Origin of the sequence: Sphingobacterium alimentarium, assembly GCF_004342685.1 — a bacterium.
Classification (GTDB): Bacteria; Bacteroidota; Bacteroidia; order Sphingobacteriales; family Sphingobacteriaceae; genus Sphingobacterium; species Sphingobacterium alimentarium.
Genome location: NZ_SMBZ01000018.1, coordinates 1 through 57,671, shown reverse-complemented (window position 1 = coordinate 57,671; position 57,671 = coordinate 1). Strand labels below are relative to the sequence as shown.

The 57,671-nt window shown below is 39.3% G+C and carries 47 protein-coding genes and 3 tRNA genes (1 of these 50 running past the window's edge); 24 read left to right on the top strand and 26 right to left on the bottom strand.

Going from position 1 to position 57,671, the window contains the following annotated elements; translation table 11 throughout:
* Positions 1 to 462: the 5' portion of an alpha/beta fold hydrolase gene (locus EDC17_RS08215; RefSeq protein WP_132777608.1), read on the bottom strand. The gene continues 357 nt to the left of window position 1, outside the view; only the first 462 of its 819 coding nucleotides appear in the window; it begins with the start codon at positions 460 to 462; the stop codon falls past the left edge of the window.
* A gap of 162 nt (positions 463 to 624) precedes the next feature.
* Here EDC17_RS08215 and EDC17_RS08210 point away from each other — a divergent pair.
* A tRNA-Arg gene (locus EDC17_RS08210) sits at positions 625 to 698 on the top strand.
* A gap of 39 nt (positions 699 to 737) precedes the next feature.
* Here the strand turns inward: EDC17_RS08210 and xerD are convergent.
* Positions 738 to 1,631 carry a site-specific tyrosine recombinase XerD gene (gene xerD, locus EDC17_RS08205; RefSeq protein WP_132777607.1) on the bottom strand — a complete coding sequence of 298 codons (894 nt, stop codon included), beginning with the start codon at positions 1,629 to 1,631 and terminating at the stop codon, positions 738 to 740.
* Positions 1,632 to 1,728: 97 nt separating this feature from the next.
* Between xerD and EDC17_RS08200 the strand changes: the two genes are divergently transcribed.
* Positions 1,729 to 4,593: a M16 family metallopeptidase gene (locus EDC17_RS08200; protein WP_132777606.1), complete on the top strand. Its 2,865-nt coding sequence runs from the start codon at positions 1,729 to 1,731 to the stop codon at positions 4,591 to 4,593.
* Between the two features lie 248 nt (positions 4,594 to 4,841).
* Here EDC17_RS08200 and EDC17_RS08195 read toward each other — a convergent pair whose 3' ends face one another.
* Positions 4,842 to 5,795, bottom strand: a complete 954-nt coding sequence (locus tag EDC17_RS08195) for an acetyl-CoA carboxylase carboxyltransferase subunit alpha (RefSeq protein WP_132777605.1) — start codon at positions 5,793 to 5,795, stop codon at positions 4,842 to 4,844.
* Positions 5,796 to 5,929: 134 nt separating this feature from the next.
* Between EDC17_RS08195 and EDC17_RS08190 the strand changes: the two genes are divergently transcribed.
* Complete coding sequence (locus EDC17_RS08190; RefSeq protein ID WP_132777604.1) at positions 5,930 to 6,808, top strand: mechanosensitive ion channel family protein; 879 nt, start codon at positions 5,930 to 5,932, stop codon at positions 6,806 to 6,808.
* On the opposite strand, the gene coaA is transcribed toward EDC17_RS08190, so the two are convergent.
* The 7 genes from coaA to EDC17_RS08155 all read right to left on the bottom strand — a co-directional run bounded on the left by coaA (position 6,789) and on the right by EDC17_RS08155 (position 15,031).
* Positions 6,789 to 7,745, bottom strand: a complete 957-nt coding sequence (gene coaA / locus EDC17_RS08185; RefSeq protein WP_132777603.1) for a type I pantothenate kinase — start codon at positions 7,743 to 7,745, stop codon at positions 6,789 to 6,791. The genes EDC17_RS08190 and coaA overlap by 20 nt on opposite strands.
* Positions 7,746 to 7,814: 69 nt before the next feature.
* On the bottom strand, positions 7,815 to 8,180 hold the full coding sequence (locus tag EDC17_RS08180; protein WP_132777602.1) for a methylglyoxal synthase: 366 nt from the start codon (positions 8,178 to 8,180) through the stop codon (positions 7,815 to 7,817).
* Positions 8,181 to 8,201: 21 nt separating this feature from the next.
* Positions 8,202 to 9,434: a nucleoside recognition domain-containing protein gene (locus EDC17_RS08175; RefSeq protein WP_132777601.1), complete on the bottom strand. Its 1,233-nt coding sequence runs from the start codon at positions 9,432 to 9,434 to the stop codon at positions 8,202 to 8,204.
* Positions 9,435 to 9,570: 136 nt separating this feature from the next.
* Positions 9,571 to 10,851 (bottom strand): anthranilate synthase component I family protein, encoded by a 1,281-nt coding sequence (locus tag EDC17_RS08170; protein ID WP_132777600.1) that lies wholly within the window; start codon positions 10,849 to 10,851, stop codon positions 9,571 to 9,573.
* 2 nt (positions 10,852 to 10,853) lie between these two features.
* Complete coding sequence (locus EDC17_RS08165; RefSeq protein ID WP_132777599.1) at positions 10,854 to 12,128, bottom strand: adenylosuccinate synthase; 1,275 nt, start codon at positions 12,126 to 12,128, stop codon at positions 10,854 to 10,856.
* 126 nt (positions 12,129 to 12,254) lie between these two features.
* Complete coding sequence (locus EDC17_RS08160; protein WP_132777598.1) at positions 12,255 to 12,743, bottom strand: Fur family transcriptional regulator; 489 nt, start codon at positions 12,741 to 12,743, stop codon at positions 12,255 to 12,257.
* A gap of 77 nt (positions 12,744 to 12,820) precedes the next feature.
* Positions 12,821 to 15,031, bottom strand: a complete 2,211-nt coding sequence (locus tag EDC17_RS08155) for a RelA/SpoT family protein (protein WP_132777597.1) — start codon at positions 15,029 to 15,031, stop codon at positions 12,821 to 12,823.
* Positions 15,032 to 15,211: 180 nt separating this feature from the next.
* Between EDC17_RS08155 and EDC17_RS08150 the strand changes: the two genes are divergently transcribed.
* Genes EDC17_RS08150 through bshB1 form a run of 3 tightly spaced genes read left to right on the top strand, consistent with a single transcriptional unit; the run spans position 15,212 to position 17,096 of the window.
* A complete protein-coding gene (locus EDC17_RS08150; RefSeq protein WP_132777596.1) occupies positions 15,212 to 15,829 on the top strand; it encodes a DUF4294 domain-containing protein in 618 nt (205 codons plus the stop codon).
* A 12-nt stretch (positions 15,830 to 15,841) separates the two neighbouring features.
* The gene (locus EDC17_RS08145) at positions 15,842 to 16,339 is read left to right on the top strand and encodes a glutathione peroxidase (RefSeq protein WP_132777595.1); all 498 of its coding nucleotides are present in this window, start codon (positions 15,842 to 15,844) and stop codon (positions 16,337 to 16,339) included.
* Between the two features lie 37 nt (positions 16,340 to 16,376).
* Positions 16,377 to 17,096: a bacillithiol biosynthesis deacetylase BshB1 gene (bshB1, locus tag EDC17_RS08140; protein WP_132777594.1), complete on the top strand. Its 720-nt coding sequence runs from the start codon at positions 16,377 to 16,379 to the stop codon at positions 17,094 to 17,096.
* An 81-nt stretch (positions 17,097 to 17,177) separates the two neighbouring features.
* Here bshB1 and trxA read toward each other — a convergent pair whose 3' ends face one another.
* From trxA to EDC17_RS08115, 5 genes are all read right to left on the bottom strand, one after another.
* Positions 17,178 to 17,495, bottom strand: coding sequence for a thioredoxin (gene trxA, locus EDC17_RS08135; RefSeq protein WP_132777593.1), 318 nt, complete (start codon positions 17,493 to 17,495; stop codon positions 17,178 to 17,180).
* A 91-nt stretch (positions 17,496 to 17,586) separates the two neighbouring features.
* Entirely contained in the window at positions 17,587 to 22,005 is a 4,419-nt protein-coding gene (gene dnaE / locus EDC17_RS08130; protein WP_132777592.1) for a DNA polymerase III subunit alpha, read from the bottom strand.
* A gap of 245 nt (positions 22,006 to 22,250) precedes the next feature.
* Entirely contained in the window at positions 22,251 to 22,640 is a 390-nt protein-coding gene (locus EDC17_RS08125) for a DUF1398 domain-containing protein (protein WP_132777591.1), read from the bottom strand.
* Positions 22,641 to 23,055: 415 nt separating this feature from the next.
* Entirely contained in the window at positions 23,056 to 24,156 is a 1,101-nt protein-coding gene (locus tag EDC17_RS08120) for an EamA family transporter (RefSeq protein WP_132777590.1), read from the bottom strand.
* Positions 24,156 to 24,638, bottom strand: coding sequence for an Lrp/AsnC family transcriptional regulator (locus tag EDC17_RS08115; RefSeq protein WP_132777589.1), 483 nt, complete (start codon positions 24,636 to 24,638; stop codon positions 24,156 to 24,158). Before EDC17_RS08115 ends, EDC17_RS08120 begins: the two co-directional genes overlap by 1 nt.
* Before the next feature lie 245 nt (positions 24,639 to 24,883).
* Here EDC17_RS08115 and EDC17_RS08110 point away from each other — a divergent pair, with 245 nt between their 5' ends.
* The gene (locus EDC17_RS08110; RefSeq protein ID WP_132777588.1) at positions 24,884 to 27,799 is read left to right on the top strand and encodes an FAD-binding and (Fe-S)-binding domain-containing protein; all 2,916 of its coding nucleotides are present in this window, start codon (positions 24,884 to 24,886) and stop codon (positions 27,797 to 27,799) included.
* Between the two features lie 45 nt (positions 27,800 to 27,844).
* Entirely contained in the window at positions 27,845 to 28,465 is a 621-nt protein-coding gene (locus tag EDC17_RS08105; RefSeq protein WP_132777587.1) for a hypothetical protein, read from the top strand.
* Positions 28,466 to 28,533: 68 nt separating this feature from the next.
* Here the strand turns inward: EDC17_RS08105 and EDC17_RS08100 are convergent, their stop codons facing one another.
* The gene (locus tag EDC17_RS08100; protein WP_132777586.1) at positions 28,534 to 30,015 is read right to left on the bottom strand and encodes an aminotransferase-like domain-containing protein; all 1,482 of its coding nucleotides are present in this window, start codon (positions 30,013 to 30,015) and stop codon (positions 28,534 to 28,536) included.
* Between the two features lie 72 nt (positions 30,016 to 30,087).
* On the opposite strand from EDC17_RS08100, the gene EDC17_RS08095 reads away from it, so the two are divergent.
* Positions 30,088 to 31,971, top strand: a complete 1,884-nt coding sequence (locus EDC17_RS08095; RefSeq protein WP_132777585.1) for a TonB-dependent receptor plug domain-containing protein — start codon at positions 30,088 to 30,090, stop codon at positions 31,969 to 31,971.
* 154 nt (positions 31,972 to 32,125) lie between these two features.
* On the opposite strand, the gene gap is transcribed toward EDC17_RS08095, so the two are convergent.
* Genes gap through pfkA form a run of 3 tightly spaced genes read right to left on the bottom strand, consistent with a single transcriptional unit; the run spans position 32,126 to position 34,967 of the window.
* On the bottom strand, positions 32,126 to 33,127 hold the full coding sequence (gene gap / locus EDC17_RS08090) for a type I glyceraldehyde-3-phosphate dehydrogenase (RefSeq protein ID WP_132777584.1): 1,002 nt from the start codon (positions 33,125 to 33,127) through the stop codon (positions 32,126 to 32,128).
* A 4-nt stretch (positions 33,128 to 33,131) separates the two neighbouring features.
* Complete coding sequence (locus EDC17_RS08085) at positions 33,132 to 33,980, bottom strand: hypothetical protein (RefSeq protein WP_132777583.1); 849 nt, start codon at positions 33,978 to 33,980, stop codon at positions 33,132 to 33,134.
* A 9-nt stretch (positions 33,981 to 33,989) separates the two neighbouring features.
* A complete protein-coding gene (gene pfkA / locus EDC17_RS08080) occupies positions 33,990 to 34,967 on the bottom strand; it encodes a 6-phosphofructokinase (protein WP_132777582.1) in 978 nt (325 codons plus the stop codon).
* A 242-nt stretch (positions 34,968 to 35,209) separates the two neighbouring features.
* Here pfkA and EDC17_RS08075 point away from each other — a divergent pair, with 242 nt between their 5' ends.
* The 9 genes from EDC17_RS08075 to EDC17_RS08035 all read left to right on the top strand — a co-directional run bounded on the left by EDC17_RS08075 (position 35,210) and on the right by EDC17_RS08035 (position 44,385).
* Positions 35,210 to 35,866: an NUDIX hydrolase gene (locus EDC17_RS08075; RefSeq protein WP_132777581.1), complete on the top strand. Its 657-nt coding sequence runs from the start codon at positions 35,210 to 35,212 to the stop codon at positions 35,864 to 35,866.
* A gap of 128 nt (positions 35,867 to 35,994) precedes the next feature.
* Entirely contained in the window at positions 35,995 to 36,600 is a 606-nt protein-coding gene (locus tag EDC17_RS08070; RefSeq protein ID WP_132777580.1) for a TetR/AcrR family transcriptional regulator, read from the top strand.
* Between the two features lies 1 nt (position 36,601).
* Positions 36,602 to 37,948, top strand: a complete 1,347-nt coding sequence (locus EDC17_RS08065) for a TolC family protein (RefSeq protein WP_132777579.1) — start codon at positions 36,602 to 36,604, stop codon at positions 37,946 to 37,948.
* A 14-nt stretch (positions 37,949 to 37,962) separates the two neighbouring features.
* The gene (locus tag EDC17_RS08060; protein ID WP_132777578.1) at positions 37,963 to 39,018 is read left to right on the top strand and encodes an efflux RND transporter periplasmic adaptor subunit; all 1,056 of its coding nucleotides are present in this window, start codon (positions 37,963 to 37,965) and stop codon (positions 39,016 to 39,018) included.
* Between the two features lie 19 nt (positions 39,019 to 39,037).
* Positions 39,038 to 42,232, top strand: coding sequence for an efflux RND transporter permease subunit (locus tag EDC17_RS08055; protein ID WP_132777577.1), 3,195 nt, complete (start codon positions 39,038 to 39,040; stop codon positions 42,230 to 42,232).
* A 187-nt stretch (positions 42,233 to 42,419) separates the two neighbouring features.
* Positions 42,420 to 42,493: transfer RNA gene (locus tag EDC17_RS08050), tRNA-Arg, on the top strand.
* Positions 42,494 to 42,566: 73 nt separating this feature from the next.
* Complete coding sequence (locus EDC17_RS08045; RefSeq protein WP_132777576.1) at positions 42,567 to 43,148, top strand: adenylate kinase; 582 nt, start codon at positions 42,567 to 42,569, stop codon at positions 43,146 to 43,148.
* 25 nt (positions 43,149 to 43,173) lie between these two features.
* Positions 43,174 to 44,172 (top strand): GTPase ObgE, encoded by a 999-nt coding sequence (gene obgE, locus EDC17_RS08040; protein ID WP_132777575.1) that lies wholly within the window; start codon positions 43,174 to 43,176, stop codon positions 44,170 to 44,172.
* Positions 44,173 to 44,312: 140 nt separating this feature from the next.
* Positions 44,313 to 44,385 (top strand) — tRNA-Lys (locus tag EDC17_RS08035).
* Between the two features lie 390 nt (positions 44,386 to 44,775).
* On the opposite strand, the gene EDC17_RS08025 is transcribed toward EDC17_RS08035, so the two are convergent.
* A complete protein-coding gene (locus tag EDC17_RS08025) occupies positions 44,776 to 45,759 on the bottom strand; it encodes an ISAon1 family transposase (protein ID WP_243646085.1) in 984 nt (327 codons plus the stop codon).
* The gene (locus EDC17_RS08020) at positions 45,752 to 46,105 is read right to left on the bottom strand and encodes an ISAon1 family transposase N-terminal region protein (RefSeq protein ID WP_132777574.1); all 354 of its coding nucleotides are present in this window, start codon (positions 46,103 to 46,105) and stop codon (positions 45,752 to 45,754) included. Before EDC17_RS08020 ends, EDC17_RS08025 begins: the two co-directional genes overlap by 8 nt.
* Before the next feature lie 306 nt (positions 46,106 to 46,411).
* Here EDC17_RS08020 and EDC17_RS08015 point away from each other — a divergent pair, with 306 nt between their 5' ends.
* From EDC17_RS08015 to EDC17_RS07995, 4 genes are all read left to right on the top strand, one after another.
* Positions 46,412 to 48,079: an NAD(P)H-dependent oxidoreductase gene (locus EDC17_RS08015; RefSeq protein ID WP_165894384.1), complete on the top strand. Its 1,668-nt coding sequence runs from the start codon at positions 46,412 to 46,414 to the stop codon at positions 48,077 to 48,079.
* Between the two features lie 830 nt (positions 48,080 to 48,909).
* Positions 48,910 to 49,770 (top strand): hypothetical protein, encoded by an 861-nt coding sequence (locus EDC17_RS08005; protein WP_132777571.1) that lies wholly within the window; start codon positions 48,910 to 48,912, stop codon positions 49,768 to 49,770.
* A gap of 129 nt (positions 49,771 to 49,899) precedes the next feature.
* Entirely contained in the window at positions 49,900 to 50,388 is a 489-nt protein-coding gene (locus EDC17_RS08000; protein WP_132777570.1) for a GNAT family N-acetyltransferase, read from the top strand.
* A gap of 179 nt (positions 50,389 to 50,567) precedes the next feature.
* Positions 50,568 to 51,608 (top strand): fatty acid desaturase, encoded by a 1,041-nt coding sequence (locus EDC17_RS07995; RefSeq protein ID WP_132777569.1) that lies wholly within the window; start codon positions 50,568 to 50,570, stop codon positions 51,606 to 51,608.
* Positions 51,609 to 51,687: 79 nt separating this feature from the next.
* Here EDC17_RS07995 and EDC17_RS07990 read toward each other — a convergent pair whose 3' ends face one another.
* Together EDC17_RS07990 and EDC17_RS07985 are read right to left on the bottom strand one after the other, a co-directional pair.
* Positions 51,688 to 52,392 (bottom strand): LOG family protein, encoded by a 705-nt coding sequence (locus tag EDC17_RS07990; RefSeq protein WP_132777568.1) that lies wholly within the window; start codon positions 52,390 to 52,392, stop codon positions 51,688 to 51,690.
* Between the two features lie 114 nt (positions 52,393 to 52,506).
* Complete coding sequence (locus tag EDC17_RS07985) at positions 52,507 to 52,788, bottom strand: SelT/SelW/SelH family protein (protein ID WP_132777567.1); 282 nt, start codon at positions 52,786 to 52,788, stop codon at positions 52,507 to 52,509.
* 92 nt (positions 52,789 to 52,880) lie between these two features.
* Here EDC17_RS07985 and recR point away from each other — a divergent pair, with 92 nt between their 5' ends.
* Entirely contained in the window at positions 52,881 to 53,495 is a 615-nt protein-coding gene (gene recR, locus EDC17_RS07980) for a recombination mediator RecR (RefSeq protein ID WP_132777566.1), read from the top strand.
* A 2-nt stretch (positions 53,496 to 53,497) separates the two neighbouring features.
* On the opposite strand, the gene EDC17_RS07975 is transcribed toward recR, so the two are convergent.
* From EDC17_RS07975 to EDC17_RS07965, 3 genes are read right to left on the bottom strand one after another with little or no spacing between them, the layout of a single operon-like run.
* Entirely contained in the window at positions 53,498 to 54,703 is a 1,206-nt protein-coding gene (locus EDC17_RS07975; protein ID WP_132777565.1) for an MFS transporter, read from the bottom strand.
* A 23-nt stretch (positions 54,704 to 54,726) separates the two neighbouring features.
* Complete coding sequence (locus EDC17_RS07970) at positions 54,727 to 55,674, bottom strand: bifunctional metallophosphatase/5'-nucleotidase (protein WP_132777564.1); 948 nt, start codon at positions 55,672 to 55,674, stop codon at positions 54,727 to 54,729.
* Positions 55,649 to 56,401: a 5'-nucleotidase C-terminal domain-containing protein gene (locus tag EDC17_RS07965; RefSeq protein WP_243646084.1), complete on the bottom strand. Its 753-nt coding sequence runs from the start codon at positions 56,399 to 56,401 to the stop codon at positions 55,649 to 55,651. The genes EDC17_RS07970 and EDC17_RS07965 overlap by 26 nt, the downstream gene beginning before the upstream one ends.
* A 210-nt stretch (positions 56,402 to 56,611) precedes the next feature.
* Between EDC17_RS07965 and metA the strand changes: the two genes are divergently transcribed.
* Entirely contained in the window at positions 56,612 to 57,559 is a 948-nt protein-coding gene (gene metA, locus EDC17_RS07960) for a homoserine O-acetyltransferase MetA (RefSeq protein ID WP_132777563.1), read from the top strand.
* Positions 57,560 to 57,671: the final 112 nt, after the last annotated feature.

Genomic DNA, 57,671 nt, shown 5'->3' with positions numbered 1-57,671 from the left:
ACGTCCGTAGCGTAAGATCGCTTGTATACTATCAAAACGCTTTTGCTTGCCTGCATTATCATCCGCTCTGTGGTGTGTATCCGATAGAATCAATCCTACAATTTTTTCTGGGAAGAGTTCATATGCACGTAAGGCAATATAGCCACCCATGCTGACGCCGCATAACACCACTTGTTCTATACCCAGTTTCTCAATAAAGGCTTGCAAATCTTTGGCAAATACATCAATGCTAAAAAATCCGTGTCCACTCGTACTCAATCCATGACCACGAATATCTATTGCAATACCCGTAATATCGTCCTCGAGAGATTCGAGCTGGTATTTCCACGAATTCTTATTGAACGGGAATCCATGTAAGAATATGATCACTTTTTTCTCGGATTCTGTCGCTTTCTTGATATAGTAGGAGATATTGATGTCTTGAACCTGTGTTTTGCCGGATTTGATTATGCGCTCTGCCATGTGTTTGTGCGTGAAAAATTATTTCTTTATGTATCAACAATATACCAAATAATGTGCCTCCAAAGTAGAAAAAAAGTAAGAAAAAGTTTGAAATAAATAAAAATCTCCTCATATTTGCATCACCAAAACGGAACGACGCACAGTCAGAAAGTGAAGGTAAAAGCATTCCTAGCTCAATTGGATAGAGCGTCTGACTACGGATCAGAAGGTTAGGGGTTCGACTCCCTTGGAGTGCACAGGTTAAGCATCTAGATTTTCTAGATGCTTTTTTTGTTTTAGGACCTTGGATGATATTGCGTGATGATGGATTGCAAATAATCTTTGTCGATATGCGTATAGATTTCGGTAGTGGTGATACTTTCATGACCGAGCATATCTTGAACAGCGCGTAGATCTGCTCCACCTTCTACAAGATGCGAAGCGAAGCTATGACGAAAGGTGTGTGGGCTGATTTTCTTTTTCAAACCTATCTTAGTGGCCAAATCTTTGATAATAATAAACACCATCACTCGAGTCAGCTGCGCTCCACGACGATTCAGAAATACAAAATCTTCATTTCCACTTTTGATCGATAATTTCGGGCGAACTTCTTCGAGATAGATTTTCAAATATTTTATCGCTTGCTGACCAATAGGGATTAAGCGTTCCTTATTTCCCTTACCTTCGATTTTAATAAATTCCACCTCAAGGTGCAGGTTAGATATTCTTAGGTTGATGAGTTCGCTCACACGCAATCCGCAGCCATATAGAACTTCTAGCATGGCTTTATTGCGCATTCCTTCCGATTGAGAGAGGTCAATGGCAGCGATGAGTTGGTCTATTTCTGCAATATCCAACACATCGGGGATTTTTCGGTTAAGCCTTGGCGTTTCTATTAATGCGGCGGGATTATCCTCAAAGTTATACTCGAGCTGCAGAAAATTAAAAAAAGACTTCAAACCCGATATAATCCGCGCCTGGGAGTAGGGTGATATGTTGAAGCCATTGATCCATACCAAGAAATTTTGAAAATCTTTGGTGGTAAATTTTTCCAGCAATATAGCATTATCCTCACAATAGACTCTTATTTTCTCTACATCGTTGATATAGGCAACAATGGAATTGTTGGATAAATTGCGCTCAAACGATAAAAACCTCTTGAAGTCTTTGCGTATATTATCCCAATTCATGCTTTTCTTCGTTAAATTATGTGAAAAATTAGGTGAAATATTTTTCTTATTAAGTATAAATAATTAATTTGTCAAATATTTAAAACGCACTAAATTAATGAAATTTTTAAAACCTTTAGCAGTAGCATTTTTATTGCCTGCTACATTTAGCTCGTTGCATGCTGAGTCTAATTTCAATGCAACCGTGTCTACTGAAATACAATCCATATTAAGACAGGATACTTTAGCTTGGACAAGCCCTTTGCCTTTTGATAAAGACGTGAAAGTAGGCAAGTTGAAGAATGGTTTTACCTACTATATTCGCCGTAATACGGAACCTGAAAAACGTGTCACCATGTATTTGCCAATGAAAGTTGGTTCTATCCTTGAGACAGAAGAAGAAAGAGGATTAGCACACTTTTTGGAGCATATGAACTTCAATGGTCTGAAAAATTTCCCTAAGAACGAATTGGTGGATTACTTGCAAAAAGCAGGTGTACGATTTGGCTCTGACTTGAATGCATATACAGGCTTCAATGAAACAGTGTACCAATTACCTATTCCTTCGGATGATCCAGAATTACTGAAAAATGGTCTTCAGGTAATGCGTGACTGGGCACAAGATGCGATGTTACAATCCGATGAGATTGACAAAGAGCGTGGTATCATCATGGAAGAAATGCGTGGCGGCCGTGGAGCAGGACAGCGTATTCAGGACCAAATGTTACCTGTATTGTTCAATGGTTCTTTGTATTCTGAACGATTGCCTATAGGTACTGAAAAAGTGGTGATGGGTTTTGATCACAAATTAATCAGAGATTTCAAAGATAGATGGTATAGGCCAGACTTACAGTCTATTATCATTGTGGGTGATGTCGATCCACAAGAAATGGAGAAGGAAGTGGTTCGTCTATTTTCGGATATGAAAGTAGTGAAAAAACCAGTCGTTCGTAAAGATTTCGGTATTGACTTGTTGAACAAAAATCAGTTTAAAGTCATTACTGACCCAGAGATGCCGCAAACAATAATGCGTATCTTGATCAAGCATCCAAAGACCCAAGTACGAACTGTAGCGGATTACCGTACCTCATTATTGGAAGGTGTATTTAATGAAGTGATCAATGCACGTCTGAGAGAAATTGCACAGAAGCCTGAGTCTCCATTTTTGCAAGGTTTCGTAGCTATTGATAATTTCATGAGCTTATTGCAGACGATGATGTTAGCGGCCGTTCCTAAACCTGGTCAACTCGAAGAAAGTACAAAAACTGTTTTCAGAGAATTGAAACGCTTCGAACACTTTGGTATTACCGAAACGGAATTCCAACGTGCTATTGCTATGTATGCGAAAAGCAATGAAACAGCTTACCAAGAGCGTGATAAAGTAAAATCAGACAACTATGTCAACAAATACTTAGAACATTTCTTACGTGGGGATGCTGCATTAAGTATTGAGGATGAGTACAATTTGGTAAATCAATTGTTGCCTACGTTAACGCTAAAAGAAGTAGAAGCTACGGGCAATAAATATTACGCAGAGACAAATCGGGATATTATCATTGTTGGTCCGGAGAAGGATAAAGAAAAAATGCCTTCAGAAGCAGTAGTCGATAAATGGTTAGCAGATGTTAACGCTGAGAAATTAACAGCTTATGAAGATCAAGTTTCTGACCTTCCTTTATTATCTAGCGAACCTGCAAAAGGGGCGATAACATCGACGAAGTCTATTGATGCGATTGGTTCTAAAGAATTGACATTGAGTAATGGGGTGAAAGTTGTCCTGAAACCTACAAACTTTAAAAATGACCAAATCTTGATTTCCGCATCTAGTGATGGAGGTCATTCCTTGTATGAGGATAAAGATTATTTCGCAGCTTCGAATGCCGCAAGTCTCGTAAATGCTTCGGGCGTCGGTCAATTAAATGCAGTAGAAATCCGTAAATACCTAACAAGTAAAAATGTACGTATTTCTCCTTATATCAGTGAGCGTAACGAAGGTCTTTCGGGAAGCACGGATAAAGAAGGTTTGAAAACAGCTTTTGAAATGATCCATGGTTACTTCACGCAGCCGCGTTTGGATGATGATATTTTCCAAGGTATTGTTTCACAAATTGTGGCTTCGATGGAGAATAGAGAAAATGAACCACGTTTTGTTTTCCAATCCGCTATCAACAAAGCTTTATACGGAAATAATATTCGTAAAAATGCTCCGAATCCAGAGGATATTCAAGCTATCGACAAAAATAGAACATTAGAGATTTTCAAAGAAAGATTTGCTGATGCTTCGGACTTTACATTTACAATTGTGGGTTCATTCTCCGAAGAAGATATCAAGCCTTATTTGGAACAATATTTAGGATCTCTTCCATCTACGAATAGAAAAGAGCAGGCGAGAGACTTGAAAATTTTACCTCCAACTAAAGGTTTGAATGTCGTTGTAAACAAAGGCAAAGAAGCTAAAGCACAAGTGAGCATGGCTTTCTTAGGTGACTATACATATTCTGAGGATGAAAACATCAATATGGATGCCTTAGAATCGGTATTGTCGATCAAATTATTGGAAAGACTGCGTGAAGACGAAAGTGGTGTGTATGGAACAGGTGCTTCTGCGTCGTATTCTAAATTCCCTACAGGAAGATACTCTTTCAATATTGGATTTGGTACGAGCTTAGATAAATACGAATCATTGATTAATTCGGCTTTAGATGAAATTGCCAAAGTTAAAAAGAATGGTCCTACACAAGTTGACTTAGATAAATTCATTATTGAGAAGACTCGTCAGTACGAACTTGACTTGAAAGAGAACAATTTCTGGTTAGGAGAGATTTCATCAGCGTACCGCTTGAAAGAAGATCCTACAGAAACATTGAAGTATCTGGATAAACTCAAAAAAGTAAATGTCTCATCGGTGAAAGCTGTCGCAGAGAAATACTTGAAGGAAGATAGATTATTTAAATTTATACTTCTTCCAGAAGAAAGTAAATAACGGAAATTGTTATACGAATTGAAAAAGCCGCATTTCTATATAGAGATGCGGCTTTTTTATACAGAATCAATTATTGTTTCTTTCATACCATTCTATTATAGCTTGACATAAGGCTTTCCAATACTAGGCCTTATTGCCTTTATCTTAATCTCAAGGACAAATTTGATGGTAACGTCAATTGTTTTTTCGGGCATAAAAAAAGGTTCTAAGCGATTAGAACCTTTTTTAGTATTTAATAAAAATAAAATTTACTCGTTTACAACACCCATTTTGCTGAATTTGTCAATTCGTTCAGCCACTAATGTGTCTTTATCTTTAGCGCCCAAAATCGTTAAGTCAGCTAATATTTGCGCCTTCACATTGGCAGCAGCTTCTTCAGGATTTTGGTGTGCACCGCCTATTGGCTCTGGAATGATACCGTCAATAAGTCCATTGGATAGCATATCTTCACCCGTTAATTTCAAAGCTTCCGCAGCACGTTCTTTGTGATCCCAGCTTCTCCATAGAATGGAAGAACATGATTCAGGAGAGATCACTGAATACCATGTGTTTTCCATCATGTACACGCGGTCACCTATACCAATACCCAACGCACCACCTGAGGCACCTTCGCCAATGACGATACAGATTACAGGTACTTTCAATACGGACATTTCCAAAAGGTTGCGCGCAATAGCTTCTCCTTGACCTCTTTCTTCTGCTTCAAGACCTGGGTATGCACCCATCGTATCGATCAAAGTGACAATAGGTTTATTGAATTTTTCCGCCATTTTCATCAGACGCAACGCTTTGCGGTAGCCTTCAGGGTTAGCCATACCAAAGTTACGGTATTGTCTTTCCTTTGTGTTTTTGCCTTTTTGATGACCTATTACCATCACAGACTGTCCGCCGATAGAAGCAAAACCACCTACAATAGCTTTGTCATCTTTTACTGTACGGTCACCATGCAATTCAACAAATTCATCACATAGCATTTCGATATAATCGAAAGTTTGAGGTCTTTCAGGATGTCTTGACATCTGGACTTTTTGCCATCCTGTCAAGTTTTTGTATATGTCGATTTTTGTTTGTTCTAGCTTGCCTTCTAGCTCTTTTAATGTAGCACTCATATCTACTTTAGTTTTCTCAGCAACTTGATTTACTTTTTCTATTTGTGTTTGCAAATCTGCAATCGGCTTTTCAAAATCAAATGTCGTATTCATATAAAAATAATACTAGCGTTTATTCTGGCTAAGTTACTGTATTTTTGGTTAACTTAAAACAGTTTTCGTAAGGTTATTACGACACCGTGTTATTAAAAAAAAATAGTAGTTTAGCCTTTATTTAGTTATAAAATATGCAACAAGAACATTCTCGGAAAGTTAAAATACCTTTTGTGTTTATATTAAAGATTATTGGGGTGATTATTTCGCTGTCTGTGGTTTTTATGTTTCCACGCACTTCCGACAATGAGGTCATTTATCAGGCATTGAAGGGAATTAATTCTTTTTTGATTCCTAGCATAGTATTATCCGTCATACGCGTACTGATTATCTCGGTATATAATGCACGTCATGCCAATCGGGATGTTCGAGGCAATTTTGTCCTCGGTATCAATCGTCTTACCGCCATTATCAATACAATTTTGTTTGTAATAGCGGCCATGGTGACATTTGGAATCAATCCGATTGATTTCTTGACGAGCCTGACTTTCGTTGCCATGGCTATTGCCGTGTTGTTTCGGGATTATATCACCAATCTATTGAGTGGCTTGTTCATCATGTTTTCCGAACAGTTATCTGTGGGGGATCGAATAAAGGTAGGGGAGCATCAGGGACGCATTATAGATGTTACTTTTGCAAATATCTTATTGCAAAATGAAGAAGATGATATAGTGATGGTGCCTAATAATCAAGTGTTTACCCATCCGATGGTTAATCTTTCAGCTCATCGGTCCAACCTTTTTACGGTTAAATTTGAACTTCCATTAAATCTGGCTATAGATATTAAAACCTTAGAGCAAGCGGTACAAGACACGATACGTAATCATCCGAATCTGGATACAGAGAATATTCCAAATTTAATGGTAGAAGAAATTGGAAAAGATTTCGTGCGTTACAAAATCGAGCTGTATGCCGTAAGCAGCAGCAATAAACTGCACCGCGCGTTGGAGAATGAAGTTCTAAGAGAAATTCTGATTTTCGAACACGACCGAACTAAATCATCCGCACCTTAAGGTTTTCCACAAAATGATTCGACCCTTTTTGTAATATCAGATCTGCTCTATATTTTGTCGGGAGAATATTGTTGTGCAGGTTGGGCTTGTTGATTTCTGTCCATATCTGAAATGCCATTTCCTTACTTTCTTCCAAACTTAAGTTGGCATATTTGTGGAAATACGAGTTAGGATCTTGGAAAGCAGTAACACGTAAGGATTCAAAGCGATCGATATACCATTTGATGATATCTTCTTCTCTGGCATCTACATAAATAGAAATATCAAAAAAATCCGAAACGAAGACTTTATTGTTTTGGCCTTTTTGAGAATTGACCTGCAAGACGTTGATGCCTTCTACAATAAGGATATCTGGGCTTTCTATCAATTGTATGTCATCCGGCAAAATATCGTATTCTAGGTGCGAATAGACTGGGACAATATGCTGTGTTATTCCAGATTTGACTGCTGATAAAAAGTTTAATAGTTTCTTTGTATCGTAACTTTCAGGGAAACCCTTGCGATTTAGAATACCGCGATCCGATAAGATTCTGTTAGGGTAAAGAAAACCATCCGTCGTTACTAATTCTACTTTTGGTTTACTCGGAAGAAAAGAAAGTACCTTTTGCAACACGCGTGCGGTCGTACTTTTTCCTACAGCCACCGATCCAGCGATGCCAATTATGAAAGGTAATTTTTGCTGATTGCGTTGAAAGAAAGCATTACTCGTATTACGTACTTCCTCATAGTGCTGTAGATGAATGTCAACCAGATGAGCTAGGGGAAAGTAAATCTCTTCGATTTCCTCCGTATTAAGAGGTTCATTGACCGCATTCAAACGACTGATGTCATCCTCGCTCAAGTTGAGGTTCAAATGTCCATTTAGCGCCTTCCATTCTTCCCGACTGAAAGTTTGGTATGGACTACTAAGGATCTGTTCTTCTTGGCTTGATGACATGTATTTCTTTTTTGTTCGCGCAAATATACTACCTTGACCGTAATATTTTTACATCAAATTATGTAATGTTTACGCTAGTAAACCCTCGATTATCAAAGTTCCTGTTGCAGGATTGGTTGCCAAAGGTACATTGTACAAATCTGAAATGCGCATCAACATTTGAATATCGGGCTCATGTGGATGCTTGCCAAGTGGATCCCGGAAAAATATTATTCCCGCGATTTTCCCCTCGGCAGTCATTGCTGCAATCTGTGCATCACCACCTTTCGGTCCACTCAGTTTGAGTTCGACGGCTAAGCCAGTCTGCAAGATATGCGAACCTGTTGTACCTGTAGCTACAATATGTGCATTGCGCAAAGCTTCAATATGATCTTTGACGAATGCAACCATCTCCGCTTTTTTCCCGTCGTGGGCTATCAGGGCAATTGTTTTCATAGTATAGAGGTGTGTATGATGTTAACCGAAAAATATATAAGCTAAAAATATGGCTGCAATGAGTCCCACAACATCTGCTATCAGTCCACATACTAGTGCATGCCTTGTATTTTTTATACCTACAGAACCAAAATAAACAGCCAAAACGTAAAAAGTAGTCTCCGAAGAGCCTTGGATTATGCTGGCTAGTCGGCCTTGAAAAGAATCTACGCCGTAGGTCTGCATCACGTCCACCATCAGGCCACGCGCCCCACCACCACTTAACGTTTTCATTAGACCTACCGGCAATGCAGGTACAAATTGTGTATCCAGTCCTAAAGCGGCAACTAATGAGCCAATACCATTTACGATGTAATCCATGCAGCCTGTAGTTCGAAAAGCTGAAATCGCCACCAAAATAGCTATCAAAAAAGGAATAATCATCACCGCAGTAGAAAAACCTTCTTTGGCACCGTCAATAAATGCGTCGTAGACATTAATCTTTTTTGCCGCCCCATAGGCAATAAAGAGAATGATAATCGAAAAAATTAATAATCCACCAATCAATCCTGTGACTGTCTGCATTTGATCTGGAGGTAAATCTTTAAGACCGAAATAAAGTATACACATCAAGCCAATGAATATGCAAAGAAATACGAGGATCGGTAATTTGAATAGATTAATACGCTGGAAAGCAGCTACAGCTAACATACCCGAAAGAAAGGATATAAAAGTTCCGATTAGCGCTGGTATAAATATATCAGCCGGATTTGCTGCACCGGCTGCCATTCTAAGTGCTATTACAGAAGTTGGAATAAGCGTGATTCCGGCTGTATTGAGCACCAAAAACATGATTTGGGCATTCGTAGCCGTTTCTTTTTCGGGGTTCAGCTCTTGAAGTTCTTTCATTGCTTTGAGCCCTACAGGTGTCGCTGCATTGTCCAAACCCAGCATATTTGCCGAAAAGTTCATGATAATAGAACCGTTCGCTGAGTGACCTTTGGGTACCCCTGGAAATAATTTGCTAAAAAATGGATTCACGCCTTTCGCAAATACGGAAATCATACCCGCCTTTTCGCCTACTTTCATGATGCCCAGCCAGAAGGTCATTATACCTACAAGACCGAGGGAAAGTTCAGCACCTGTTTTGGCACTGTCAAATAATCCGTTAATGAGGTTGGAAAAAATCTCGGTATCACCAAAGAAAATGAGCTTAATTAGCGCTACCACAAAGGCAATGATAAAAAAGGCAATCCAGACGTAATTTAAAGCCATAAAATTATTATTTCAATCGTAAATGTAAGAGTAATCCCCGATTATCACAATGTGTGAATACCTTTTATTACTCCGATTTTTGATTATGAATAGATCGGTTAGTGTTCGTTATTCAATAATAAGAAAAGTGAATGACTTATGAAAGTCCTAATGTTTTAATAATAGCCGAAGCTTTTAGCAAACATTCGTTGTATTCTTTCTCTGCATCCGCATCAATGGTTATTGCGCCTCCGGTATGAAAAGATAAGTATTGCGTATGCTGGTTGTATAAAATGGTGCGAATGATCACGTTAAAATCAAAATCACCATCAGGAGCGAAGTATCCCACGGTACCTGAATATACGCCACGTCGAGAATTCTCATATTGGTCGCAAAGCTTCATCGCCGAGATTTTGGGCGCGCCAGTCATGGAGCCTGGAGGAAAAATATTTTTGATAGCCTCAATGTCGGAAATACGGTTGTCTTTCCTGCAAGTAATCGTTGAGATAAGTTGATGTACTTGCTTGAAGCTGTGCACTTCTAGCTTGCGTTCTGCTGCAACAGTGCCGGGCTCTGCCGATCGTGTCATATCATTACGCACGAGGTCCACAATCATTACATTTTCAGCGATTTCCTTCGGATTGTTGCGTAATTGTTGGATGATTTCAGCATCCTCATGAGGATCTCGGCCGCGAGGAGCCGTGCCCTTGATAGGCTGAGAAATCATGGTCGAGTGTCGTTTGGCAAGAAAGCGCTCCGGTGAGGCCGATAAAATATATTTATTGTTGATCTTGAAATAAGTAGAAAATGGAGTAGGAGATACCTCATTTAACTTTTGGTATACCGCCAAAGGGTTAATTTTAGCTTGCTCCGCATAAAATTCCTGACAAAGATTGACTTCGTAAATATCTCCTCGATGTATGTGCGAGCGCATATGTCCGAAAGCCGCGAAATATTCTTCCTTGCTAAATCGGGAATGTATTTTTAATTGTGGCTCTTCCGTGATCTCCTTGGTCGGCAATACGGTATCCAAAATGGCTTGCCATATGGCTTGGGGATTTTCGGCATAGATTTCCACGCTGTTCTTGGAAAACTTAAGAAGGATCTTAGGAATGAAAAAGTAACAATCCGGAAAACCTAACCTATCGGGGAATGATGTGACTAAATTCTCAATCTCATTCTTTAGGTCGTAACCAAAAAAACCAAACATCCACGTATCGGGATGTTTGGTTCTAAAATTTTCTAAATGCGCAAAAGCACCTTTATCTGTAATTTCGAATATGGCTTCCGCATCTACAGCCAATATAGCTTCAATAGCGGAGTATTCATCATTATATCCATTCGATTGAAGATAACATACCTGCTCAAACTGCTGAGCCCAAGCCAAAGCTTTATGCTCAAAATCGGCTATATGTATTTCAAAAATGGCTGTTGCCATATCTATTTCAATACAATAGTTTGTGTACGATCAGGACCTACTGATAAATATTTAATAGGCACTTCAAGTGCTTTCTCTAAATAAGTAATATAATTTGCTAATGCTGCAGGAATTTCTTCTTTCGTACGAATACCTGTCAAATCTTGATTCCAACCTTCAATTTCTTCCAAAATTGGTTCAGGTTTGATCGCGTTGATATCGTATGGCATGTAATCAATTACTTCACCATTGTATTTGTAGTGCGTACAAGCGTAGATTTTTTCGAAAGTATCCAATACGTCAGCTTTCATCATTACCAATTCCGTCACACCATTCAACATAATAGCATATTTCAACGCAGGGATATCAATCCAACCTGTACGACGCGCACGACCAGTGGTAGCACCAAATTCGTGACCCAATTGACGTAATTTCTCGCCAGTTTCATCATCCAATTCGGTAGGGAATGGACCTCCACCTACACGTGTACAGTATGCTTTGAAGATACCTAATACTTCACCAATTTTATTTGGCGCAATACCAAGACCTGTACAAGCACCTGCTGTTGTTGTATTTGAAGATGTCACAAATGGGTAAGAACCGAAGTCAATGTCTAATAAAGTACCTTGAGCACCTTCAGCCAATACTTTTTTACCGTCTTTCAAATATTGATTTACCAAATGTTCTGAATCCACATGAGGGATTGATTTGATAAATTCAATTGCCGCTAAGAAAGCTTCTTCACGCTCAGAGAAATCTGGGATTTCCCCATAGTGCGAAAGAATTTCTAAATGTTTGCCTTTCAATTTTTCGTAACGTTCTGTGAAATCAGCTAATGTAGTATCACCCACACGAAGACCGTTACGACCTGTTTTGTCCATATAAGTAGGACCGATTCCTTTTAACGTAGAACCAATTTTGCCTGCACCCATTTTGGATTCAGAAGCAGCATCCAACAATTGGTGAGTAGGAAGAATTAAGTGTGCCTTACGTGCCAACACCAATTTACCATCACCTACGGGATCAAAACCTGCTGCTTTTAGATTATCTAACTCTCTCTTTAAGATAATAGGGTCGATGACAACGCCATTACCGATTAAATTTAAAGTAGTCTTATTGAAAATACCTGAAGGAATAGTGTTTAAAACAAATTTCTTGTTGTCAAACTCTAAAGTATGTCCGGCATTAGGACCCCCTTGGAAACGAGCGATCAAATCGTATTGAGGACACAATACGTCCACAATTTTACCTTTACCTTCGTCGCCCCATTGTAAGCCCAATAGCACATCAACTTGCATAGCGTATTATTTTGAGATTATGATTGAAATTTTAACAATTCGATTAAAAAAAATAATGTTCGGAAAATAGGTAGTTCCATTTTCCGAACAAATTTACTATTATTAATAAAGTATAGAGAATTAAATTTAAATTACTTCCTGCACCTCTTCTTTCTTATCCGTAGCCTTCATCGCTTGGCAAGTAGCACATATTCCATATAGATTGAGCGAATGATGTTTGATGTCGAATTTCAGTAAATCACCAATCATACTTTGAATTTGGTGAATTCGCGGATCGCAAAATTCGACAACCTTATTGCACTCAATACAAATCACATGGTCATGCTGCTTGTAGCCGTATGACTTTTCGAATTGAGCCATGTTTCTGCCGAATTGGTGTTTGGTTACCAAATCACAAGATACCAATAGCTCTAATGTATTATATACGGTAGCACGGCTTACACGATACTTTTTGTTTTTCATGTGGATATACAGCGATTCCACATCAAAATGATCGTTACGTGAATAGATTTCTTCGAGAATTGCATAACGCTCAGGAGTCTTTCTTAAGTTTTTATTCTCTAAGTAAGCCTCAAAAATCTTTTTTACCGTTTCGTAGTTTTCTGCTTGATTCATCTTTTCATTGCTCCTAAGCAAATTTACCAAATATTATCTTAATTATTCAACTAATCAACAATGTGTAAGAAATATGATTAGTTCTCGGATTCGTACCGCGTCACGCTGGTCACGCCTGCTACCAATTGCAACCTGTGGATCAAGCTATCAAGCTGGTCAATATTGTTGATGTTGACCATGATATTGCCTTCAAAAATTCCTTCGTTGCTGGAAATAGACAGCGATCGAATATTGACATTGAATTCTTGAGAAATCACACTTGTCAACTTATTTACCAAGCCTACATCATCAATACCGATGATACGAATACCTGTCATAAAGGAATGGTCAATCTGTGATGAAGCCCATTTTGCTTTCAGAATACGATAACCATAGTTTGCCATAAGCTTCGATGCATTAGGGCAGGAGGTACGGTGTATTTTGATGCCCTCATTCACGGTCAAGAAGCCAAAGATATCATCACCAGGTATAGGATTACAACATGCAGCTAACGTATAATCTAGCTTTTGGAAATCATCACCGATTAGGATGGTATCTGAATTCTTTTTGTCAATCTTCTCTACTAAGCCTGAGATATGCGAATTAAACTGGTTGTGATGCGCCAACTCAGTGACTTTCTCACTTGCCACATATTCGCGCAAATTCTTGATGTCAATTATGCCTTTAGCAACATTGTAGAATAATTCCTGCGAACTTGGATACTTGAAGTAATTGGCAATTTTGTTGATATTGTCCGTATTATAAGTCAACTTTAATGACTTCATTTTACGTTCCAATATTTCTTTGCCATCTTCAGCCACACGTCTTTTTTCTTCTTTCAGCGAAGACTTTATCTTGGATTTGGCCTTGGCTGTTACCACAAAGCTTAGCCAGTCTTCTTTTGGCGTTTGTTTGCTCGAGGTAATGATTTCGACCTGATCACCATTTTGCAAAGGATGATTGAGTGGTACGAGTTTATGATTTACTTTTGCCCCAATACAGGTGGCACCAATGTCACTGTGTATCTCAAATGCAAAATCCAATGCCGTAGCACCATTCGGAAGCTGTATTAATGTTCCTTTGGGGGTGAAGATGAATATCTCATCCGAGAAAAGATTCATCTTGAAATCATCCAAAAAGTCTAAAGCATTTTGTTCGGGATTGCTTAGTACTTCGCGTACTTTTTGAATCCACTGATCCAAGCCATTATCCGTATTCGATTCTTTGTATTTCCAGTGTGCCGCAAAACCTTTTTCAGCAATCTCATTCATACGTTTGGTACGAATCTGTACTTCTACCCATTGCCCGCGAGGTCCCATCACTGTGGTGTGCAGGGATTCGTAGCCATTGCCCTTAGGCGTGGAAACCCAGTCACGTAGTCGGTCAGGGTTAGGGCGGTACAAGTCGGTAATGATGGAATACACTTTCCAACATTCGGTCTTCTCCTTGTCGTATTCTGTATCGATGATAACCCGAATGGCAAATAAATCGTAAACCTCTTCAAAAGGTATAGATTTTTTGCGCATTTTGTTCCAAATCGAATGTATAGATTTGGGTCTGCCAAACACCTGAGCTACAATGTTTTGTTCCGTTAGGATCTCTTGAACTGGAGATATGAAGTCTTCGATAAATTTTTCGCGTTCAGCTTTTTTCTCGTTCAGCTTTTTGGCAATAAATTTATATGTATCAGGATCTGTGTACTTCATCGACAAATCCTCTAATTCGGATTTTATCGCATATAGACCGAGACGGTGAGCCAGGGGAGCATATAGATAACTTGTCTCCGAGGCTATTTTCAATTGCTTATGGCGCGCCATGAATTCCATAGTTCGCATATTATGCAAACGATCGGCAAGCTTGATAAGTATCACACGCACATCATCCGCCAGAGTCAATAGCATTTTACGGAAATTTTCAGCCTGAATAGAACTATTCGGATCGAAAACTCCAGCTATTTTTGTCAGTCCATCAATAATTTTGGCTACTTTTTTGCCAAACTGCGCTTCAATATCTTCTAAGGTAAGTGAGGTGTCTTCGACCACATCATGCAATAACGCACATACAATGGAAGTAGTACCTAAGCCGATCTCTTCGGCCGCAATCTGCGCTACAGCAATAGGATGGTAGATATACGGTTCTCCCGATTTTCTACGCATATCTTTATGACTTTCCAGTGCTAAGTCAAACGCCTTTCTTATTTCTTGTTTATCTCCCTTTTGTAGGGTTGGTTTACAAGCCCGTAATAATGCTCTATATCTTTTTCTTATTTCTTTGTTTTCCGCTTCAATATCAATCACATAGTCTTCCATAAGAACCTCTTAAAAAATTTCGAATTCTCCCTCAAAAAAGTTATTTTTATAAAATACAAATAAGTGGGTATTCATGCACCTATTCATGTATAAATATATAGATTAATTTTTTTATTGTTTGAGATAAAATTTAAAATGTTAAGGATTCATCTACAAAACATATTTTGTGTTTTAATTAGCATGTTAGCATGGCAAAGTGTAGCCTATGCGCAACAGGCTATGAGCCCATTAACAATGCCGCATTTTGGCGAAGGAAATCCGGAGACGGTAGCGTACTATGGCACAACCCGATTAGATAATGGGGAATTGGTTCCATGGTTTCCGATTGAGACAGTTTATATCAACCGCAATAAAGTGTGGAAATCGGTTGTGGATAAGGAGCGGTACTTACGGTTGAAGCGTAATGTATTGCGTGTATTGCCTTATGCTATTTACGCACAGAAACGCTACGAACAATTGGATAGAGAATTAGCCTTAGCGAATTCACGTAAAGAAGAGAAAGCTCTAATCAAAGCGTGTGAACGCGAAATCAAAGAGAAAATTAATAATGAAGTAAAGAACTTATCCGTATCACAGGGCAAAATATTAATCAAACTGATCGAACGTCAGACCGGAAATACCAGTTATGAATTGGTAAAAGATATGCGTGGAAGTGTTTCGGCATTTGTCTACCAAGGAGTAGCGCGTGTATTTGGTCATAATCTGAAGACTACTTATGATCCAAATGAGGATTTTGAAATAGAAAATATTATCAGGGAGTATGAGATGTTGAGGCCTATTAATAAACCTTATCAATAAGAAGCAAATATTATGGAACGTAGGACAATATATGATTTTAATGTGCTGGAATTTTCGGGTAACTATAAGTCAATGTCCGAATATGAGGGTAAGGTATTATTGATTGTCAATACCGCAAGCGGATGTTACTTCCGCAGACAATTCAAATCGCTTGAAAAATTGTATCACAAGTATAAAGATCAAGGTTTTGAAATTTTAGCTTTCCCTTCCAACGATTTTGCAAATCAAGAGCCTAGGACAGGCAGCAATTTAGAGACTTACTGCCGCATTGAGGCAGGTGTTACATTTCCAGTCTTCAAACGTATTCATGTCAAAGGCGATTTCGTGGACCCTTTGTACAAATATCTTTCTCACAAGAGTGAAAACGGCGTATTGGACAGCATTCCCCTTTGGAATTTTCATAAATACCTTGTTAATAAAGAAGGTGCTGTGGTCGACTTCTATTATCCATTTACCAGCCCAAAGTCTGCACATATTCACAAACAAATTGAGCAATTGCTACAAGCATAAGCCGCTCATTGCGTATATTTGAGCAAAATTTTAGCATATGAAGTTAGATTTATTGGTCATGACTGTTCATCCGGATGATGCCGAATTGGGAGCAGGGGGCACCATCGCCAAATATGTTGCTGAGGGCAAAAAGGTAGGTATCATTGATTTGACAAGAGGAGAGCTGGGCACACGCGGAACAGCCGAGACTCGTGCCGCTGAAGCCGAAGACGCTGCCCGAATATTGGGAGTCAGTATACGTGAGAACTTAGGATTGCGCGATGGTTTCTTTCAGAATGATGAAGAATCGCAACGCACAATAATCCGCGCTATACGTAAATATCAACCTGAAATCATCATTACTAATGCTTTGGATGACCGTCATCCCGATCATGGTCGTGCTAGCAAATTAGTAAATGATGCTATTTTTTTGGCGGGACTCCGAAGAATTGAAACGGAAGAAGATGGTTTATCTCAGGAAGCCTTTCGTCCTCGATTACAACTGCAATTGATTCAAGATAAATATATACAACCTGATATTTTATTGGATGTGACGGATTATTGGGACATCAAAGAGCGTTCTATATTGGCGTATAAAACACAATTCAATGCGCAGGATGACGATGATGGTCCGCAAACGTACATTTCTACGCCGGATTTTATGAAATATACGCGTGGAAGAGGAAGGGAGCTAGGAAGAAATATACAAGTTTCTTTTGCAGAGGGATTTACAGCGCGTAAGATTCTTGGCGTAAATGATTTATTTGAATTAAAATAACCCGTGTAAGGAAGACAGAAATAGTATAAAAATAAAAAGAGATTCAATATTGAATCTCTTTTTATTTTTGAGCAATTGCGATTACAATTGTTTTTCTAATTTCTCTGTTAGCACAGATTTCGGAACAGCACCAATTTGCTTGTCTACAATCTCGCCATTCTTGAAGAATAGTAATGCAGGAATATTTCTGATACCGAAACGAACTGAAATATCTGGATTGTTGTCAACATTTACTTTACCAACAATTGCTTTACCTTCATATTCATTAGCAATCTCATCCACTACAGGACCTACCATACGACATGGACCACACCATTCAGCCCAAAAGTCAATCAACACTGGTTTATCTGCCTTTAGTACAAGCTCTTCGAAGTTGTTATCTGTAATTTCTAATGCCATAATACTCTTTTTTTTAGTTTAATCAGTAACAAATATACTTATTTAGTAGGAATAACTTGAGTAATTCCAATGTAATAATATCTATAGCCTATCAATTTAATTTATATTTTACACCTTCCATTTCCTCTATTGTTTCGAGTAATTCGTTGGTGATTTTTATTTTTTTCGATTTGGCAGGCATCTCCACGGATATGTTTTCTTTTACATCCACGACCATGAATTTCAAACCACAACTTGCTGCTTCGCCTTCAGGTACGGTGGTATCAATGAGTGTCTGTATCTTGTGTATCATTTGATCATTGAGCTGATGCAAAGCAATTTGTATCGTAAAGCTTTTGGCCAACTTATCCCTCAAGTCCGAAAGCAAAAGGATGTTTTTTAGTTCAAATCCCCAATTGCCAACTTGACGAAAACGCTCTTGTACCAATCCACGGATCTGAACGAAGTAACCTTCTTGGATATAGCCCTTGAACTTGACATAATCCTCGCCAAATACCGCAATTTCATATGAGTCAGAATAGTCTTCGATAATGAAGGAGCCGAATGGTTTACCAGCCTTGGATACTTTGTGCGCCGCATTGGCAATGATTCCTCCAATAATAACCTCTTTATTTTTGATTCTGTTGAATTCAAGAAGCACGTCTTCTTCGACTTCGGAGGCTTTCACTTTATTGATAAGTTGCAGTTCGGACACCCTGTTTTGGCAGAAATGTTCAATCTCAAACTTATAGTTGTCCAATGGATGGCTGGTGAGATAAATACCAATAACGTCTTTCTCGTATTTTAGCTTTTCGATCAATCCCCAAGGTTGACATGGTGCGAGTACGGGTTCGGGAAGAGCTGTCGCGGCACCACCTCCAAATAAGGAAGCTTGCGCCGAACTTTCAGTTTCTTTGAATCGCTGCGCGAATTTAATAGCCTTTTCGATACCCGTGGTGTTATCGCCATCTTTGTAAAAATATTGTGCTCGGTGCGTATCCGTGAATCCATCAAAACCACCAGCATAAGCCAATGATTCGAATGCCTTTTTATTGGCAGCCCGCAGATCTATTCGTTTTGCAAAATCGAATATAGACTTGTAAGGACCTGTAGCGCGTGTCTGTACAATTGTGTCAACGGCTCCGGCTCCCACACCTTTTACAGCACCAATACCAAAACGGATAGCTCCACTTTCGTTAACCGTAAATTTATAATGCGACTCATTCACGTCTGGACCTAAGACTGTTAGCCCCATTCGTTTACATTCTTCCATAAAGAACGTCACCTGTTTGATGTCGTTCATGTTGTTGGAAAGCACCGCCGCCATGTACTCAGCAGGATAGTGTGCTTTGAGGTACGCAGTTTGGTAAGCCACCCAAGCATAACAGGTCGAGTGAGACTTGTTAAATGCATAACTCGCAAATGCTTCCCAGTCAGTCCAAATTTTTTCTAATACCTTCGGACTATGACCTTTCTCCGCTGCTTGATTGACGAATTTAGGTTTCATTTTGTCCAAGACATCTTTCTGCTTCTTACCCATTGCTTTACGCAAAACGTCGGCATCACCTTTGGAGAATCCCGCTAATTTTTGCGAAAGAAGCATTACCTGCTCTTGGTATACGGTGATACCGTAGGTTTCTTTCAAATATTCTTCACAAGCATCTAAATCGTAAGTAATCGGCTCAATGCCGTGCTTACGCTTAATGAAGGAAGGTATATATTCCATTGGCCCCGGACGATACAATGCGTTCATGGCAATCAAATCGGCAAATACAGTAGGCTTCAATTCCTTCATGTATTTCTGCATACCAGGTGATTCGTACTGAAAGACACCGATTGTCTCACCGCGCTGGAATAGTTCGTAGGTTAGCTCGTCGTCAATAGGGAAATTATCAGGATCAAGATCGATACCGTGTCTTAATCGGACATTAGCCACTGTATCTTTAATCAGTGTTAAAGTTTTAAGGCCTAAAAAGTCCATTTTCAGAAGACCAGCACTCTCCACTACGGAGTTGTCAAACTGAGTGACATATAGATCAGAATCCTTGGCCAGAGATACCGGAACAAAATTGGTGATATCGTCAGGGGTAATAATCACCCCACAGGCATGAATACCTGTATTACGCATGGATCCTTCCAGGACACGTGCTTGTTTGATGATTTCGGCTTCCAAACCAGCGCCATCAGCCATAGACTTTAGCTTATTGACAGCTTCAAGTTCTTCAGTACGGAGTTTTTCTTTCAAGGACTTCTCATCCATAGTAAAGATCTTGCTCAACTTCAGATTTGGAATAAGTTTAGCAATTTCGTTGGTGTCCGCTAATGGCAAATCCAATACACGCCCTGTATCTTTGATAGAAGATTTGGCTGCCATAGTACCATAAGTGATGATCTGGGCTACCTGGGACGCGCCGTATTTGTCAATCACATACTGCATAACACGCCCACGCCCCTCATCATCAAAGTCGATATCAATATCGGGCATCGATACACGGTCAGGATTCAAGAAACGCTCAAAAAGGAGGTCGTACATGATGGGATCGAGATTCGTGATGCCCAAGCAATAAGCTACGGCAGATCCCGCCGCCGATCCACGACCGGGTCCTACGGAAACGCCCATTTTTCTTGCTTCGGCAATAAAATCCTGTACAATCAAGAAATAGCCTGGGTATCCTGTACGTTCGATTGTGCCAAGTTCGAAATCCAATCGTTCAACGATTTCGTCCGTCAGCTCCTTATATCTTCTTTTGGCACCTTCATACGTCAAATGGCGTAAGTAGGCATTTTCACCTCGTTTACCACCATCCAATTCGTCATCAGGATGCAGGAATTCATCCGGGATTTCGAATTTGGGAAGAAGTACATCACGATACAAAGAGTAAATTTCTACCTTGTCAATGACTTCTTGAATATTGAGAATAGCATCTGGTAGGTCTTCAAATGCTTTTTTCATCTCTTCGGATGATTTGAAGTAATATTCCTGATTCGGTAATCCAAATCGGAATCCACGTCCACGCCCTACAGGTGTAGACAGTTTTTCACCATCCTTCACACATAGTAAGATGTCGTGGGCATGCGCGTCCGCTTTATTGACATAATAGGTGTTATTGGTGGCAATCACCTTGACATTATGTTTGCGGGCTAAGGAAATTAAAGTCGCATTGACGCGGTTCTCATCTTCCTGTCCATGGCGCATAATCTCCATATAAAAATCATCAGCAAATTGCTCTTTCCACCAGATTAGTGCTTCTTCTGCTTGATTTTTACCGATATTTAGAACTTTATTGGGTATTTCTCCTTGCAGATTTCCGGAGAGCACAATCAAGTTTTCTTTATATTGTTCTACAATGTTTTTGTCGATACGAGGGACGTAATAAAAACCCTCTGTATAGGCGACAGAAGCCATTTTAGCCAGATTGTGATAACCAGCTTTATTTTTGGCAAGAAATACGACCTGATACCCATTGTCTTTTCGGGTTTTGTCTTTTCTGTCTTCGCAGACGAAAAATTCACAGCCTACAATAGGTTTTATAATTTGTCCGGTTGGCTCTTCACCTTTTTCAATCGCTTCTTTATTTTTGGCTTCTACCTCCTTATTGTATCCTAAAACTCGGCTCACGAAGTGAAATGCACCCATCATGTTTCCATGGTCGGTAAGTGCAACAGCTGGCATTTGGTGTTTGGCAGCAGCAGCTACTAAATCGCCGATCGAAATAGTGGATTGCAGTACAGAGAATTGGGAGTGATTGTGCAGATGCGCAAAATTAGCCTCCTTCAAGGCTTGGAGTGTTTCAGCATCTATCTTGACTACCGTTTCGTCCTTGTCACGATGACGAATTGCATCAGAAGCGGCTTTAAGATTGATATGCTGTAATCCAACTGTAGGAATTACTGTTGGATTCTGCTGCTTGAAGTCAACAAAATAGCCTGTGTCTACCTGAAGATCTTCAGGAGTGAAGACTTCCCGACGTACCAACTCAAAGAAACAGCGCGTAGTAGCTTCCACATCGGCTGTCGCATTATGTGCTTCAGCAAAGGGTACGCCGAAGAGGTAGGCGTGCAGCTCGGTAAGTGTAGGCAATTTGTAACGGCCACCACGACCGCCGGGCAACTTCAATAGGTCTGCGGTTACTTCAGTACAAGTGTCCAAGACCGGCATACTAGACATGACAGAGTCTACTCCATAGCGGTAGAACTCTGAACCCATAATGTTGATATCGAAACCTATATTCTGACCAACAACAAATTTAGCTTTGGCTAATGCCTCATTAAATTTGACAAGTACCTCCGTCAATGGCACACCCTGCTCTGTAGCCAACTCGGTCGAAATACCATGTATTTTCTCCGAATCAAATGGAATGTTAAATCCATCCGGCTTAATCAGATAGTCTTGATGCTCAATTAGATTGCCCATTGCATCATGCAATTGCCAGGCTATTTGAATACATCTAGGCCAATTATCTGTGTCTGTGATAGGAGCGTCCCAACGTTTTGGTAAACCTGTGGTCTCGGTATCAAAAATTATATACATATCTCTTTCTCTTCCTCGCTTAATGCAAACAAAATTACTTAAACTAACCTGTTTTTTATAGGATTAAATTTACACATCCCGTTCCTTACAATGTACAAAAATGCAGATAAATAGTGTAATGAAATATCAGAATATCGTAAAGGCTTGGAGGACTACGAAGTAGGCTTATGGACTAGGTAGTGGATGCGTTGGAAAAATGAAGTTGCGCTCATTTTTATAACGATGAGCGCAACCTTCTAAATATTTTACTGAGGAATGTTTTCCGTTAGTATTTGATTGCCATGTTGGTCAAAATAAGTGCAAGTCATTGCATCCATTACAATTTCCCACTTTTCAATGCCTGTTTCTGCACACATTTTTATAAAAGTGAGATAATCAGTTTTACCCTGTTGATGAGCTTTAAGCTGTTCTGTAAAGGTGGTTTTGTCAACTTGACTTGCTATTTGCTGGGCGGCATACTTTGGAGCTACTTCGGCTTTGTGACCGCTGTCACCATAATAAATAGATTTGCCATCCGCTACAAATACTTCATAATTTTTGACGCCCAAGGCTTTTATTTCCTGGATATATTTTGGAAAATCGGCACCCGATTTTACCTTGCTATGTGCGCCTATAACATCTGCTGCTGTAAACATATAATTTTTATGAGTTTATAATTTCTGCCCTTTTTGGGAAAACAAATATCAAAAAAATTAACTACAAGTAATGAATGTTAACAGAGAGTTTTTTAAGATAGGAGTAAGCACGCTGAATAAATATAATTATAGGTAGTTGACTGTAATATGATTTCCATGAATGATAGCAAGATGATAAAAAAATAGGAGCATCTTTTGGAGAGGGCACTGAAAAAGTCCTCTTCAAAAATTTGAGTATCAAAAAAAGGGAAAAAGCACATATTTAACCCACTGAGAATTTCATATTTGAAGAGTTGTTGCTAAATGAATTCAAATAAACAAAGGATAAGGGCTTATGAGTATAAAAATTCATAAGCCCTTTTTTAGTGGATAGTTTTTCAGTGCCCTCTCTTTTGGATACTCCTGTTATAATATTTTAAGCTTTATTTTCTTCTTTTTTATCTGCTTTACGCTTTTGTTTGCGTAGGTAGTCAGCCACTTCAATGATACGTGGAATACTACTTTTGGGTGCCATATGACGAAGTTTTTTGAGTTTTTTGCGATGACGTATAGCCCGAAACGTACGATTATCTTTGTAGAGATTCCAATTCATCAACAAGACGGACACGAGCACAATACCCAAGCCTATGATCTGCAATGCTGTGACCTGGTGATCTGTGAAGAAGTGAACCAATAATAAAGCAACAATTGGATTGACATAGGCATATGTACTTACCTCCGTCGCCGGACGGACCTGAAGTAGCCAGATATATGAGCTGAAAGCTAAAATAGAGCCCATCAATACGAGGTAAATCATAGCACCCCAATCGGCAGCATGTACGGTTGTGTAATCAAATGAGCTATATTCTCCTTTAACTAATGCCACGATGGTAAATGCGATACCCGCCGTCACCATCTGCCAGGCTGTCTTAACCATAACGTTGAGCGAAGTGCCTTTTTTGTGATCTGCGGATTTAGATTTTTGATTATACTTGGAATATAAAGATCCTATGGTCCAGCCAATAGTTCCGCAAGTCAATACAAGCATGGCGGTAATATTCTGTGAACGCTCTTCCTCCGGAACTGTGCTAGTTAATACTTGCTCAGCAAATAGCATAATGACTCCTGCAAAACCAAAAAGTAAGCCCAGTATGGTTGGGATACTCGAAAAGTTTTCTTTCCATTTAGGTTTGTCCAATATTATAAACCAAATCGCTGTAGCTGCTGATAATATGGAAACTATTCCGCTGGAGATATACTGTTCGGACCAGATAATCGCTGCCATATCTATAAATAGGAGCAAGAACCCTACGAAAACAGCTTGTTTGATATCAGATTTATTAAATATTCTATAGCCGCGCAATTGACAATAACCCATCAGTAGTGTACCCGCGATGACAAAGCGGATAGAACCTAAGACAAAGGGCGGGAATGAGCGAAGTGCCTCCTCAATGAAGAAAAAAGTAGATCCCCATACAATGTATACTATGAGGTAAGCAACTATAATACTAGCTATAGATGTTTTTTTCTCTTCCATTATGCTGTTGGTGTTGGAATAACTAATTTTTGTTCTTCTTTAACAGTTTCTAAAACTATTGTGGTTCGGGTAGAAATGATGCCCTCTATTTTCCCCAAGGTATTGCGCATTAAATCCACCAAACCTGCTGCATCGCTTGTACGTACTTTTATTAAGTACCCATCATCACCCGCGATATCATGTACTTCTTGCACTTCAGGAATCTCTGCCAGCAGATAAGCAACACCTTGTTCGCCTATGATATCGGAAGTTTTTATGAATATAAATGAAAGTAGATTTTGGTCTAATGCTACTGGATTAATCTTCGCATTATATTGCAAAATAACTTCTTTTTGCTCTAGTTTTTTGACACGTTCTAAAATCGCCGAAGGTGCCATACCTAATTCTCTAGCAATATCAGCATTATTCGTACGGGCATTATTTTGCATTATACGAAGTATGTGATAATCAATGTGGTCTAAAGATATTTCTAATTTTCCCATAATTCTGCGAAGTTACCTTTATTTAGAATAATATTCAAAATATTATACCTATTTTAGAATAATATTCACAAATCTGACTTTATAATTACTAACTAATCTTTCGAGAATTCGGAAGAGAATTGCGTTTTTGTGCGTGATTAAATTTTAAACACGATAAAACATAAATTATTTGGGTGTCTGTACTATCAAAAATAATATTCTTTGTGTAGATTTGTTATGTTAACGCTCATTTTTTTACACAAAGTATGTTATTATCGTTAGAGAAACTGAATTCGGAGATTGAAGGGGAGTTGTATTTTCAGGAAAGCAATCCAAAACACCAAACCATACTACTTGCTTATTCTACAGATGCATCGGTCTATCAAGAAAAACCTTTGGCCGTTGCTATTCCGCATAACAAAGCTGATTTGATCAAATTAATAGCCTTTGCCAATGAGGCGCAGGTGACATTGATTCCACGTACAGCAGGTACGTCTTTAGCGGGTCAGGTAGTAGGCAAAGGGATAGTCGTTGATGTTTCGAAGTTTTTCAATACTATACTGGAGGTCAATGTGGAAGAACAGTGGGCGCGTGTACAACCCGGCGTGATCCGTGATGATTTAAATGCGTACCTCAAAACCTTTGGTTTGATGTTTGGTCCTGAGACCTCTACAGCGAGCCGTGCGATGGTGGGAGGTATGATAGGTAACAATTCTTCAGGTTTACACTCCATTGTATGGGGCGATACCCGTGAAAATCTTTTAGAAGCTCATGTGTTATTGAATGATGGTACGGAAACCGTATTCAAAGAACTTGATCCTCATGCTTATTTTGCAAAATTGGCGCAGCAAGATCGTGAAGGCGAGATTTATCGTCAATTGAATGCAATTATTACCGACAAAGAAAATATAAATATAATCCAGTCAGGATATCCAAAAAAAGATATAACCCGTCGTAATACGGGATATGCACTCGATTATTTGGTAGATAGTGATAAACCTTTTAATCTATGTAATCTCCTTGCAGGATCCGAAGGGACTATCGGGATTGTCACCGAAGCTAAAATAAAATTAAGACCATTACCTCCCAAAGAAATTGGATTATTGTGTGTACACTTTTCGGATATGGTGGAATGTATGCATGGCAATGTGGTGGCATTGTCTCATCGTCCCGAAGCGTCTGAATTGGTCGATAAATATATTTTGGACTTTACGGTAGGTCATCCTACTTATCAATACAATCGCTTTTTTATAGAAGGCGATCCACAAGCTTTACTGATTATCGAATTTAGAGCGGACAATGAAGAAGAAATTATTCGTCGCGCAGAAATTTTGAAACAGGACTTGATGGAAAAAGGTCTTGGCTATGCCTATCCTTTGGTCTTGGGTGTGAAACAAACCAATCTGGTATGGGATGTGCGCAAAGCGGGGCTTGGATTGATACGTAATTTGCCGGGTGACGAGCAACCTGTCAATCTAATTGAGGATTGTGCGGTGTCTCCAGAAGATCTACCTGCCTATGTTGCCGATGTACAACAAGTATTAAAAGAAGAAGGCGTGCACGCCTCTTACTATGCACATGCTGGGGCAGGAGAATTACACATCGAGCCTTTTGTCAACCTTAAATCGGCAGAAGGACGTCGTCAATTCCGTTCTATCCTCGAAAAAACGACAGATCTTGTCATAAAATACAATGGTTCGTTGAGTGGTGAGCATGGGGACGGTCGACTGCGTGGTGAGTTTATTGGTAAAGTATTGGGCGAAAAGGTGTATGCTTTACTTCAAGATGTGAAAAACATATTTGATCCCAAAGGCATCTTCAATGCCAATAAAATTGTATACACACCTCCGATGGATACGTCTTTGCGCTATGACAATGTCACGGATGGCAAAGAAATCAAAACGTATTTTGATTTTACAAAAGATGAAAGTATTCTTCGTTTAGCGGAAAAATGTTCGGGATCGGGAGACTGTCGTAAAACTGAAATCACAGGAGGTACGATGTGTCCTTCGTTCATGGCTACACGCAATGAAAAGGATACGACACGTGCACGTGCCAATATGCTTCGCCAGTTTTTGACAAATTCGACACAACAGAATCGTTTTGACCATGAGGAAATCAAAGAGGTCATGGACTTATGCTTGAGCTGTAAAGGCTGTAAAACAGAATGTCCTTCCAGTGTCGATGTGGCGAAGATGAAAGCCGAATTCTTGCAGCACTATTATGACGCGAATGGTGCTCCATTCCGTGCGCACTTAATTGCAAATTTCACCAAATCTCAACAATTGGGATCGCTGGTCGCTCCATTATACAATTTCTTCTCACAGAATAAATTTACATCAGGTCTTATTAAACAAGTAGTGGGTTTTGCGCCGGATCGCTCGCTGCCAGAAGTTAGCGCAGTGACGTTGAGACAATGGGTTAAGAAGCAAATACCGAAGGCTTCGAAGCGCCAAGTGTATTTATTCTGCGATGAATTTACCGATTATAACGATACCAGTATAGGTCAGACTGCATATAAATTATTGACAGCATTGGGATATGAGGTATTATTAGCTCCACACAAAGAAAGTGGTCGTACCTATCTGTCCAAAGGTTTTGTCAAAGAGGCAAAAAAATTGGCTATAGCCAATGTGAGCATGCTAAAGGATAAAATTACTGCTGAGACTCCACTGATCGGAATTGAGCCATCTGCTATCATTACATTTAGAGATGAGTATCTGACATTGGTGGATGCTGACCTCAAAGCTGATGCTATGCGCATCGCTCAAAATGCCTTAATGATTGATGAATTTTTGGCTCAGGAAATTGACAAAGGATTTATTCATCCAGAACAGTTTTCAGCGGAAAAACAACATATCAAACTGCACGGTCACTGTTATCAAAAAGCATTTCATTTGGTTGGTTTTACGGAGAAGGTTCTTTCATTACCTGTAAATTACAGCGTGGAAGTTATCCCATCGGGGTGTTGCGGAATGGCTGGTTCTTTTGGTTATGAGAAAGAACATTATGATGTCTCGATGAAAGTCGCTGAACTGGTCTTGTTGCCAGCAGTACGTACGGCTTCTGAGGAAACTATTATTGCGGCAGCGGGAACTTCTTGCCGTCATCAAATTAAAGATGGCGCGGCCCGGAAATCTTATCATCCTGTCGAAATTTTGTATAAAGCTTTAATTAAATAAAACATTATTGTAATTTAAGTGCTTATTACTTTATAACAAGAAAATATGAAAGCAATAAAATCTCTATTGGCCACAGGTGTGATTGCAACAACTTTATTAGCAAGTTGTGGTAATTCGACAGATTCGCAAAAGTCGACAGAACCTACGCTAGCGACTTTTACAAACAATAAAGAAGCAGACAGGCAGCAACTTTTTTTACGTATTGTCGATGAAGCAAAAACAGATTCTTCTGTCGTATATGTTGCCAAGTCCGTGTTTGAACAAGATACGGTAGGGTTACAAGTCGAAGTATTGAATGGTATTAAGCCGGGCGTAAATGGCCAAGGTCAGCCTATTCAAGAGGGATTCGTCGAAGGTGCAATCAAGTTGTCGTCTATAGGGGCTGAGTCTGATGCCTTGGTAAAAGCATTAGCTTCTATTTTCAAAACATCATCGGCAGGGACTATGTCCTCGTCAGTGATTTTACCTACGGTATTCTCTTCCAATACTGTCGAGGTTGATTTAGATAAAAAGTCGACTTATAGTTTCAAACTCTTTTTGCCGAACACTGTAGGTGAGCCGGCGGAAGTATTTGCTACTTTAGATTTATACAAACGTTCTTTTGAGATCGGCGAAAAGGATGTTTCCTATAGAGCACAAATTATCTCCGCATTCGAAGGAAAATAAAACACTTACTGTCTGATAAAGCGCTTAAAACTGGTTAACCCCCAGAATATCGCCTTTATCAGACAGTGCTATTTATACAAATGTGCATAGATAGCTTTGCTTAAAATTTCGAGCGCATGCTCAGCCTCAGCCTCAGTGAGGTTCGCAAATCCCAGCCTTATTCCCGTAATTTGTTTATTCTGATGCAACAGGTAGGTTGGTAGTGTCAACCCATTGCCTTTACAGAAATTTGAAATAGCCAATAAGGGCAGCGGCTGATTGAACGCTAGCCAATAGCCCAGCCCCAATTCGGGTTTACTGATCCGTACACTTTGATCCAGTTTTTCATTCAGAATTTTTTCAAAATTATCGCTTCGTTTCTGATAAATCTTGGATTGCTTTTGCCACTGTCTAAGCAAAAATCCTTCTCTAATAAACTCCATTAGCGTTTCTTCGGTCAAGTAAAGGTTTGCCTGCTGCGTCGATTGAACATATTTGAGCAATTCGGCTTTTAAATCCGATGGAGCGAGTATAAAACCTAAATTGTAGGGCGAAGGAAGTAAATCTCCGAAAGAGTTGATGTATACCACGGAACCATTTTTATCCAAGCTTTTTAAGGTAATGCAATGTTGCTTACTATATACAAAATTGGTCATGCTATCATCCTCGATAAGTATTAATCGGTGTTGATGGGCCAGTTCAAGAAGTTTTTGCTTCGATTCATTGGAGACCATAGATGTAGTAGGATAGAGGTTGTTAGACTGTATATAAAGTGCTCGGATGGAATGGCTTTTAAGAATTTTTTCTAAATCGGAAATATCTATATCCTCTGTACTCATTTTTACAGGAATGAGTTCAATATTTGCCTGTTTAAGAAGCATATTGGTGTTGAAATTTCCCAATTCCGTGACTATTACTTTATCTTTTGGGCGAAGAAGTGTATGAATCACTGTCGTAAGCGCCGTTTGATAATTGGCTGTCGTACAAATTTGATTCGTGCTGGTATGGATGCCTTTGGTGACACGCAGGTAGTTCAGGATTTGCTGTTTCAGACTTTCATTTTGCGCTTGAAAAGGTTGGTTTAATCTTGCAATATTGTTTTTCTTGCCTGCTGTGTAGGTAAATATTTGATTAATTGCTTTTAATGAAGTGAGCCGATAATCAGGTGTTCCCGCTGTGAAATACAAATCCAGATCCGTGTATTGATCCGGTATATCGAGTATTATATTCTTTTCAAAATTGAAATCTGCCTTTAGCTCTATTCGATGGGAGGATGGAACAGCTGGGGAGATAGTTTTTATCCTCTTAGCAGCCGCGAAAGCACCTTTTTGTGGGATTATGTCTATCCATCCTTGTGCTGCGAGCTCATCATACGCTGCAATGACTGTCTTACGATGTACATATAATTTGTCGCTTAATGCCCGTGTTCCGGGTAATTTATCGCCTGCAGAAATTACTTGCGTATGTATGGCATTAATGATGGATTGAGCTATTTGCAAATATATAGGCGTCTTATCGCTTTTGTCGAGGCGTATGTAACCAACTAGTGATTGTAAAAGTGGACTACTCATTATCTTTAAACTGGACTACTGTATTATCTGCGAAAGATAACACTTTTGCAGCAGTTAATATTCATATACATAATGCAAAGAAGTTTATTATTATCGCTAGGAGGAACGCTGCTTGCCAACCTCGTAATCGCACAAGCTCCTAATAACATTCGTTTAGATTCGATATCCGAAGTCATTATTTCAGAAAACAGGCTGCAGATACCTTTTGGCAAAAGGAATAAAAACATTGAAATCATCACCGCAATGGAAATTGCACAAATGCCTATTCGCTCTGTCAATGAATTGTTGAGCTATGTGAACGGTGTGGATGTACGTCAGCGCGGACCTTTTGGAACGCAAGCGGATATAAGTATTGATGGCGGAACATTCGAGCAGGCACTTATCTTATTGAATGGTATCAAAATTTCTGATCCACAGACAGGACATCATACGATGAATATTCCCGTAGCACTGGATGCTATCGAACGGATTGAGGTGCTTCGTGGTCCGATGGCGCGCGTATATGGTGTCAATGCCTTGACCGGAGCCATCAATATAGTAACCAAATCAGGGAGTCATCCCGGACTATCGGTACGTATTTTTGGAGGATCTTCGTTTGAAGAAAAGGAGGAGAATGACGGTGATGGTCGATATATGGGCGGAGGATTTCAGGTCGTAGGGCAGGCAGGTTCAGAAGGGTTTAATAATTTATTTTCGGTAGCGGCAAGTAAATCGAATGGTCAGCGCTACAACAGTGCAACGGAAGATATTCGCCTCTATTACCAAGGACTGTATGAGGTGAATAAATCGAATTCATTGGATTGGTCCGCCGGCTATATTGACAATGCCTTTGGTGCAAATGGCTATTATGCTTATCCCGGAGACATAGAATCGTATGAAATAGTGAAGACTTTCTTCGCTCATTTGTCCACTAAACATTATATGGGTAAGAATTTCTATATCAGTCCACGGATTTCAAATCGTTACAATAAGGATGACTACAGATATTATCGTCATGATTTGTCCAAAGCGCGTTCCCAACATACCAATAATGCTTTGTCATTTGAATTGAATAGCCGATTGCAGACAGTTATAGGAGATTTTGGGGTGGGTGTAGAACTTAGGGATGAAGACATCAAAAGCAATAATCTAGGCAACCACTCCCGTGAAAATATGGGTTCGTATTTAGAATATCGAACAGAGATTATTCCTAAAACTACTTTTCATGTGGGCATGTATACTAATTATAACAGCAAGTATGGCTGGGAAGTGTATCCTGGGCTAGATGTAGGCTATCAGATTGTTAATCATTGGCGTTTGAATGTGAATATTGGCAAGAGCCAACGCATTCCGTCTTTTACAGATCTTTACCTCAAGCAGCCCGCTAACGTAGGTAATCCAGCATTGCGATCTGAATATGCGTGGCAATATGAGACTTCGCTGCAAGGTATGTTGGGCAAAACCGAATTGGAAGTGCGCTATTTCTACCGAGAAATCAGTGATTTTGTAGATTGGATTAAGGAGAGTAATCCAAATGAACCAAATACGCAACCTTATCGACCACTTAATCTTGGGAATAATAAGATGCATGGGCTAAGTATGGCTTTACGTAGGGGATACCAGCTATCTTTAAATCGTTCTTTAAGTTATTCATTGGGATATAATTACTTATCCCCTGAAGAAATGGTACATGCTGAGGATATTGTTTCTAAATATGTACTTGAGAGTTTGAAGCACCAAGCGCTATTCAGATTGCTATATAGCAGTTCATCATGGGACATGAGTGTAGGAAATAGATGGATTAAAAGAGAGCTTAATGATCCTTATTATATAGCAGATTTACATATCGGGTATCGATTCAAAGGACTAAAAGTGTACAGCGACATTTCTAATTTGACTAATGCAACTTATAAGGAATCTGGAGCTGTTTTAATGCCAAAGCGATGGTACTCTTTGGGTGTGCGGTATTTGTTGTAATTTAATAAATACCTAGTAGCAGGTATTTCGTAAGCGTAATATAAAATCTACATTTGCAGTAGAATACAAATGAGCCAACAAATTGTACCTAATCTAAGTGAAAAGAAAAAAGCATCTGTCATACAGATGCTTTTATTATTTTAAGGAGGATAAACTATTTAATGAATTTACCTACTTCTTGAGCTAAATCAATGATTTTGTTTGAATAACCCCATTCGTTATCGTACCAAGATACTACTTTTACGAAGTTGTCATTCAATGAGATACCCGCTTTCGCATCGAAGATTGAAGTACGTGCATCACCTAAGAAGTCAGTAGATACAACTTCATCTTCTGTGTATCCTAAGATACCTTTTAATTCACCTTCTGAAGCTTCTTTCATAGCTTGTTTTACTTCTTCGTAAGAAGCACCTTTATCCAAACGTACTGTCAAATCCACAACAGAAACGTCAGCAGTAGGAACGCGGAAAGACATTCCAGTTAATTTTCCTTTCAATGAAGGTAATACTAAACCTACAGCTTTAGCAGCACCCGTTGATGAAGGGATAATGTTTTGGTAAGCACCACGACCACCTCTCCAGTCTTTTACTGAAGGTCCGTCCACAGTTTTTTGAGTAGCTGTCACAGCGTGAACAGTAGTCATCAAACCTTCTACGATACCAAATTTGTCGTTCAATACTTTAGCAATAGGTGCTAAACAGTTTGTAGTACATGAAGCGTTAGAAACGATGTTTTGATCTGCTGTTAATTCTTTATGGTTTACACCCATTACAAATGTAGGAGTTTCGTCTTTTGCAGGAGCAGACATAATTACTTTTTTCGCACCTGCATCGATATGTTTTTGAGCAGTTTCTTGTGTCAAGAATAAACCTGTAGATTCGATAACTACCTCAGCACCTACTTCGTCCCATTTCAGATTTGCTGGGTCTTTTTCAGCTGTAACGCGGATTGTGTTACCATTTACAACTAAGTTACCGTCTTTAACTTCAACTGTACCTTCAAATTTGCCGTGTGTTGAATCATATTTCAACATATAAGCCATATAGTCAGGTTCAACTAAGTCATTGATACCTACGATTTCAATATCTTTACGATTTACTGCTGCTCTGAAAGCTAAACGACCAATACGGCCAAATCCGTTAATTCCAATTTTCATTTTCTTAGTTTTTATTAATATAATATTTTATTAGATTTTGAATAGGTTCTTTTGTTATTGTCTTAATATTCAAATGATATTCCTTCGCAAACTCCGTCAACCACTCTTGATAATTGTGCGCCACCGAACCTGTAAGGCTGATATTTGAATCAGGATATTGATCCAAAAGCGGCAATAGGTAAGTGGTGATGTATAGATTAAGCCCTTTTTTGATAATATTTGACAAATAAGGCTCGTATCTGTGCTCATAAAAGAAATCAGCAAACGAGGTTAAAAATATATTTGGATTGGGATTGTTGTACAATTTTTCCAAAATATACTTTCTATCCAGGCTATATTTTTCATCCAATTTTTCGCGAAACCCCTGTGGCATGGCATCCGTCAGATAATCGCGTAATACCTGTTGCGCTATCCAGTTGGTAGATCCTTCATCTGCTAGAATATAACCTAAACCGTAGTTGTTGGTTACTATTTTTTTGCCTGTGAAATAGGCTGCATTGGAACCAGAACCAATAATACCTACGATTCCTTTATCATCACCGAATGTAGAAATGGCAGAGGCATCCAAGTCATGAGAAGCTTTTACCTTTGCATTTTTAAAGAATGTAGAAAACACTTGTATGATTTTCTCTTGTCTTTCTTTGGAGGATGCGCCAGCGCCAAAAAAGAATATTTTCTTCACTTTCTCTGCATTATAGAGAAGGTCAGTATTCTTATTGAGCAGCTGATTGATAAAATTTTCATCTTGAATATAGGAATTGATACCCGCTGTGCGAAAGCCGTGTAATAATCGGCCTTTCTCTGCCAGGCGCCAATCTGCATATCTCGATCCAGTGAAAATTACTAAAATCATATGGATTTATTATTTGTTCATAATGTTTGCGATTTCTAACAACTCATCGTCCAACTTGAACTCTTTGTTGTTCAACGCTTCTTCCAATGGTGTTATTACCATTTTGGTGCCGCGCATGCCGACTGTAGCTCTTGAGTTGCCTTTTATCAGCTCATTCACTGCCGTGTAACCCATTCGTGTAGCCAATACGCGATCAAAACTACTTGGTGAGCCGCCACGTTGTAAATGCCCTAAGATACTAACTTTTATGTCAAGGTGATTGATTTTATCCTTCACGATTTTTGCGACATTGTACGCGCCGCCATTTTTATCTCCCTCCGCTATGATAACAATCATGGAGGTTTTTTGTCTAGCTTCTGCGAGTTCCAATTCTTCGATCAATGTATCAATCCCCGAATTAACCTCCGGCAATAAGATCGATTCGGCGCCACCGCCTACACCGGCATTCAAGGCTATACAACCCGAATCTCTACCCATTACTTCGACAAAGAAAACACGGCTATGCGATGAAGCAGTATCGCGGATTTTGTCAATGGCCTCTATAACAGTGTTATTGGCTGTATCATATCCCAATGTATAGTCGGTGCCGTACAGATCGTTGTCGATTGTGCCCGGAATACACATTACCGGAATATCGAATTCTTGTGAAAATAAATTAGCCCCTGTGAATGTACCATCTCCGCCTATTGCGACCAAAGCATCGATTCCTTGGGCTTTAATATTGTCGTATGCCGCTTGTCTGCCTTCCTTTGTTTTGAATTCTAAACAGCGTGCTGATTTAAGTATGGTACCTCCTTTTTGTATAATCGAACTTACGGATCTACGGGACATTTCGATAAAAGATCCTTCGATCATCCCTTGATAACCATGATAAATACCTGTTACGGCTAAATTATTATAAATAGCAGTTCTTACGACAGCACGGATAGCGGCATTCATGCCTGGTGCATCACCGCCTGAAGTAAAAACTCCAATTCTTTTGATCATTTTCAAAATTATTTTAGTTTAAGTTACTACGAATATAATGTGTATTTTTTACACTATTAAATTTTTATCTATATTTTTTTGCTAGTTTGCCGTATTTTATCCATCTTGTTGCTGTTAACTAAGAAAATTACATGAGTCTTACAAAGTAGACTGATGTAGTCAAGAGGGAATAAAATTTTAATAATTACTTGTAGTATTTTAGAATTAATAAGATACTATTTTACAATTAAAAGCTTCTAATCATGTTGTCATTTTTTACAGTAGATTGTTTAATATTTACCTTCCATGAAGGCAAATTGAAAGTCTTGCTCACTGAGAGAAATGAATATCCGTATCGAGATTGGTGGGCTATGCCTGGTTATTTTGTGGACAAACAAGAAGAAATGGAAGAGGCTGTGGATCGGATTGCTTATGAGCATACTGGGCTAAAAAATATTTATCTGGAGCAATTGGCTGCATTAGCAGGACTCAAACGTCATCCTGAAGGGCGCGTTCTGACCGTTGCGTATATGGCGTTGGTACGCTATGAGGATGTCAAGAATAAGGTAAAGCCAGTAACTAACTATATGCGCCAGGCCCAATGGTTTGATATTACGGAGGTCCCTGAGTTGGCTTTTGACCACAATGATATTCTGCAATTGGGACTCAAAAAACTCAAACGTAACTTAAATTATTCCACGGCACCCTTTGCCTTATTACCCGAAAAATTTACCCTTACGCAGTTGCAACAAATCTACGAAGCCATCCTAGGCGAGAGTTTGGATAAACGAAATTTTAGAAAACGCATGAGTAATTTAGGCTATCTCAAAGAACTCAATGAATATCAAACAGGCGTTTCCTATCGTGCTGCCAGACTATACAAATTTGACAAACGCAAATTCCTGAAACTCTTTTCATAGGTCAAGTTTTTATAATATAACAATTTTTTGTCAAAAAAATGTATTTTTTTTCCTCATTTTTACGTTCTTATTAAACGTTTTGTACTTTTGAACATTCTTTTGTAAAAGTCAAAAGTAAAAATATAAAAATGGATAAAAGAAAAGAGGAAATAATTGAACTGGCCACCCGACGATTTTTGCATTACGGTTTTTCCAAAACCACGATGAATGAAATAGCGGACGACGTAAAAATCACCAAAGCCAATCTATATTATTACTATCCAGATAAGAACGCTCTAATCAAAGATGTATTAGTTTCTATTTCAGAGGCATTCCTAGATGCCGTAGAAGCAAAGGTGGCAAAGTACAATGGCGATTTTTTGGATACCTTATTTGAATTGTTGAGATTTCGGGCAGAGCACATGCGCAAGCATTATATGGTCTATATCAATGAAAACTTGGACTGGATTAAAGATGCCGAATTCAAACACTTGTTGAAAAACTTTGAAACGCGTGATTTAAGTATCCTCAAATCCCTTATCGTCAAGGCGGTGGATAGCGGTACGCTTAAGATGGATAATATTGATGAGTCCACAGTCGTACTTCGTCGTGTTATAAAAGGGATCTCGTTAAATCATACGGTAAATGATATCATCCACTGTATTCCAAAAATAGAAAACATAGATCAAATGCTTGAAGATCAAATAAAGGCAGTAGAATTAATTTTTAAAGAACGTATAGTCACTAATAAATAAAATGAAAAGAATAAAGATAATAGCTGTTTTACTAGCTGGTCTGTTCGGTGCTACTTATGCGCATGCACAAGAGGTTCTAACCTTGCAGGAGGCCATCAAGTATGCCTTACAAAATAAGGCTGAAGCAAAAAAATCTGCATTAGAAGTAGAGAATGCAGAATATCAAATTGAGGAAGTAAGAGCAGGAGCAAAACCACAGTTGAGCGCCAATGCTTCGATAAACTACAATCCATTGCTTCAAAAAAGTGCGCTCCCTGCCGAAATTTTTGGTGGTGAGCCTGGCGAAACACTGATGGTAGCCTTTGGGCAAAAGTGGCAAGCGAATGCTACCGCTTCCGTATCGCAGCAAATATTCAATCAGTCATTATTTACTGGTCTGAAAGCCGCTAAGACTACGCGTGAGTTTTACCAAATCAACAACTCGCTTACAGAGGAAAATCTGATCGAAAAGGTGGCTAATGCGTATTATCAGGTTTTTCAGACGCAGATGCAGCTCAATACATTGGAAATCAATCTTGCAAGTACCAAGAAAACCAGAGACGTTATCAAAGGTTTGGTTGACGCTGGATTAGGTAAGAAAATTGATTTAGACAGAACTTCGGTTGCTGTGAATAATCTAGAGGCGCAGAGACAACAAATAATTAATGCCTTAGAATTACAAGAGAATGCACTCAAGTTTGCTATTGGTATGGATATCACTACGGATATTGTCTTGCCAGAGGAAACTTTTGACATATCCTTGGAGACTATTGCAGAGACAGCAGACGTTAATAATAGAACCGAGATTGCTTTGTTGAATAAGCAAACTGAATTATTGGAGCTAAACCGTAAATCCATTGTTTCGGCTTATTATCCTTCCGTATCGTTTACGGGTAATTTTGGATACCTGGGTATGGGTAATGTATTCCCAACTTTTGGAAGCGATGGTTTCAAATGGTCTAATTTTTCAGGCTTAGGTCTTAATGTCTCTATTCCAATTTTTAATGGAGGTGCTACACGAGCTCGAATTCGTCAAGCGGAAATAGACATCCAAAAAACAAGAGTGGATATGGAAGACACGAGATTGGGATTAAGTCTGGCGAATGAAAACGCGAAGACTCAGATCAAAAATTCCCTTTTGACCATCAATACCAACAAGAGTAATGTGGTGTTAGCTAAAGAAGTATTAGATAACACCAATAACAATTACCAAAATGGTCTAGCAACCCTGACAGAATTGTTGGATGCAGAGAACGCCTACGCTGATGCACAAAATAATCTAAATACAGCTTTATTGAATTATAAAGTCGCAGAAGTACAGCTTATCAAAGCAAACGGACAATTGAAATCATTAGTTAACGAAAAATAATCTAAATATATATTATGAAACGTGCAATAATTACGGTAATTATTATCGCAGCAGCATTAGGAGGTATTTACTTCATCTTAAATAAGAACAAAGCCAACAACGAAGCTATTACGACAGAAGCAGCAAAAACGAACGCTTTTGTAGCGGTACGTGTGGATACGGCTACAATGTCTGCGGTAGACGCATCTTATACAGCGAATGGTACTTTCCAACCTAAGCAAGAAGTGACTGTGTCGGCAGAAGCTTCAGGACGTGTAGTACGTGTATTGGTGGATGAGGGTTCTCGCGTGAGTGCAGGACAAACTTTGGCGATTGTAGAAGGTGATAAATTGAATGTCAATGTAGCGAATGCACAAGCGAGCTACGATAATGCACAGCAAAATCTTCAACGCTTTGAAAGTGCATACAAAACAGGTGGTGTGACCCAACAAGAATTGGATCAAGCGCGTCTGCAATTCGAAACGGCTAAAAACAATCTACGCAGCACAAAATTAACAGCTGGTGATGTAACGATTAAAACATCTGTATCAGGTATTGTTAATTCGCGTAAAATTGAGCCAGGAACATATGTGAGTCCAGGAACTGCAGCATTCGAAATTGTAAACGTAAGTTCTTTAAAACTGCGTGTAAATGTAGATGAGAAAAACGTAGCTGGACTTGCGGTAGGGCAGTCGGTAGATGTGACAGCTAGTGTGTACAGTGATAAATCTTATACAGGTCGTATCACATTCATCGCGCCTAAATCTGATGGTAGTCTAAACTTCCCTGTGGAGGTTGAAGTACCAAACAATGGCAACGATTTGCGTGCAGGTATGTATGGTACTGCTAGTTTCGGTGCTCGTTCATCGGCTAGCGTATTGGTGATTCCTCGTACAGCCTTCGTCGGTTCAGTATCCGATAATAAAGTATTTGTGGCTAAGAATGGTAAAGCTATCGAAACTAAAGTAGTTGCTGGAAGAAACTTCGGTGATAATATCGAAGTATTAAGTGGACTAAACCCTGGTGATCAGGTAATCGTATCAGGTCAAATTAACTTATTAGATCAAACTGCAATCGAAATTATTAAATAAGATTGGGTAATTAGCTATTATGAAAATTTCAGAAATTTCGATAAAACGACCTAGTATCATTTTGGTGTTATTCATCATCTTGACACTCGGTGGTATATTCTCATATTCTCAATTGGGATATGAGTTGATTCCAAAGTTTGAGGTAAATGTAATTACCATCCAAACTGTATATCCTGGTGCTTCGCCTACGGAGGTAGAAAATACCGTGACGAAGAAAATTGAGGATGCTGTTGCGTCTTTGGAAATGGTGAAAAAAATTGAATCCACTTCTTTGGAAGGTGCTTCGATTGTAATGGTAACATTGAATGAGGGAGCGGATGTCAATTTCTTGCTGACGGATGCACAGCGGAAAATCAACTCGGCGATCAACGATTTACCCGATGATGCAAGAACTCCGTCCTTAAATAAATTCTCTTTGGATGATATGCCTATTATGGGCTTGTCCGTGACATCCAATTTGTCCGAAAAAGAATTATATGACTTGTTGGACAAAAAGATTCAACCTGTATTTGCCCGTGTAAATGGTGTGGCGAAAGTAGACATGTTGGGTGGTGAAGAGCGTGAAATTCAAGTGAAAATTGATCCAGACAAGATTGAAGGTTATGGATTGAGCATTGCTGCAGTTCAACAAGCTATTGCTTCGTCTAATATGGACTTCCCGACAGGTAATGTGTCGTCAAAAGACAACAGAACTACGATTCGTCTAGCGGGTAAAGTAAGAAGCATCCATGAGTTGCGAAATCTTCCGCTCACAACACCTTCGGGAAACACGATCTTTTTGCGCGATGTAGCTGACGTACAGGATGGTATCGTGGAAATTGAAAAAATTGCACGTGTTGACCGTCAAAATACCATTATGATGCAGGTATTTAAGCAATCCGATGCAAATGCTGTGGCTGTATCCGAATTGGTGCGCCAGACGATTGCTAAATATAATGAGGAAGGTGAATTAGTAGGTGGTGTCGAGAAGGATTATGAATCGCAAGGTGTGAAAATTGCGGTAGCCAATGACTCTTCTGAATTTACCTTGACTGCGGCGGACAACGTTATCCATGACTTGGTCATTGCGATTGTATTGGTAGGTTTTATCATGTTGTTCTTCTTACACTCGTTGCGTAATGCAGCCATTACGATGATTGCTATTCCTTTATCTCTGATTGCTACTTTCATCGGGTTATTGCTAATGGGTTATACCCTCAACCTGATGTCGCTATTAGGTCTATCCCTTGTGGTAGGTATCTTGGTGGATGATGCGATCGTGGTAATTGAGAATATTCACCGCCATATGGAGATGGGTAAAAACAAGGTACGAGCAGCCTACGATGGTGCATCGGAAATTGGATTTACCGTAACGGCGATCACATTGGTAATTGTGGTTGTATTCTTACCTATCGCGATGTCTACGGGTTTGGTGGCTAATATCCTTGCGCAATTCTGTGTGACTGTAATTATATCGACGTTATTGTCATTGTTGGTGTCATTTACTGTCGTGCCTTGGTTGTACTCACGTTTTGGTAAGTTAGAATACTTAAGTGAAACTTCTATTTTCGGTAGAATTGTACACGGATTTGAAGCAGGTTTGGATGCATTCACACACAAAATTTCAGATATCTTAAGATGGTCATTGAAATCAAGAGGCAATAAGATGTTAACACTATTGGTTTCAGTTGTGTTGTTTTTCGGTTCCGTGGCCTTGATTCCAATGGGTTATATTGGTGGTGACTTCTTCCCGTCGTCGGATAGAGGAGAGTTCTTTTTACAATTTGAATTAGAAAAAGATGCTTCTTTAGAAAAGACCAATATCATGACGCGTCAAGCCGAAGATATATTGGCAGCAAAACCAGAGATTGAAAAAATCATTACTACAGTAGGGCAGTCTTCTGAAGGGGGTATGAGCTCCGCTACGGGTTCACGTTACAAATCAGAGATTCACGTTATCTTGACCGATAAAGCGAAGCGTAACCTGAATTCGAAAGTGTACGCCGTACAATTGCGTAATGAAATGTTGCCAAAATTAATAGGTGCAAAAATAAAGAGTGTGCCAGTTGGTATCATGGGAGCTGAACAAGCACCATTGATGTTGACCGTTATTGGTTCTAGTGTAGAAGATGCGCAAGAGTTTGCCTTACAGGCAGCGGATTTGTTGCGCGAAGTACCAGGTTCACGTGATGTGAAATTGACTTCGGAGGCAGGTAACCCTGAGATTTCTGTTCAAGTAGATCGTGAGAAAATGACTTCATTAGGTTTGAATGTCGCTTCTGTGGGTATGACTATGCAAACAGCATTCTCCGGTAATACAGACAATAAATTCCGTGCAGGAGATAATGAATACGATATTAATATCCAATTTGACGATAAAAGTCGTAAAAGTTTAGAGGACGTTAAGAAATTGAAGTTCATCAACAATACAGGTGCTTCCATTTCACTGGATCAATTTGCGGATGTACAATACAGCTCGGGTCCAACCTTGTTGGAGCGTCGTGATAAGTCGCCTTCTGTATCCGTACAAGGTGGTGTTATCGGTCGTCCTACAGGTACTATAGCCGAGGAGTGGGAAGCTAAATTCAAGGATTTGCCACGTAAAGCAGGTGTATCTTATGTTTGGGGTGGTAATATGGAAAACCAAGAAGAAGGTTTTGGTACCTTGGGAGTTGCATTAGTTGCTTCGCTGGTGTTGGTATATTTGGTAATGGTAGCCTTATATGATAACTTTGCTACGCCATTCGTCGTATTATTCTCAATTCCATTATCGTTTATTGGAGCGTTGCTTGCCTTAGCATTGACCAATCAATCGTTAAACATTTTTACCATTCTAGGTATAATCATGTTGATTGGTTTGGTGGCCAAGAATGCGATCATGCTTGTGGATTTTGCGAATCACCGTAAAGAGGAGGGAATGAATACGCATGACGCCTTGGTAGCAGCCAATCATGCCCGTCTTCGTCCGATTTTGATGACGACGATAGCGATGGTATTTGGTATGATTCCTATTGCTATTGCTACAGGTGAAGGTTCGGATATGAACCGCGGTTTGGCGATTGTTATTATTGGTGGTCTATTATCTTCGATGTTCTTGACATTAGTAGTTGTACCGGTGGTATACTCATTAATGGATAGCTTAAAACGTCGTTTCGGTAAAGGTGAGCCAACGAATTATGCTGCCGAAATGGTGGCGGATTACGTGCCGAACGAGCATTACGTAGAAAAACATTAATAAATGACTTTATAAGTAAAAAAGGAGAGTATTTCTCTCCTTTTTTTATACTTGAAATTCATGGAGTTGCTATAATTATTTAAAATATTTTGTATATTAAACCATAAAAAATTTGCTATTAAAGGCTTTTTAGGTATATTTGCAACACCAAAACGGAAGAGGCTATACCCGGAAGTGATGGTTGAAAGCATTCCTAGCTCAATTGGATAGAGCGTCTGACTACGGATCAGAAGGTTAGGGGTTCGACTCCCTTGGAGTGCACTTAGTTAACTGAAAGCCTAATTCTTACCAGGATTAGGCTTTTTATTTTGTCACAAAATAACATAATCAAACTATGCTAAACCTTGTATTATTCGGTCCTCCAGGAGCAGGAAAAGGTACACAATCCGAAAAACTTATTGCTAAATATAATTTAGTACATATTTCTACAGGAGATATTTTTCGTGCGCACATCAAGGACCAAACAGAATTGGGTCAACAAGTAAGCCAAATCATTGCAGATGGAAACTTGGTGCCGGATTCTATTACTATTGCAATGTTGGAAGAAGAAATCAAAAAGAACCCATTAGCAACAGGTTTTATTTTTGATGGTTTTCCACGTACAGTAGCACAAGCTGAAGCATTGGACGCTTTTTTGGATAGTATTGGTACTTCCATTTCTGGCGTAGTTGCATTGGACGTAACCGAAAGTGAATTGACACAGCGTATCGCTAAGCGTCAAGAGATTTCAGGACGTGCAGATGATGCAGCAGACAAATTGAAAAAACGTATTGAAGAATATTTCAATAAAACCATTCACGTATTGCCTTATTATGAAGCACAAGGTAAACTAACAAAGGTGAACGGCATTGGCGAGATTGATGCGATTTTTGCCGAATTGTCAGCAGTAGTTGATAGTTACAGTTACCAAGCATAATTTTTTTTAAGGATAATAATACTATATGGCTCAAGGCTCAAATTTTGTTGATTATGTAAAGGTGTGTTGTCGTTCGGGGCATGGTGGGGCAGGTTCTGCACATTTGCATCGTGATAAAACGACTATGAAAGGTGGGCCTGACGGTGGTGATGGTGGCCGTGGGGGGCACATTATTCTAAAAGGTTCTTCACAGCACTGGACATTACTGCATCTCAAATATAGAAAACATATTATCGCTCCTGATGGCGAGCGTGGCGGATCTGCATTACGTACTGGCGCAACGGGTAAAGATGAAATCTTGGAAGTGCCATTGGGTACTGTTGCTAAAGATGCGGAGACGGGCGAAGTAATTTTCGAAATCACCGAAGATGGCGAGACTAAGATCCTAACTCCAGGCGGTAAAGGTGGACTAGGAAATAATAATTTCAAATCACCAACGCAACAAACTCCTCGATTTGCTCAACCGGGCATGCCAGGGCAGGAGCGCTGGATAATTCTCGAATTGAAAGTATTGGCGGACGTGGGTCTGGTAGGATTCCCGAATGCTGGTAAATCAACATTGCTGTCAGTGGTATCTGCTGCGAAGCCTGAGATTGCTAATTATCCGTTTACGACGTTAGTACCTAATCTGGGTATCGTCGGTTATCGCGATAATAAATCTTTCGTCATGGCGGATATTCCGGGTATTATCGAAGGCGCGTCACAAGGTAAAGGATTAGGTTATCGTTTCCTAAGACATATCGAGCGTAACTCGGTACTGTTGTTTATGGTGCCTGCTGATACCGCTCGTACAATTGAGGAAGAGTACAATATCTTAATCAATGAATTGAAGGAATATAATCCTGAAATGTTAGCGAAACCTCGACTTTTGGCCATTACAAAATCCGATATGTTGGATGAAGAATTGGAAGAAGAAATGAAGGCACAAGTGCCAGCCAACATTCCCCATATCTTTATTTCGTCTGTGGCGGGTAAGAATATTACCCAATTGAAAGATATGCTCTGGAAAGCGATTAACGAGTAAAATTACATCGAAAATTTACTGCTTTAAAAATCAGTAAGTTTGCGAAAAATTAGCATAAATATCGCAAAATAGTTTGCAGAAATGCGTGAAATAGCTATCTTTGCATCACTCCAAACAACGAAGGAAACTTCAAAACGGAGGATTCCGTAGCTCAGCTGGTAGAGCAATACACTTTTAATGTATGGGTCCTGGGTTCGAATCCCAGCGGGATCACTTGATGGGACAAGTCTAGAAAAGATAGACTTGTCCCATTTTCTTTGCCTTGTAACTTGTTATTATTCTGATAGATAAGAGTAATCGCAGAATTTAATTTCGGAGTTCGATGTCTTGTTCCGTAAAATTCCAAAAAATCGGGGAACATCGAACTCACTATAAGCCTTTTTTCCTCAATATCACCGTTTTCAAAATATCTATCCATGTTTGCGACCTTTTTTAAGGTAGATGCTACCAAGTCCTTAATTTCCGTCCCATTACAGCATAGGCTTTGAGAGTTAAATTCCAATCTGCTTTAACAAAGTGTCTGTGCTTAGCAGCCATCAATTGTCCTATATCATCAACAACGGTTTTCAGGGATCATACTGAAAGTTTGGGGGGTGAATATCATTAAGCATACAACTTCATGACTATATACAAGAAAAAAGAAGTATCTCTTACCCCACGGAATACACTACGAAACGCTTTTAATTTAGCATTGAAAGACTCCGCTGATGCATTTGTACTTCTGTTGTCGAAGTAATGTAGGATTTCAGGGTGGTGTGCTGCAATAGACTTTGCTACACTTTCAAAAGAGAGGATGCCTGCATTCTCTACTTTATTATGCCATAAACCCAACTTGGTAAAGGCGAGTGTTTTGTCTTTGCATTTGGTAAAAATATCTTCTAAAGCAATCCCTAAATCATATGCTTGTCTTAGCTTTGGAAAGCGAATAAACAATAACTCTGCACGATGTTTTTGACTTTCTGTCCACCGGCTAGGGTGCTTGAATAACAGATGTCTAGATCTAGCCAATAGCTGCTTGATGGTATCCCCATTGGATAATAACTCTGGCTCATAAGGAATACTTTGCTTTCTAGCATCCTTTATTTTCTGACTTTCTATATCCAATACTTCCCAGCGGTACTGAATACGAAGTTCCTGAACAGCATCGTATGCTAGCTTTTGAACATGAAAACGATCTATTACTCGCCTAGCATTCCTGAAACATCGTCGAATAGCTTTAGCCATATTAGGAGCCATATCCATGGTCACCTCTTTAACTTTGTTTCTTGTACGAAGAGGAATTCGCTCTAATACAGCAATAATATCTTCTGCTTTTGTCCCCTTAATCGTAGCTACAAGAGTTCCTTTCTTACCTTTTGCAGATTTACTACTTACAATAGTATAAAGTTCACCATTACTAAAACTAGTCTCATCAATACTTAAGTGCTCACCTATATTATCTTGAAATAGTGTCCAATTCTCTGCATGCGATTTTTGATCCCAAACATGGTAGTCGCTCAGATGATTCTTATATTGATCTTGCAACTGCTTGCCATCCATCTGAAAGAACAGACCTACTAGCTGAGCGCTTACAGGATGGTTATCCAAATATCTTCTTTAAAAAAAGCCCGAATTCTGTCGTCATTCGGGTACCCTCACGTACTAGATTCCAATCTATTGTGATAATCTCTCCAGTGTCCAAAACGGTCCAACCACGACGACGGATATGTAGGGTAACTTTTTGACCTCGAATGGGAAAATCGGAAATCTCCGTAGAAGGCATAAAACCTTTTGATTCTAGCTTACTATTATCATAACCTGCAGGAGAGATATTAAGCTCATCTAAATAAATATGAAGTTGATTTTCTACTTGATCTACTTCTTGGATTTGAAAATATTCTAATAGCCCTTCGGGCATTAACAAGGATAATAATTTACGTTCGGCCGTTTGCAAGTGTGTACTATTTTAAAAACTACTAAACTAATTATTTTTTTAATTCCCCCCAAGAATTCTGCTTGATCCGTTTTTAGCAATTTTTTTTCCAGTTCATCAATTCGTTCCGGGTGGAGCGAGCTAAAGAACTGTTATTGGATCCGAAAATGATGCCGGCTTTGAAATTTTTAAAGAGCTGCAGGTGGATGCAGCGAAAAAATGTATCGCGCATTGGGATATTGAAAACAATGTAGATTATATCAATACCTTCAAAATAAAATATAGTTGGGGTAAATTTGACCTTAGCGGTAGACTTGGATGCGCGTGATGAAAATATCCCTGAGCGATTTGAAATTACCAGAACTTATATCTCGAATATTATACCTAAAATCAAACGATTGGCGGAAGAATTGTATTTCGATTAAACAGTTGTTGGGCTTGCTTGTTCTTTCTAAAAGAGCAGGTATGAAGGAAGCTAACATCAAGGTTTTGGTTATTTTGGGGCATCCCCGTAAAGACAGCTATAATGCGGCCTTGGCCGAATCCTATGTGGCAGGGGCAAAGGCAGCTAGGGCGCATGTGGAATTCCTACATCTGGCTGATCTTCACTTCGATTTGCATGTTCAGATTCCTTCCCCGCAGGATCAACTTGAAGAGGAGGATCTCAAGGAGGCCAAGCGATTGATCAAATGGGCGGATCATCTTGTTTTTGTCTATCCGGCCTGGTGGGGAAATATGCCCGCTTTATTAAAGGGTTTTATCGATCGAGTATTTGTTCCTGGATTTGCCTTTTACGAGATTCAGCCGGATGCCTTTAAAAAATTGCTCCGCCCAAAAACTGCCCAGTTAATCATTACCATGGATACGCCTGTATTGATAGACCGTTTGATTAATGGAGCACCTTCGAGAAGATCGTTAGAAAATGCTACCTTAAAATTCTGTGGTGTGAGTCCTGTAAGGAGCATGCTGATCAGTCCGGTAAAGCACTCTTCTGATGAAAAGAAGGAGGAGTGGCTTACCAAGGTCTATCATCAAGGAAAATCGCTTGAAAATGGCGTACTGACTCCTTGGGAAAAGTTTATGGACCAGATCATGCCCTGGATCAAGGCGATTCGATTGCAATTCTATCCCATGACCTTCTTTGCCTATGCTATTGGTGCTTTTTTATTTGCAGAACTAGCAGGGCCTTTTAACCCTTGGATTTTCGTATTGGGATATCTTGTTTTATTTTTGATCGAGGTGATCACGGTTTTCAGTAACGATTATTTAGATCGGGAAAGCGATCGGTTGAATAAACATTTCAGTACATTTTCTGGGGGATCAAGGGTATTGGTCGATGGTGAGTTGAGTGAAAAAGCTTATACCAATTCCTTGAAATATCTGTTAGTAGTATTGGCGGTTCTCTGTGTGTTCATGGGCATATTCGCTATTGCTTCCGTTATGCATGTTTTGTTGGTTACTGTCCTCATATTTTTTATTGCGGTTTCTTATACAGCCGCGCCTTTAAGTTTTTCCTACAATGGCTGGGGCGAGATTGTGGTGGGATTTACGCATAGTTTTGCCGTTATTATCTGTGGTTTTGTTTATCAGGGTGGAGCGTTGAATAATATTTATTCTTGGGTGGTTGGTATTCCCTTGTTCTTTTCCATTGTTCCGGCGATTATAATGGCTGGAATACCTGATCATGATGCCGACCGAGCTGCTGGAAAAGGAACCTTGGTGGTTAGGCTTGGAAAGGTGAGGGCGACCTATTTGGCGGGGATTTCCGTCTTGTTGTCCATGAGTTCTGTCCTGCTTTTGAAGAAGGATGTGCTGTTGGATAGGATTTATTCGGATATTATTTATACAGCCTTTTTGCACGGTGCCTGGTTGTTATATTTACTTTACCAATACATCAATAAACCAGAAAAACCTGATCGTATTGATGGCATTATGGGCATTGCACTTATGTATATCCTTTGGTATACTTTAGTGCCTTTTTTTAATCTTTTATAAAGTTTCAAATTTTGAAATATTATTAAGATTCCAAATGAACCGATATTTTTTAATTTTTCTCCATTGAATTTCTGTTGTTGGCATTGCAAATGGTCAAGACTTTTAGATTTATCAATTTTTAATGAGGAAAATCGTCTCAAATCTTCTAACAAAGAGTTTGAGTTCTGTACCAGTGGGTTCACAAAACGAAAAGCTCAATCGAAAGATTGGGCTTTTCTGTTGTGGTGTGCCGGGCATGGCAATCGACTCTAGGGTTAAAGTCCCAAACCCACTTTGCAGTAGGAAGGGTTAGCCAAAGGCAAGGGTGTCGTGGGCGACTGCGAATTTGAAGGAAGCTGGCGGCAAATATGGGGGCTTACGAACAGAAACTGTATATGAGGCGGATTTAGTCCGGGTGAGGTTGCCACACAAACAGAAGCCCAATACTGCACGGGGGCTATTACGTAAATACAGAAGCCACATCCATAGGAAGTTGATTGTCTTACCCCGGGAGATCTGAATGAATTCTGTCAAGTGTAGGCGCGATTACAGGAGAAGAAACATTTGGCGGGGACGTCAGATGGGTCATTTAGAAATCAGCAGCGGTAATAGTACTGCATTTTTTTTAATGTAGGAAGGACCAAATGTTAGGATGGCAAAGGAAACAGGAAGTTTACGGCGGAGCGTTTACGGCGGAACCACGTTAGGGAACTGCTTATATGAGGGTAGGACGGAATCCGAGAGTAAAATATAAGAGGAGCCGAGCCGAGCCGTGCAACCAATGTGCACAATGCCTGGGAAGGAGTTTTTTTTTTTTAGTATTATGCTTGAAGAAATATTAGATATCCGAAATGTACAAAGAGCCTTTAGGCAGGTCACTGCCAATAAGGGTGCTGGAGGTAGACAATGCCGCAGATATTGAGACATTAATTCTCGGAAGTTCGCACGCATATTATGATTTTGATCCTGAATATTTCAGCAGCAAGACATTTAATGCAAGTCATATTTCGCAGTCATTGAATTACGATTTTGAGATTTTTAAAAAATATCAAAACAAGCTCAAAAACCTGAAAACAGTGATTTTGCCTATTTCTTATTTTTCGTTATATGGCAAATTAGAAGCTGGATCTGAATCTTGGCGGGCAAAAAATTATGTCATCTACTATGGTGTTTCCACTTCCAAATCTTTAACAGACTTTTCTGAAGTATTGAGTAATAAGTTTAGTGTGAATGTCGAAAGATTGGCATCTTACTATTTATTGAATGAGTCTAACGTGAGTTGTTCCAAACTGGGGTGGGGTACGCAGTATAAATCTCAAAACGCAAGAGATCTAGTCGATACAGGAAAAAAATCCGTAAAGAGACATACCATATTTGGGATTAATACCAGGGAAGAAGAGAAAACCTTGAAAGAGAACGTTCATATACTTATTACAATGCTGCAATGGTGTAAGGAACACAATATTCATGTTTATCTTCTGACTCCTCCCGCATATGAATCTTACCGTCAGGATCTAAATGAACAGCAATTGCAAACCACGATAAATACCACGTCTACCATTTGTTCAAAATTTGATAATTGCATGTATGAAAACTTAATGAATGCGCCTAATTTCGTTGCAATTGATTATTTTGATGCGGATCATCTATCTGACATTGGTGCCAAAAAACTTTCCTTGCTTATAAATGAAAAAATTAATAAATGGAAATAATAACATCGGCTTTAACAAGTAAAGTTTCGATTGAGGAGTAGACATTTTTTTCAAAATCCATTGTGCATCAAGGGTTTTTACGGCAGATGAAAAGTTGTACATTTATAATAAGAAAGCTGAGATCGCTACATGGCAACAAATAAACTTCATATCCGACTTAGACCGACTGTTGTAACTGATTTAGAGACATTGTTTGAATTTCAACTGGACAAAGAAGGAGGATATCTCGCGGCTTTTATGCCTTCAGATTCGACAGACCAAGTTGCCTATTTAGCTAACCATACCCAATTCTTGAGCAATCCTTCCATAAATTATCAGACTATATTAATGGATGATGTCATAGTAGGGAGTATATCAAAATTTATGATGGAAGGAGAGGCAGAAATTACATACTGGATCGCAAAAAAATATTGGGGACACGGCATTGCTACGCATGCTTTGCAGTATTTTCTTGAACTGGAAGCCACGAGACCGATCTATGGTCGTGTAGCTTTTGATAATTTCGGTTCACAAAGGGTGTTGGAAAAATGTAATTTCATTAAAGTAGGGGTGGATACAGGGTATGCACGCGCCCGCCATACCGATATCGAAGAATTTATTTACAAACTGGAGAAGTAATGCTATTAGCTATTATTCCTAAAGGCAAGCTCAAATTTAGAAGTATTTATTCATTGTGAAACAATCAAGAAGGGCATAGCAAGGTAGTTGGATTTCTTTTAAAGTAGATATGTTACGTTAATATGAAGATGTTACGATTTATATTAGGTAGTTTTGTATAATACTATTAGGATTATCGGGTGACACATCAACAAAAGACAAACATAATAAAGAAAGAGATATTAGCTTCGTATGCAAATTTAAAAGCTAAACATCCTGTCTTAAAATACCAGAATTTTATTGGTTTTACCATATTTATCATTTGTCTGCTACTTAGCGGTGGGTTGGGTTATCTATGGTTTGTAGATTTACTTCCTGCTTGGGCTTTGATACTGGGTAACGCTTTTTTATTCGGTGTATTGCATGAGTTGGAACATGACTTAATACATTTCATTTACTTCAAAAACAACCGTATAGTACACAATATCATGCTGTTGTTCATCTGGTTGGCTCGTCCCTTGACGCTCAATCCATGGTTTAGAAGAGTATTACATTATCATCATCATAAATTTTCCGGCACTTTGCATGATGTAGAGGAACGTGGTGTGACAAATGGGGAGAAGTGGTCGTTAAAACGTTTATTATTCACTCCGGATCTGGTCATTGGCAATGCGCTTCGCGTTTTCGGATTATTCCGTGATATCAAGCGGGAGGTCGATAATGGCAATTTGAAATTCAAAGCTGCAAAGAAGTTGAAATTAAGTGGCGTGTTTGGTTTAATTCCTTTTACCATATTATCGCATGTGATATTATATGCGTTTTTTACGGATATATTTTTCGACCTGTTGCATGACAAGTATCAGTTTAGTTGGGTAATGCCGGAGCTGATCAAAGATATATTGGCTTGGTGTAACCCAATTATTTATATCATATTGCTGCCGAATTTGTTACGTCAGTTCTGTTTACATTTTATCACTTCCAATTTGCATTATTTCGGTGATGTGGAGCAAGGAAATGTAATCGAGCAAACGCAGATATTGACGGTGTGGTGGACATATCCTTTCCAATTGTTTTGTTTTTTCTTCGGTTGGACGCACGCTATTCATCATTTCGTAGTAAATGAAACATTTTACATACGCCATATCGCGCGCAAGAAGGCACATGAAGTCATGCGCAAGCACGGTGTTCGTTTCAATGATTTGGGCACATTCAGACGCGCAAATCGTTACCACGAAGTCTAGAGGACTAAAGACATTTTTTATAAACAAAAAATGCTTCCTGAATGGGAAGCATTTTTTATTTGAGGGGTAGTACCGTAGTTTAGAAGTTTGGTTTTAATAAATACTTATCGTAGAATCTAAATATATGTTCTACGGCATCCTCTGCACTGTCTACGACGCGATACAATTTAAGATCTTCGTCAGAAATGTAAGCATTGCCCAACATGGTTTTTTCAACCCATTCCAGTAGACCGCTCCAATAATCTTTGCCGACTAATACGATAGGGAAACGGGCGATTTTACCTGTTTGAATAAGGGTTATCGCTTCAAATAATTCGTCCATCGTACCAAATCCACCAGGCATGACGATATATCCCTGCGAATATTTCATAAACATCACCTTGCGTACAAAGAAGTAATTAAATTCCAACAACTTGTCGCGATCAATGTATTTGTTATGAAACTGCTCAAAGGGCAATTCAATATTCAAACCCACGGATTTACCACCTACACTATAGGCACCGCGATTGGCAGCCTCCATAATACCGGGACCACCACCAGAAATTACACCGTAACCTTTTTCGGCTAATAGTCGTGCTATTTCAACGGTCATTTGGTAATATTTGTGATCTTCCGGTGTACGTGCCGATCCGAATATCGATACACAAGGACCGATTTTAGCTAACTTTTCAAACCCGTCTACAAATTCAGACATGATTTTAAATATCTGCCATGAATCCTTTACTTTTATTTCTTGCCAAGTCTTATTGGCGAATGAATTTCTAATTTTATTTTCTCCTGTCATAATATTTATCTACGTTTCGGATCTTTGCAAGATAGTAAATTTACAAATTTTCGGATAAGCGAAAACTATATCTTACAAATAGTTATTTGTTAAATTTGTCAATTTGTAGAATTTTTAATGTTTTCGGTCAGAATGACCTAAGTTTTTCTCTGGGCAGATGACATCGCGTACAAGCTGCTTGATGATTTTGATATCCTTGAATCCGTCTTCTCGCTTTCGGTCAAAGATGATATTGTCGGCTGTACGAATTTGGAATCTTCCCGTTACCTCCGAGGGAATAAGACTTACGCCATATACTTCAGCTTGGAAGGTGGTTAATAATTCTTGAGCCATGTAAGCAGCGCGCAATAGCCATCCACACTGTGGGCAATATTCAATTTCAAGTGTCGGTTTCATTGATTTAATATTACAAAATTTGTTCCATATAAAGCCTTCTCAAGCAATAACATGATGTTTGTCTGACAGAAAAAATAATTACCTTTGTACCTATGAATTTCTCGTCTAAACTATTACAAAATGCGGTGGAAGAGTTTGGTCGCTTGCCGGGAGTAGGGAAGAAGACTGCCTTGCGTCTGGTATTGCACTTACTCAAGCAACAAGATGCGGAGGTCGCTCGATTTACGTCGTCATTGAATCTATTGAAAGAGAAAATTCAGTATTGTAAAGAATGCTATAATATTTCGGACGAAGAAGTGTGCGAGATATGTCTGTCTGTAAAGCGTGACAAATCCACAATCTGCGTTGTAGAAGACACGCGTGATGTCATGGCTATAGAGAATACGAATCAATACCAAGGCGTTTACCATGTACTGGGTGGGCTCATATCACCAATGGATGGTATAGGTCCATCAGACCTTAAAATTGAGGGATTGATTCAACGCCTGCGTCAAGGAGCAGTAAAGGAAGTTATTCTGGCACTCTCGGCGACGATGGAAGGTGATACTACAATATTTTACCTCTACCGCAAACTCAAAGAATTTGATGTGCAGGTCAGTACAATCGCACGTGGTATTGCGTTTGGCGGTGAATTGGAATATGTAGATGAAATTACGTTGGGTCGTTCAATTTTGACGCGTGTACCTTACGAGAGAAATGTGGGATAAGGTTAGATTTTCATGCGCGCTATAATAAAATAGAATCCCACTGCCGCAGTCAATAAGGTCGTTCCCGCTACCGTCCACAACACATTATAGCCAAAATGTTCGGCTAGATAGGTCCCGAAGTAAGGAGAGAAAATATTGGCTGCCGCAAATGCTAAGGAGTTAAAGCCCATATAGGCCCCTTGGTTACTTAATCCCGCCCTTTTGACTGTAATAGTTGCCATAAAAGGCAAGGTCAGCATTTCGCCTGTCGAAAGAATAAACATAGCCATATAAAGCCACACCAATCCAAAATCGATATTGAGCATAAAATAAGACATGGCGGTAATCGCCGTTCCCCAAAACATTATTTGTCGAACAGAAAATCTATGTTCTACAGAATGCACCAATACCATTTCGAATATCACGATCACAAAGCCGCTAAAGCCCAATAATAACCCAATTTGCCCTGCGTCAAATGCATACACATCTTTGTAAAACAATGGGAGCGTACTGAGTAACTGCAAGAATCCCATGGAGAACATACAGCACAAGACATTAAAAAGAATAAATAAACCATCCTTATAGGCGTTACGCTCTACGACTTTGGGTTTGTTTTCTTCTTCTTTTTTGGGTAGCTGATTTTGCGATCGATTACGGAAGAAATATATAAATACCAAAAGTGCTGCTGAGGCACCTATGGCATTGCCATAGAAAATCCAGTTGTAAGATATTGACGCCAAAAAGCCGCCTAGCGCAGGTCCTATCGAGAAACCAAGGTTTACGGCCATCCGATTGAGCGAGTAAGCCCGGGTAATGTTTTCGGGCTTTGCATACCGTGCCACTGATACCGAGTTGGCAGGTCTAAAGATGTCCGCAACGAGGGTTAGCGTAAATATCATAGCTGCTAATGACTCGAAGGTACGAAACCACGGAAGTATCAGGAATAACGGTATTACGAGCATAAGACTCAATGCCTGTACCTTGAAACTCCCAAATCGGTCGGTCAACCAGCCTCCTAACCAAGAGCCACATACGGATCCAAGTCCAAAGCAGCCTAATACCAAGCCCACTTGCGTTTTTGAAAATCCCAATTCCGACGACATATACATGCCCAAGAAAGGAATAACCATCGAGCCGGTACGATTGATAAGCATCACTAATGCCAGCAACCATGCAGCAGGAGATAATCCTTTATAAGATTTTATATATATCTGAAATAAAGACTTCAATGCGTGTTATTTGATTAATTCATTTAAGCTATATCATTATTCAGGATATAGTTATTGTATGCTATACGCTTTTCTTTTGTCTTTGAATTAAGAATAAAGTCGATTCGTCCCAATACGGCTCCGCCATGTGCAGCTTGATTAACTAGTGTTATTTTTCCGGCTGCATTTTTTACTTCTGTCGGTTTATCCAGGTATGTGTGGGTATGTCCACCGATGATCAAATCGATGTCTTTAGTAGCTGCTGCTACACGCAAATCAGATACTTTACCCTCTTTATACGAATAACCTAAGTGTGATAAGCAGATCACTATGTCACACTTATGCTTTCCCTTTAACGTAGGCACAATCTTGTTTGCTACAGTGATAGGATCTAAATAACGCATTCCTGCATGATTATTTTTATCGACGAGGCCTTCTACATCGATACATAGACCAAATACGCCGATTTTGATTCTTTCTTTTTCAAATATCACATAATCTTTGGTCTTTCCTGCCAGCGCAGTCTGTGAGAAATCGTAATTGGAAGTCAAGAAAGGAAAAGTTGCTTTGTCGAAATGCTTCAATATTCCCGCTATTCCATTGTCAAATTCGTGATTACCAAATGTCCCTGCATCGTATTTCAATTGAGACATCAAAGAAAGTTCTACTTCACCATCAAACATATTGAAGTATGGCGTACCCTGGAACATATCTCCCGCATCCAACAGTAATACGTTGCGCTCGGATTGACGAATTTGCTTGATAAGCGTACTTCTCCGCGCTATGCCCCCTAGTCCTTGGAATCGAGAACCGTCCATTGGAAAAGGTTCGATGCGGCTGTGTACATCATTGCTGTGTAATATGGTTATTTTAACCTCTTTAGATGACTTTGCTTGAACAAATTGAGGAAGCTGACTAACGGCTAATGTTCCACCAAGTACACCTAGATTTCGTAGAAAACTTCTTCTATTTAATGATTTTAACTCTTCCATCTAATGTCGTGTTAATACTTTTTCCTTCTTTAGTTAATTGCTCAATGTAGTCGATAAGACCATTTCTAACGATAATGCCAGTATCCACTCGCTTCAATGGTGACGTTAATCCTTCTACATAATCTCCACCATTTGCCAAATAGTCGTACGTAACCAATTTGTAGGTTTTGTTAATGTCAAATGGCTGACCTTGGATCATCACATCAAAAGGTTGTTGATCTTTAATTTTCATCGTCATTCCACCGATTGGTTGACCGCCGGTTTTGGCGATAAAGTGCAATAGCGTATTAATGTCTTGGCCCGAAAGTTCTAAAATAGATATGGCATTTTCGAAAGGCATGAGTTCGAAGATATTGCCAACAGTAATGGGACCTTTATCGACTTCGGAACGAATGCCACCTTTGGTAGCCAATGAAATTTGGGCTGTAGGATCTATACGTTGGCCGATAGCTAACATCGCATCGACGAAGAAATTGCCGGCTGTGAATTCGGCTTCTGAACGACTTTTTGTTAGACTATTTGTGGTATGGCCAATCACTCTATTCATTTCTTGTTCCATTTTCTCTTTGAAAGGACGATAGTAATTGACAATGGAACTATCTTGCGTTATCGTGCTATCGATTCTGTAAATATCCGCTGATTGGAGAGAAGCGATTTTGGGGGTGCTGCAGTTCGTAAATGTAATGACGGTGAGCAGCAATGCAAATATCTTAGTGTAAGAGCGCATATGTGTAGTTATTTCATGCGAAGCTAAGAAGAAAGTATGACTGAACAAATTAACTTTTTGTAAAATTTTTAGATTCCACAAATGAATCTTGGCAAAAAAGTAGGATCTAATTTTTTCAAACAAACTATATGTTGTAATTTGGCCTCTGAAATCAACAAGTAGTGCTTATCTAGTAATAGATATCCTAAACCTTTTGGAGATAATTATAATATGCCAGTAAAGATACCCGATAACTTGCCAGCGATAGAACTGTTGAAGCGCGAGAATATATTTGTGATGAGTAGTTTGCGCGCCAACGAACAAGATATTAGACCGTTGCGATTACTCGTGCTGAACTTGATGCCCCTGAAAATTTCGACGGAAACAGATTTTATTCGGTTATTATCGAATAATCCATTGCAAGTAGAAATGGAATTCTTGCGTTTGGAAACGCATGTTTCTAAAAATACGCCCTTGGAGCATCTGGAGCTCTTTTACAAAAACTTTGATGAGGTAGCAGATCAGTTTTATGATGGATTGATTGTGACAGGCGCACCGGTGGAGATGTTGGATTTTGAAGAGGTCAATTATTGGGAAGAGATGGTTAAGATCATGGATTGGGCGCGTACGCACGTCACATCATCGCTTTACATTTGCTGGGCTTCACAAGCTGCATTATACCATTTCTATGGTGTGGAGAAGGTGCCGTTAGATCATAAGCTGTTCGGCGTATTCCAACATTCAGCATCAGTGAAGAAGCATCCGCTCTTCCGTGGATTTGACGATGAATTCTTTATTCCGCATAGTAGACATACGACTATTGACCGCGAGGATGTATTGTCTAAGCAGGGACTGGAAATTCTTTCTGAATCAGCAGATGCAGGTATTGCTATATTGAGCTCGCGTGGTGGCCGAGAATTTTACCTGACAGGGCATTCGGAATATAATCCTTATACCCTTCACGAAGAGTATGTACGTGATGTAGAAAAAGGTGCGGCTATTGATGTTCCAAAAAACTATTACCGCAATGATGATCCTGCTCAGGAACCTGTCATCCGTTGGGCAAGTCACGCCAATTTATTATTCAATAATTGGCTGAATTATTATGTGTACCAAGAAACACCGTTTGATGTGCGGGATATTCCTCAACTGGGCGATATTCAAGCGCAGAGTGAGTAATATTAATAAAAAAATTAAAAAGGGGCCGTATCAAAACATCAAAAGTTAGATACGGCTTTTTATTTTTTAATCGTCAGCTTCTTTCCTGAGTATTTCCTGAATTTGATATATT

Coding starts and splice junctions, on each gene's coding strand:
- xerD (WP_132777607.1), bottom strand. CDS start 1,631: ATGAATTGGGATAATATACGCAAAGACTTCAAGAGGTTTTTATCGTTT.
- EDC17_RS08200 (WP_132777606.1), top strand. CDS start 1,729: ATGAAATTTTTAAAACCTTTAGCAGTAGCATTTTTATTGCCTGCTACA.
- EDC17_RS08195 (WP_132777605.1), bottom strand. CDS start 5,795: ATGAATACGACATTTGATTTTGAAAAGCCGATTGCAGATTTGCAAACA.
- EDC17_RS08190 (WP_132777604.1), top strand. CDS start 5,930: ATGCAACAAGAACATTCTCGGAAAGTTAAAATACCTTTTGTGTTTATA.
- coaA (WP_132777603.1), bottom strand. CDS start 7,745: ATGTCATCAAGCCAAGAAGAACAGATCCTTAGTAGTCCATACCAAACT.
- EDC17_RS08180 (WP_132777602.1), bottom strand. CDS start 8,180: ATGAAAACAATTGCCCTGATAGCCCACGACGGGAAAAAAGCGGAGATG.
- EDC17_RS08175 (WP_132777601.1), bottom strand. CDS start 9,434: ATGGCTTTAAATTACGTCTGGATTGCCTTTTTTATCATTGCCTTTGTG.
- EDC17_RS08170 (WP_132777600.1), bottom strand. CDS start 10,851: ATGGCAACAGCCATTTTTGAAATACATATAGCCGATTTTGAGCATAAA.
- EDC17_RS08165 (WP_132777599.1), bottom strand. CDS start 12,128: ATGCAAGTTGATGTGCTATTGGGCTTACAATGGGGCGACGAAGGTAAA.
- EDC17_RS08160 (WP_132777598.1), bottom strand. CDS start 12,743: ATGAATCAAGCAGAAAACTACGAAACGGTAAAAAAGATTTTTGAGGCT.
- EDC17_RS08155 (WP_132777597.1), bottom strand. CDS start 15,031: ATGGAAGACTATGTGATTGATATTGAAGCGGAAAACAAAGAAATAAGA.
- EDC17_RS08150 (WP_132777596.1), top strand. CDS start 15,212: ATGTTAGCATGGCAAAGTGTAGCCTATGCGCAACAGGCTATGAGCCCA.
- EDC17_RS08145 (WP_132777595.1), top strand. CDS start 15,842: ATGGAACGTAGGACAATATATGATTTTAATGTGCTGGAATTTTCGGGT.
- bshB1 (WP_132777594.1), top strand. CDS start 16,377: ATGAAGTTAGATTTATTGGTCATGACTGTTCATCCGGATGATGCCGAA.
- trxA (WP_132777593.1), bottom strand. CDS start 17,495: ATGGCATTAGAAATTACAGATAACAACTTCGAAGAGCTTGTACTAAAG.
- dnaE (WP_132777592.1), bottom strand. CDS start 22,005: ATGTATATAATTTTTGATACCGAGACCACAGGTTTACCAAAACGTTGG.
- EDC17_RS08125 (WP_132777591.1), bottom strand. CDS start 22,640: ATGTTTACAGCAGCAGATGTTATAGGCGCACATAGCAAGGTAAAATCG.
- EDC17_RS08120 (WP_132777590.1), bottom strand. CDS start 24,156: ATGGAAGAGAAAAAAACATCTATAGCTAGTATTATAGTTGCTTACCTC.
- EDC17_RS08115 (WP_132777589.1), bottom strand. CDS start 24,638: ATGGGAAAATTAGAAATATCTTTAGACCACATTGATTATCACATACTT.
- EDC17_RS08110 (WP_132777588.1), top strand. CDS start 24,884: ATGTTATTATCGTTAGAGAAACTGAATTCGGAGATTGAAGGGGAGTTG.
- EDC17_RS08105 (WP_132777587.1), top strand. CDS start 27,845: ATGAAAGCAATAAAATCTCTATTGGCCACAGGTGTGATTGCAACAACT.
- EDC17_RS08100 (WP_132777586.1), bottom strand. CDS start 30,015: ATGAGTAGTCCACTTTTACAATCACTAGTTGGTTACATACGCCTCGAC.
- EDC17_RS08095 (WP_132777585.1), top strand. CDS start 30,088: ATGCAAAGAAGTTTATTATTATCGCTAGGAGGAACGCTGCTTGCCAAC.
- gap (WP_132777584.1), bottom strand. CDS start 33,127: ATGAAAATTGGAATTAACGGATTTGGCCGTATTGGTCGTTTAGCTTTC.
- EDC17_RS08085 (WP_132777583.1), bottom strand. CDS start 33,980: ATGATTTTAGTAATTTTCACTGGATCGAGATATGCAGATTGGCGCCTG.
- pfkA (WP_132777582.1), bottom strand. CDS start 34,967: ATGATCAAAAGAATTGGAGTTTTTACTTCAGGCGGTGATGCACCAGGC.
- EDC17_RS08075 (WP_132777581.1), top strand. CDS start 35,210: ATGTTGTCATTTTTTACAGTAGATTGTTTAATATTTACCTTCCATGAA.
- EDC17_RS08070 (WP_132777580.1), top strand. CDS start 35,995: ATGGATAAAAGAAAAGAGGAAATAATTGAACTGGCCACCCGACGATTT.
- EDC17_RS08065 (WP_132777579.1), top strand. CDS start 36,602: ATGAAAAGAATAAAGATAATAGCTGTTTTACTAGCTGGTCTGTTCGGT.
- EDC17_RS08060 (WP_132777578.1), top strand. CDS start 37,963: ATGAAACGTGCAATAATTACGGTAATTATTATCGCAGCAGCATTAGGA.
- EDC17_RS08055 (WP_132777577.1), top strand. CDS start 39,038: ATGAAAATTTCAGAAATTTCGATAAAACGACCTAGTATCATTTTGGTG.
- EDC17_RS08045 (WP_132777576.1), top strand. CDS start 42,567: ATGCTAAACCTTGTATTATTCGGTCCTCCAGGAGCAGGAAAAGGTACA.
- obgE (WP_132777575.1), top strand. CDS start 43,174: ATGGCTCAAGGCTCAAATTTTGTTGATTATGTAAAGGTGTGTTGTCGT.
- EDC17_RS08015 (WP_165894384.1), top strand. CDS start 46,412: ATGAAAATATCCCTGAGCGATTTGAAATTACCAGAACTTATATCTCGA.
- EDC17_RS08005 (WP_132777571.1), top strand. CDS start 48,910: ATGTACAAAGAGCCTTTAGGCAGGTCACTGCCAATAAGGGTGCTGGAG.
- EDC17_RS08000 (WP_132777570.1), top strand. CDS start 49,900: ATGGCAACAAATAAACTTCATATCCGACTTAGACCGACTGTTGTAACT.
- EDC17_RS07990 (WP_132777568.1), bottom strand. CDS start 52,392: ATGACAGGAGAAAATAAAATTAGAAATTCATTCGCCAATAAGACTTGG.
- EDC17_RS07985 (WP_132777567.1), bottom strand. CDS start 52,788: ATGAAACCGACACTTGAAATTGAATATTGCCCACAGTGTGGATGGCTA.
- recR (WP_132777566.1), top strand. CDS start 52,881: ATGAATTTCTCGTCTAAACTATTACAAAATGCGGTGGAAGAGTTTGGT.
- EDC17_RS07970 (WP_132777564.1), bottom strand. CDS start 55,674: ATGGAAGAGTTAAAATCATTAAATAGAAGAAGTTTTCTACGAAATCTA.
- EDC17_RS07965 (WP_243646084.1), bottom strand. CDS start 56,401: ATGCGCTCTTACACTAAGATATTTGCATTGCTGCTCACCGTCATTACA.
- metA (WP_132777563.1), top strand. CDS start 56,612: ATGCCAGTAAAGATACCCGATAACTTGCCAGCGATAGAACTGTTGAAG.